This is a genomic window from Pseudomonas sp. RL_105y_Pfl2_101 (genome assembly GCF_963970585.1).
Classification (GTDB): domain Bacteria; phylum Pseudomonadota; class Gammaproteobacteria; order Pseudomonadales; family Pseudomonadaceae; genus Aquipseudomonas.
On sequence record NZ_CAXAPG010000037.1, the window covers coordinates 1 to 53605 of the forward strand.

The 53605-nt window shown below is 61.0% G+C and carries 51 protein-coding genes; 29 read left to right on the forward strand and 22 right to left on the reverse strand.

Annotated elements, in window-relative coordinates; translation table 11 throughout:
- Positions 1-457: 457 nt before the first annotated feature.
- Positions 458-790: a DUF6124 family protein gene (locus AACY31_RS25265; protein ID WP_339492327.1), complete on the forward strand. Its 333-nt coding sequence runs from the start codon at positions 458-460 to the stop codon at positions 788-790.
- A 185-nt stretch (positions 791-975) separates the two neighbouring features.
- On the opposite strand, the gene AACY31_RS25270 is transcribed toward AACY31_RS25265, so the two are convergent.
- Positions 976-2214 carry a M20/M25/M40 family metallo-hydrolase gene (locus AACY31_RS25270; protein WP_339477045.1) on the reverse strand — a complete coding sequence of 413 codons (1239 nt, stop codon included), beginning with the start codon at positions 2212-2214 and terminating at the stop codon, positions 976-978.
- Between the two features lie 85 nt (positions 2215-2299).
- Entirely contained in the window at positions 2300-3385 is a 1086-nt protein-coding gene (locus tag AACY31_RS25275; protein WP_339477043.1) for a diguanylate cyclase, read from the reverse strand.
- 273 nt (positions 3386-3658) lie between these two features.
- Here AACY31_RS25275 and AACY31_RS25280 point away from each other — a divergent pair, with 273 nt between their 5' ends.
- The 6 genes from AACY31_RS25280 (at position 3659) to AACY31_RS25305 (ending at position 10989) form a co-directional block, all read left to right on the forward strand.
- Complete coding sequence (locus AACY31_RS25280) at positions 3659-4588, forward strand: alpha/beta fold hydrolase (protein ID WP_339477042.1); 930 nt, start codon at positions 3659-3661, stop codon at positions 4586-4588.
- A gap of 193 nt (positions 4589-4781) precedes the next feature.
- Complete coding sequence (gene glcD / locus AACY31_RS25285; RefSeq protein ID WP_339477040.1) at positions 4782-6281, forward strand: glycolate oxidase subunit GlcD; 1500 nt, start codon at positions 4782-4784, stop codon at positions 6279-6281.
- Positions 6281-7339, forward strand: a complete 1059-nt coding sequence (gene glcE, locus AACY31_RS25290; RefSeq protein WP_339477038.1) for a glycolate oxidase subunit GlcE — start codon at positions 6281-6283, stop codon at positions 7337-7339. Before glcD ends, glcE begins: the two co-directional genes overlap by 1 nt.
- A gap of 161 nt (positions 7340-7500) precedes the next feature.
- Entirely contained in the window at positions 7501-8721 is a 1221-nt protein-coding gene (gene glcF, locus AACY31_RS25295) for a glycolate oxidase subunit GlcF (RefSeq protein WP_339477035.1), read from the forward strand.
- Between the two features lie 88 nt (positions 8722-8809).
- Positions 8810-10186, forward strand: coding sequence for a 2-oxoadipate dioxygenase/decarboxylase HglS (hglS, locus tag AACY31_RS25300; RefSeq protein WP_339477033.1), 1377 nt, complete (start codon positions 8810-8812; stop codon positions 10184-10186).
- A 284-nt stretch (positions 10187-10470) separates the two neighbouring features.
- Entirely contained in the window at positions 10471-10989 is a 519-nt protein-coding gene (locus tag AACY31_RS25305) for an Hcp family type VI secretion system effector (RefSeq protein WP_339477031.1), read from the forward strand.
- A 535-nt stretch (positions 10990-11524) separates the two neighbouring features.
- On the opposite strand, the gene AACY31_RS25310 is transcribed toward AACY31_RS25305, so the two are convergent.
- From AACY31_RS25310 to AACY31_RS25335, 6 genes are all read right to left on the reverse strand, one after another.
- Complete coding sequence (locus AACY31_RS25310; protein WP_339477029.1) at positions 11525-11698, reverse strand: hypothetical protein; 174 nt, start codon at positions 11696-11698, stop codon at positions 11525-11527.
- A gap of 31 nt (positions 11699-11729) precedes the next feature.
- Positions 11730-11972, reverse strand: a complete 243-nt coding sequence (locus tag AACY31_RS25315; protein ID WP_339477027.1) for a hypothetical protein — start codon at positions 11970-11972, stop codon at positions 11730-11732.
- Between the two features lie 65 nt (positions 11973-12037).
- Positions 12038-13108: a lipocalin-like domain-containing protein gene (locus tag AACY31_RS25320; RefSeq protein WP_339477025.1), complete on the reverse strand. Its 1071-nt coding sequence runs from the start codon at positions 13106-13108 to the stop codon at positions 12038-12040.
- Positions 13098-15569: an ABC transporter permease gene (locus AACY31_RS25325; protein ID WP_339477022.1), complete on the reverse strand. Its 2472-nt coding sequence runs from the start codon at positions 15567-15569 to the stop codon at positions 13098-13100. The genes AACY31_RS25320 and AACY31_RS25325 overlap by 11 nt, the downstream gene beginning before the upstream one ends.
- The gene (locus AACY31_RS25330; protein WP_339477020.1) at positions 15566-16234 is read right to left on the reverse strand and encodes an ABC transporter ATP-binding protein; all 669 of its coding nucleotides are present in this window, start codon (positions 16232-16234) and stop codon (positions 15566-15568) included. The genes AACY31_RS25325 and AACY31_RS25330 overlap by 4 nt, the downstream gene beginning before the upstream one ends.
- Positions 16235-16402: 168 nt before the next feature.
- Positions 16403-18100, reverse strand: coding sequence for a sulfatase-like hydrolase/transferase (locus AACY31_RS25335; RefSeq protein ID WP_339492326.1), 1698 nt, complete (start codon positions 18098-18100; stop codon positions 16403-16405).
- Positions 18101-18475: 375 nt separating this feature from the next.
- On the opposite strand from AACY31_RS25335, the gene AACY31_RS25340 reads away from it, so the two are divergent.
- The 17 genes from AACY31_RS25340 (at position 18476) to AACY31_RS25420 (ending at position 37675) form a co-directional block, all read left to right on the forward strand.
- Positions 18476-19840 carry a UDP-glucose dehydrogenase family protein gene (locus tag AACY31_RS25340; RefSeq protein ID WP_339477016.1) on the forward strand — a complete coding sequence of 455 codons (1365 nt, stop codon included), beginning with the start codon at positions 18476-18478 and terminating at the stop codon, positions 19838-19840.
- Positions 19837-20895: an NAD-dependent epimerase gene (locus AACY31_RS25345; protein ID WP_339477015.1), complete on the forward strand. Its 1059-nt coding sequence runs from the start codon at positions 19837-19839 to the stop codon at positions 20893-20895. Before AACY31_RS25340 ends, AACY31_RS25345 begins: the two co-directional genes overlap by 4 nt.
- Positions 20892-21638 carry a sugar transferase gene (locus AACY31_RS25350; protein WP_339477013.1) on the forward strand — a complete coding sequence of 249 codons (747 nt, stop codon included), beginning with the start codon at positions 20892-20894 and terminating at the stop codon, positions 21636-21638. Before AACY31_RS25345 ends, AACY31_RS25350 begins: the two co-directional genes overlap by 4 nt.
- The gene (locus AACY31_RS25355; protein ID WP_339477010.1) at positions 21639-22283 is read left to right on the forward strand and encodes a CpsD/CapB family tyrosine-protein kinase; all 645 of its coding nucleotides are present in this window, start codon (positions 21639-21641) and stop codon (positions 22281-22283) included.
- A gap of 20 nt (positions 22284-22303) precedes the next feature.
- Complete coding sequence (locus AACY31_RS25360; protein WP_339477008.1) at positions 22304-23326, forward strand: polysaccharide biosynthesis/export family protein; 1023 nt, start codon at positions 22304-22306, stop codon at positions 23324-23326.
- A 17-nt stretch (positions 23327-23343) separates the two neighbouring features.
- The gene (locus AACY31_RS25365) at positions 23344-24936 is read left to right on the forward strand and encodes a GumC family protein (RefSeq protein WP_339477005.1); all 1593 of its coding nucleotides are present in this window, start codon (positions 23344-23346) and stop codon (positions 24934-24936) included.
- Positions 24933-26036, forward strand: a complete 1104-nt coding sequence (locus AACY31_RS25370) for a glycosyltransferase family 4 protein (RefSeq protein ID WP_339477003.1) — start codon at positions 24933-24935, stop codon at positions 26034-26036. The genes AACY31_RS25365 and AACY31_RS25370 overlap by 4 nt, the downstream gene beginning before the upstream one ends.
- Positions 26033-27403, forward strand: coding sequence for an O-antigen ligase family protein (locus AACY31_RS25375; RefSeq protein WP_339505269.1), 1371 nt, complete (start codon positions 26033-26035; stop codon positions 27401-27403). The genes AACY31_RS25370 and AACY31_RS25375 overlap by 4 nt, the downstream gene beginning before the upstream one ends.
- Entirely contained in the window at positions 27400-28359 is a 960-nt protein-coding gene (locus AACY31_RS25380) for a glycosyltransferase (protein ID WP_339505270.1), read from the forward strand. Before AACY31_RS25375 ends, AACY31_RS25380 begins: the two co-directional genes overlap by 4 nt.
- Complete coding sequence (locus tag AACY31_RS25385; protein WP_339492323.1) at positions 28352-29488, forward strand: glycosyltransferase; 1137 nt, start codon at positions 28352-28354, stop codon at positions 29486-29488. Before AACY31_RS25380 ends, AACY31_RS25385 begins: the two co-directional genes overlap by 8 nt.
- A gap of 12 nt (positions 29489-29500) precedes the next feature.
- The gene (locus tag AACY31_RS25390) at positions 29501-30505 is read left to right on the forward strand and encodes a polysaccharide deacetylase family protein (RefSeq protein ID WP_339476993.1); all 1005 of its coding nucleotides are present in this window, start codon (positions 29501-29503) and stop codon (positions 30503-30505) included.
- Positions 30502-31806, forward strand: coding sequence for a lipopolysaccharide biosynthesis protein (locus AACY31_RS25395; RefSeq protein ID WP_339476990.1), 1305 nt, complete (start codon positions 30502-30504; stop codon positions 31804-31806). Before AACY31_RS25390 ends, AACY31_RS25395 begins: the two co-directional genes overlap by 4 nt.
- Positions 31807-31955: 149 nt before the next feature.
- Complete coding sequence (locus tag AACY31_RS25400) at positions 31956-33851, forward strand: hypothetical protein (protein WP_339476987.1); 1896 nt, start codon at positions 31956-31958, stop codon at positions 33849-33851.
- A complete protein-coding gene (locus AACY31_RS25405; protein WP_339476984.1) occupies positions 33848-34537 on the forward strand; it encodes an N-acetyltransferase in 690 nt (229 codons plus the stop codon). The genes AACY31_RS25400 and AACY31_RS25405 overlap by 4 nt, the downstream gene beginning before the upstream one ends.
- 5 nt (positions 34538-34542) lie before the next feature.
- Complete coding sequence (locus tag AACY31_RS25410) at positions 34543-35718, forward strand: GNAT family N-acetyltransferase (RefSeq protein WP_339505271.1); 1176 nt, start codon at positions 34543-34545, stop codon at positions 35716-35718.
- On the forward strand, positions 35690-36484 hold the full coding sequence (locus AACY31_RS25415; protein WP_339476979.1) for a ChbG/HpnK family deacetylase: 795 nt from the start codon (positions 35690-35692) through the stop codon (positions 36482-36484). Before AACY31_RS25410 ends, AACY31_RS25415 begins: the two co-directional genes overlap by 29 nt.
- A 252-nt stretch (positions 36485-36736) precedes the next feature.
- Positions 36737-37675, forward strand: a complete 939-nt coding sequence (locus tag AACY31_RS25420; protein ID WP_339476977.1) for an alpha/beta hydrolase — start codon at positions 36737-36739, stop codon at positions 37673-37675.
- A gap of 173 nt (positions 37676-37848) precedes the next feature.
- Here AACY31_RS25420 and AACY31_RS25425 read toward each other — a convergent pair whose 3' ends face one another.
- The 6 genes from AACY31_RS25425 to AACY31_RS25450 form a co-directional block, all read right to left on the reverse strand.
- The gene (locus AACY31_RS25425) at positions 37849-39591 is read right to left on the reverse strand and encodes an ABC transporter substrate-binding protein (protein ID WP_339476975.1); all 1743 of its coding nucleotides are present in this window, start codon (positions 39589-39591) and stop codon (positions 37849-37851) included.
- Between the two features lie 99 nt (positions 39592-39690).
- The gene (locus AACY31_RS25430) at positions 39691-39963 is read right to left on the reverse strand and encodes a DUF2160 domain-containing protein (RefSeq protein WP_339476973.1); all 273 of its coding nucleotides are present in this window, start codon (positions 39961-39963) and stop codon (positions 39691-39693) included.
- Positions 39964-39973: 10 nt separating this feature from the next.
- Positions 39974-40774 carry a carbohydrate ABC transporter permease gene (locus AACY31_RS25435; RefSeq protein ID WP_339476970.1) on the reverse strand — a complete coding sequence of 267 codons (801 nt, stop codon included), beginning with the start codon at positions 40772-40774 and terminating at the stop codon, positions 39974-39976.
- 10 nt (positions 40775-40784) lie between these two features.
- Positions 40785-41651 (reverse strand): carbohydrate ABC transporter permease, encoded by an 867-nt coding sequence (locus AACY31_RS25440; protein WP_339476968.1) that lies wholly within the window; start codon positions 41649-41651, stop codon positions 40785-40787.
- Positions 41648-42757, reverse strand: a complete 1110-nt coding sequence (locus tag AACY31_RS25445) for an ABC transporter ATP-binding protein (protein WP_339476967.1) — start codon at positions 42755-42757, stop codon at positions 41648-41650. Before AACY31_RS25445 ends, AACY31_RS25440 begins: the two co-directional genes overlap by 4 nt.
- Positions 42757-43851 (reverse strand): ABC transporter ATP-binding protein, encoded by a 1095-nt coding sequence (locus AACY31_RS25450; RefSeq protein WP_339476965.1) that lies wholly within the window; start codon positions 43849-43851, stop codon positions 42757-42759. The genes AACY31_RS25445 and AACY31_RS25450 overlap by 1 nt, the downstream gene beginning before the upstream one ends.
- A 340-nt stretch (positions 43852-44191) precedes the next feature.
- Here AACY31_RS25450 and AACY31_RS25455 point away from each other — a divergent pair, with 340 nt between their 5' ends.
- Entirely contained in the window at positions 44192-46036 is a 1845-nt protein-coding gene (locus AACY31_RS25455; protein ID WP_339476962.1) for a sigma-54-dependent Fis family transcriptional regulator, read from the forward strand.
- 132 nt (positions 46037-46168) lie between these two features.
- Here AACY31_RS25455 and AACY31_RS25460 read toward each other — a convergent pair whose 3' ends face one another.
- Complete coding sequence (locus AACY31_RS25460) at positions 46169-46681, reverse strand: anti-virulence regulator CigR family protein (RefSeq protein WP_339505273.1); 513 nt, start codon at positions 46679-46681, stop codon at positions 46169-46171.
- A gap of 129 nt (positions 46682-46810) precedes the next feature.
- Between AACY31_RS25460 and AACY31_RS25465 the strand changes: the two genes are divergently transcribed.
- Together AACY31_RS25465 and AACY31_RS25470 are read left to right on the forward strand one after the other, a co-directional pair.
- Positions 46811-47950, forward strand: a complete 1140-nt coding sequence (locus AACY31_RS25465; protein WP_339505274.1) for an MFS transporter — start codon at positions 46811-46813, stop codon at positions 47948-47950.
- Between the two features lie 230 nt (positions 47951-48180).
- Complete coding sequence (locus tag AACY31_RS25470) at positions 48181-48399, forward strand: hypothetical protein (RefSeq protein ID WP_339476955.1); 219 nt, start codon at positions 48181-48183, stop codon at positions 48397-48399.
- Between the two features lie 42 nt (positions 48400-48441).
- Here AACY31_RS25470 and AACY31_RS25475 read toward each other — a convergent pair whose 3' ends face one another.
- The 3 genes from AACY31_RS25475 to AACY31_RS25485 form a co-directional block, all read right to left on the reverse strand.
- Entirely contained in the window at positions 48442-48750 is a 309-nt protein-coding gene (locus AACY31_RS25475) for an AzlD family protein (protein WP_024619494.1), read from the reverse strand.
- A complete protein-coding gene (locus AACY31_RS25480) occupies positions 48747-49457 on the reverse strand; it encodes an AzlC family ABC transporter permease (protein ID WP_339477071.1) in 711 nt (236 codons plus the stop codon). The genes AACY31_RS25475 and AACY31_RS25480 overlap by 4 nt, the downstream gene beginning before the upstream one ends.
- 106 nt (positions 49458-49563) lie before the next feature.
- The gene (locus AACY31_RS25485) at positions 49564-50274 is read right to left on the reverse strand and encodes an FRG domain-containing protein (RefSeq protein ID WP_339505275.1); all 711 of its coding nucleotides are present in this window, start codon (positions 50272-50274) and stop codon (positions 49564-49566) included.
- Between the two features lie 292 nt (positions 50275-50566).
- Here AACY31_RS25485 and AACY31_RS25490 point away from each other — a divergent pair, with 292 nt between their 5' ends.
- Positions 50567-50995: an HD domain-containing protein gene (locus tag AACY31_RS25490; RefSeq protein ID WP_339505276.1), complete on the forward strand. Its 429-nt coding sequence runs from the start codon at positions 50567-50569 to the stop codon at positions 50993-50995.
- A 225-nt stretch (positions 50996-51220) separates the two neighbouring features.
- Positions 51221-51649 (forward strand): DUF2628 domain-containing protein, encoded by a 429-nt coding sequence (locus AACY31_RS25495; RefSeq protein ID WP_339476945.1) that lies wholly within the window; start codon positions 51221-51223, stop codon positions 51647-51649.
- A 118-nt stretch (positions 51650-51767) separates the two neighbouring features.
- Here the strand turns inward: AACY31_RS25495 and AACY31_RS25500 are convergent, their stop codons facing one another.
- The 4 genes from AACY31_RS25500 to AACY31_RS25515 all read right to left on the reverse strand — a co-directional run bounded on the left by AACY31_RS25500 (position 51768) and on the right by AACY31_RS25515 (position 53073).
- The gene (locus AACY31_RS25500; protein ID WP_339476943.1) at positions 51768-52076 is read right to left on the reverse strand and encodes a hypothetical protein; all 309 of its coding nucleotides are present in this window, start codon (positions 52074-52076) and stop codon (positions 51768-51770) included.
- Between the two features lie 44 nt (positions 52077-52120).
- The gene (locus tag AACY31_RS25505) at positions 52121-52639 is read right to left on the reverse strand and encodes a helix-turn-helix transcriptional regulator (protein ID WP_339505278.1); all 519 of its coding nucleotides are present in this window, start codon (positions 52637-52639) and stop codon (positions 52121-52123) included.
- 70 nt (positions 52640-52709) lie between these two features.
- Positions 52710-52826, reverse strand: a complete 117-nt coding sequence (locus AACY31_RS25510; protein WP_339505277.1) for an HTH domain-containing protein — start codon at positions 52824-52826, stop codon at positions 52710-52712.
- Entirely contained in the window at positions 52819-53073 is a 255-nt protein-coding gene (locus AACY31_RS25515; RefSeq protein WP_339476939.1) for a helix-hairpin-helix domain-containing protein, read from the reverse strand. The genes AACY31_RS25510 and AACY31_RS25515 overlap by 8 nt, the downstream gene beginning before the upstream one ends.
- Positions 53074-53605 lie beyond the last annotated feature (532 nt).

Below are 53605 nucleotides of genomic sequence, written 5' to 3' on the forward strand. Positions count from 1 at the left end.
CGGGTGCTGACACACCAGTGATAGCTACGGCCTCTTTCCCCGCGCGCACCCAATCTTAAGCCGAGCACTTGTTTGCTGCGCGACAGCGCAGCGTCGAAGACGCGGCGGGGACTCCCTCGCCACAAAAAGCTTGAATGTTTATCGCATTCCTCTCGACGTAGGAGCGAACTGCCTCACCTTGCGCCATTGCCTACAACTACGCCAGAATTCGCCGGCTTGTGCGCCTTGGGGCCAGGTTTTATCGTTTCCGGGTCGCTGACGAATCAGCGATCGGGTTTGGTAGCCCGGGTAAAACTAAGGCGCACGGCTCCGGCATATTTATTATGGCGGCTGTGCGCGGGGCGCCCTTGGGCGCGCTGGGTTTGCCTTGGTACCCGGTCTACCAACCTGCGTATAGCCGCCACCTAATGTTTGGTAGCAAAAGGTTGCGGCTCCAATTACCAAGGAGTTTCAATCCATGTTCAAGCCAACACCGAACCCACCGGATACTGATCCATCATCAAAAGCGTTCGACAAAGCCGCCGACCGCGCCCTCGACTACTACCTCAAGCCAAAAGCCACCAAAACCGAGGCTGAGCCAGGCCAACTCTTCACTGTCATCAACGGTGTCGACACCGAAACCCTGCTCGCCAACCTCAGCGAAAACCTGGCCTCGGCCAATGCCATGCTCGGCGACCTGGCCTTCGATCTGGAAGGCTCAAGGCGCCATATTGCCCTGGGCATCCAGCAATTGATCGAATTGAGTGGACAGCTGGCAAACCGAGCGTTGGACAACGTCGAAGCGCGCTAGCCGACTCACCCAAAAAACCTGTGGCGAGGGAGCTTGCTCCCGCTGGGCTGCGCAGCAGCCCCAAATGGGTTGACGCGGCCTTTCAGGCAGACCGCATCAACCGGTTTTACGACTGCTGCGCAGCCGAGCGGGAGCAAGCTCCCTCGCCACAAGAGCCTGCGTATCCTTAAAGGACGGGCAGCGCTTTACCGCCCAGCCAACTCCATGATCATCCGCGACAACAGGTAAATCCGCGGCACCACACTCTCGACTTCGGCGTATTCCTCAGGGGTGTGAATGTTGCCACCGACAATGCCAAAACCATCCAGCGTCGGCGTGCCAACCCCGGCCGACAGGCTGGCATCCGCCGCTCCACCGCTGCCTTCTTCCGTCAGTTTGCGCCCCAGTTCGCCATAGATGCCTTGGGCCATGGCCATCAACCGGTCCGACTCCGCCGTCTGCGGCATCGGTGGCAGGCCGCGCTTGAGGCTGGTGGTGACTTCGGTGTCGGCGATCAGCTTGTCCTGCGACACCCGGGCCAGGTCTTTTTCGATGCGGTCGAACTCTTCCGGCACCGCCGCACGCACATCCGCCTTGGCGCTCGCCTGGTCGGGGATCACGTTGGTCCGGTCGCCGGCCTTGATCACCGTGAAGTTGATGGTGGTTTTCTTTTCCGCGTCGCCGAGCTTGCCCAGTTGCAGAATCTGGTGCGCGGCTTCCATCGCCGCATTGCGCCCCAGTTCCGGCGCGACACCGGCGTGGGACGCCTTGCCCTTGACCTCCACCAGCGCCGTGGCACTGCCCTTGCGCCACACCACCAAACCATCGGCCGGGCGACCCGGCTCGAGGTTGAGGGTCACGTCATGGGCCTTGGCGGTTCTCTTGATCAGGTCGGTGGCGGCGTCCGAGCCGGTTTCTTCGCTGGCGTCGAGCAGGAAAGTAATCTGCGCGTAGTTCTTGAAGTCCAGGTTCTTGAGCACCTTCAGCGCATAGATCCCGGCAACGATGCCGCCCTTGTCATCCATCACCCCCGGCCCATAGGCCCGGCCATCCTTGATGTGGAAGGGACGCTCGGCGGCCGAGCCTTCCTTGAACACCGTGTCCATGTGGGCCATCAGCAGGATTTTTGCCTTGCCGGTGCCCTTGAGGGTCGCCAGGATGTGCTGGGTGCCGTCCGAGTTAGGCACCTTTTCGATGGTGGCGCCCAACTTCGTCAATTCATCGATCGCAATATCACCGACCTGGGTCAGCCCCGGCACATAGCCTGAGCCAGAGTCGATGTTCACCAACCGTTCGAGCAGTTTCAGGGCCTCGCCCTTGTACTGTCCGGCGTCGTTCAGGACTTGTTGATGGGGCTGCGCGAATGCAACGGGGGCGAAGGCGCCGAGGGCCAGGCTCAGGCCAAGACTGACGGCCAGACGGGAGCGAAGAGCGGTCATCATCATGATTTCATCCTTGTTCCGTATCGAAAGAGTGCCATAGGCACCCTACCCGACAATGGGCCAAGGCTCTAGACCGCAGGTGGCCACCTCAAGGGGAAATGACCGATGCCTCCAACGCCTGCCGATGCCGGTAACACGTGACCCGGTTGCGCCCGCCGGTCTTGGCCTCGTAAAGCGCCTGGTCGGCATCATTGAGCCAATGGGTCGCATCGCCATAGGCCGGGTTGAAGGCCGCCAGGCCAATGCTCAGGCTCACCTTCAGCGCCGGGTTCTGTTCATAGCTGAGCGTCGCAAAGCGCTCGCGCAACCCGTCCATGGCCTGCACGGCGTTGTGAAGCGTCAGGTCCGGCAGAATCACACAGAACTCGTCCCCGCCATAACGCCCGACCACATCGGCGGCGCGCAAGTTTTGCTTGAGCATCTTGCCCAGCTGGCGCAGCACGATGTCGCCGGCGACATGGCCATAGGTGTCATTGATGGCCTTGAAGTGATCGATATCGATCAGCACAAGCGCGCCGCGCCCTGCCCCGTCATCTGGGTGACGCAAACAGCGCTGGAACTCCTCGTTGAGGCGATCTTTCCAGGCGCCATGGTTAAGCAAGCCGGTCAGGCTGTCGGTGCGACTCAGGGCCAGCAACTCGCGCTTTTGCCGGCCCAGTGCGTAGGCTTGGCGATAGCAGAACCAACCCAGCGCCATCGGGTACAGGCACAGCAACGGCAAACAGGCATAGATCTGTGCCGGGCTGGTCATGGGCACGCTGGTCAGCGGGAAGATCAGCACGCCCACGACAATGCCGGCCACTTGGGCCAAGGCCCCAATGAGCAGGAAACGCAGGCCACCAATGGAGACATTGTTCATCGCCATCATCGCCAGCGTGACGGCTGCGGGCAGCGGGTTGAACTGCATTGCCGCGACCCAGAAGCCGCCAAGCACCGCATCGATCAATAAATTGATGTGTTCGACGTGGTACGGCATCGCGCAACGCCGGGCCCACCAGTAGGACAAGTGTGGCCAGAGCAGGCCATGGAATAACATGAAACCCCAGACCCACAGCGCCGGTTCGAGGGGAAAGACGGCAGCACTCACCAACAGCAACCCCAACGTCAGGCCCAGAATGCGCGATATATAGAGCCTCCTGGCCAGCGTCCGTCCCTTTTTTCCCGTTTTTTGCATAGGAACCTCTGCACCGCGGGTTTCCCAAGTCATTGGGAAGGGGGGTAGCTTGGAGTCTATCAGGGCGACATCAAATAGCCACCAATGAATGCAGGGCGATTTATTCTTCTTCAAATACGCAACTCTGCTCGGATTTTGGCTATATATGACATGGAAATCCTGTAAGCCTTCAGAAAGGAGGCCTCTGGGCAGCGATGTTCCCGGGTTTCAGCTTCACTTATCACCACCTGATCCGTTCGATCACATTCTGTCATCGCCCATGGAGGGCAAAACATGCTGGTGTTGTGTGTAGTTCTTGCTGTACTTATCGCCTGGAGTTGGTTGACGTATCCCGGCATTGGCCATGTGATCTACGACATGAACATGGCCTTGGAGGCACGCCTTTACCGGTTACGCAAAATCACCGTGCCCATCAGCGAGATGACCGTGTCGACCTGGCAGGGTGGGCCTTATGAAGCGTCCGCCAGCATACTGATGCTGCACGGCTACAGCGGCGACAAGAACCTCTGGCTACGCGTTGCCCGGCATTTTGTCGGTGACTACCGGGTAGTGATCCCCGACCTCCCCGGCCATGGCGAAACCGGCTTCAAGGCCGGTGGCGGCTACGACATCCCGACCCAGGCCCGGCGGATCATCGAGTTGCTCGATGCCTGCGGCCTGGACAAGGTCCATGTGATCGGTAATTCCATGGGTGGGCATCTCGCCGCGTGGCTGGCGGCCACTTCACCCGAACGTGTACTGACCCTGGCGCTGCTCAATCCGGCCGGCGTCACCGCGCCCCAGCCCAGCGACATGGACCGCCAACTGGCCGCCGGTCGTAACCCGTCCCTGGTGCACTCGCAAGAAGAATTCATGCCGTTCTACGCAATGACCATGGCCTCGCCGCCCTGGGTGCCGGGCATGGTGATGGCGGCCGTGGCCGAACGTTATGTACAGCACCGTGAAGAACTGGCGGAGATCTACTCCGACTTTCGCGCCAGCCCATCGATGGAGCCTCTCCTGGCCGACATTCGCGCCCCTTCGCTGCTGCTCTGGGGCCGTCAGGACCGGGTGATCGATGTAAGCAGCGTGCCGGTGTGGAGCAAGGGCATCGCGGACTTACGGGTGGAAATCTGGGACGGTATCGGCCACCTGCCCATGATCGAACAACCGGGAAAAACCGCGGCGCTGTACCGTGGTTTTCTCAAGGAGTTGGGGCAGTGACGGCGATGCAAGGGATGAGTCCGTGGCGAGGGAGCTTGCTCCCGCTGGGTTGCGCTCCGTAGGGGTGCCGCAGGCTCGGGCCGCGTTCGGACGATCTTTTGATCTTGATCTATGGGATCTTTCGCTCAAGGTTCAATCGCCAGGGGAAAGATCGCAGCCTCGTTACACTCGTCAGCTACAGGGTATCGGCTTCATGAACATCCTCTACGACGAACACCTCGACGGCCCCTTGCCCAAGGTGGACAAACAGGCCCTGCTTCAAGCCTTGCAGGCACAGATTCCAGACCTGGACATCCTGCATCAGGAGGAAGACCTCAAGCCCTACGAATGCGATGGCTTGTCGGCCTACCGCACCACGCCCCTGCTGGTGGTCTTGCCCAGGCGGGTCGAGCAGGTCCAGGCGCTGCTCAAGCTCTGCCATGGGCAGAATGTGCCGGTGGTCGCCAGGGGCGCCGGGACCGGTCTGTCCGGCGGCGCCCTGCCCCTGGCAAGCGGCGTGTTGCTGGTGATGGCACGGTTCAACCAGATCCTGCACATCGACCCCGATGCCCGCACCGCACGGCTTCAGCCGGGTGTGCGCAACCTGGCGATCTCCCAGGCGGCGGCGCCGTTCGGGCTGTATTACGCACCGGATCCTTCGTCGCAGATCGCCTGTTCCATCGGCGGCAATGTCGCGGAAAACGCCGGCGGCGTGCACTGCCTCAAGTACGGCCTGACGGTGCACAATCTGTTGAAGCTGGAAATCCTCACCGTCGAAGGCGAACGCCTGACCCTGGGCAGTGAAGCCCTGGATTCGCCGGGCCTGGACCTGCTGGCACTGTTCACCGGTTCCGAAGGTTTGCTGGGGGTGATCACCGAAGTGACCGTCAAACTGTTGCCCCGGCCCCAAGTCGCCAAGGTACTGCTGGCCAGTTTCGATTCGGTGGACAAGGCCGGGCGGGCAGTGGCCGACATTATCGCCGCCGGGATCATCCCCGGTGGCCTGGAAATGATGGACAACCTGGCGATCCGCGCCGCAGAGGACTTCATCCACGCCGGCTATCCGGTGGAGGCCGAAGCGATCCTGCTGTGCGAACTGGACGGGGTCGAGGCCGATGTCCATGACGATTGCGAACGGGTCCGCCAGGTGCTGCAACAGGCCGGTGCCACCGAGGTGCGTCAGGCGCGGGACGAGGCCGAGCGGCTGCGCTTCTGGGCCGGGCGCAAGAACGCCTTTGCGGCGGTGGGCCGCCTGGCGCCGGATTATTACTGCATGGACGGCACCATCCCGCGACGCGCCTTGCCCGAAGTACTGCAGCGCATCGCCAGCCTCGGTGCCGAGCATGGCCTGCGGGTCGCCAACGTCTTTCACGCCGGTGACGGCAATATGCACCCCCTGATCCTGTTCGATTCCAACCAGCCCGGCGAACTGGAGCGCGCCGAAACCCTGGGCGGAAAAATCCTCGAACTGTGTGTCCAGGTGGGCGGCAGCATCACTGGCGAACACGGTGTCGGCCGGGAAAAAATCAATCAGATGTGCACGCAATTCAACAGCGACGAACTGAACCTGTTTCACGCGGTAAAAGCAGCGTTCGATCCCCTAGGCCTGCTCAACCCTGGCAAGAACATCCCCACCCTGCAGCGCTGCGCCGAATTCGGCGCCATGCACATCCATGGCGGGCAACTGCCGTTTCCTGAACTGGAGCGTTTCTGATGAGCCGCGAAGCCGACCAGGACGCCAGCGACCTGCTGCTCGAACAGGTCAATCACGCCCGGGCCAACGCCACGCCGCTACGTATCCAGGGTTCGAATAGCAAGGCTTTCCTGGGGCGCGAAGTGGCCGGCGAAGTGCTGGACACCCGCGTGCACCGTGGCATCGTCCACTACGACCCCACCGAACTGGTCATCACCGCCCGTGCCGGCACCCCGCTGCGGGACCTGCTGGCCGCCCTGGACGCCGCCGGGCAACGGCTGCCCTGCGAACCGCCGGCGTTCGGCGACGACGCCACGGTCGGCGGCATGGTCGCTGCCGGGCTGTCGGGACCGCGTCGCCCATGGGCCGGTTCGGTGCGCGACTTCGTCCTGGGCACACGCCTGATCAGTGGCCATGGCAGGTTGTTGCGTTTCGGCGGCGAGGTGATGAAAAACGTCGCTGGCTACGACCTGTCGCGCCTGTTGACCGGCAGTTTCGGGTGCCTGGGGGTGATCACCGAAGTCTCCTTGAAGGTCCTGCCCAAGCCCCGTCACAGCCTGAGTATCCGCCTGGAACTGGACAGCACCGAGGCCCTGGAAAAACTCGCCGAATGGGGCCGTCAGCCCCTGCCCATCAACGCCGCCAGCCATGACGGCGACTGCCTGCACCTGCGCCTGGAGGGTGGCGAAGGCTCGGTCAGTGCCGCTCATCAGCGTTTCGGTGGCGAGGTGATCGACGATCGATACTGGATGGCACTCAATGAACATCAGTTGGCCTTCTTCGATGAAGGCTTGCCCCTGTGGCGCCTGTCGTTGCCCAACCATACCGGGCCGCTCACCCTGCCCGGCACGCAGTTGATCGACTGGGCCGGCGCCCAACGCTGGTTGAAAACCGAGGCCGACACGGTGCAAGCCCTGGCCCATGAAGTCGGCGGCCATGCCACCTGCTATCGTCAGGGTGTCAGCGACACACCGTTCCAGCCACTGGCCCCGGCACTGCTGCGCTATCACCGGCAACTCAAGGCCCAGCTTGATCCCCAGGGGCTGTTCAACCCTGGCCGGATGTACCCGGAGCTATAGTGTCCTGTGTCGCAAATGCGTTCCTTCTTGACGAGTGGCGGTTGTCGTCAGGCAGGGCGCCGCGACGGGTCATGGCCCGCTATGGCGAGGAGCGGCAGCGCTGCATGACGGCAACAGACGCCGTCAAAAAGAAACAGCATCTGTGATACAGGACACTCCCTATGCAGACTCGGTTTAGTGAGGAAAGCAAAAATCTGCCCCGCGCCGAAGAAGCCGAACGGATCCTGCGCAGTTGCGTGCATTGCGGTTTCTGCAATGCCACGTGCCCCACCTACCAATTGCTCGGCGATGAACTGGACGGCCCGCGCGGACGCATCTACCTGATCAAGCAAGTGCTCGAAGGCCAGCCGGCGACGGCCAGCACTCAACTGCACCTGGATCGCTGCCTGTCGTGTCGCAACTGCGAGACCACCTGTCCGTCCGGCGTGGATTACCACAACCTGCTGGACATCGGCCGGGCGGTGGTCGATCACGCCGTGCCACGCCCCGCCGGCCAACGCGCGCTGCGCCTGGGGCTGCGAAGCCTGGCCGCCAGCCCCGAGCGGTTCAGGGCCCTGCTGCGTCTTGGGACGATCTTCCGTCCGCTGCTGCCAACGAACCTGACCGCCAAGTTGCCTCGCGCTTCCTCAGCCCACAACGAGCGCCCACCTCTCCGGCATCGGCGTACGGTGTTGATGCTCGAAGGTTGCGTGCAACCGGGCCTGTCGCCCAACACCAACACTTCGGCAGCGCGGGTGCTGGATCGACTCGGCATCAGCGCGATCCCCTGTGCGCAGGCCGGCTGTTGCGGTGCGCTGGATTATCACCTCGACGCCCAGGCCACCGGGCTGGATCGCGCCCGGCAGAACATCGACGCCTGGTGGCCACACCTGGAAAACGGCGCTGAAGCCATCGTCCAGACGGCCAGCGGCTGCGGCGCATTCATCAAGGACTACGGGCACCTGCTGCAACACGACCGCGCCTATGCCGCCAAGGCCAGGCAGGTGAGTGAACGGGCACTGGACCTGGTGCAAGTACTCGGCCAGGAACCGCTGGAACAGATCTGCGCGGCCAGGAACCAGCGCATCGCCGTGCATTGCCCCTGCACCTTGCAGCACGCGCAGACACTCGGCGGCAGCATCGAAGCGCTGCTGACACGGCTGGGGTTCAACCTCACCGAGGTGCCCGACGGCCATTTGTGTTGCGGCTCGGCCGGCACCTATTCGCTGACCCAGCCTACCCTGGCGCGGCAATTGCGGGACAACCGCCTCAATGCGCTGGAAAGCGGCCAGCCGGCGCTGATCGTCACCGCCAACGTCGGCTGCCAGAACCACCTCGACGGCGCCGGTCGCACGCCCGTGCGGCACTGGATCGAACTGGTGGATCAGTCCCTGACAGAATGAAGTCCTGAAGATTCTTCGTTTGCCGGGGCCTGCGAAGGCTGCGATCTTTCGTCCACTTTCCCACCGCCCTCGCCCAGGAATTCTTACGATGAGCTTCGTCAGCCCCGACCTGATCCGCCAACGCTTCTCCAGAGCGATGTCCGACATGTATCGCGACGAGGTGCCGCTGTATGGCGCCCTGATGAAGCTGGTGGAGCACACCAACGCCCAGGTGCTGGCCGAAGACCCGGCCTTGGCGGCACACCTGCGCAGCACCGGTGAACTCGAACGCCTGGACCTGGAACGCCACGGTGCGATCCGCGTCGGCACCGCCGCCGAACTGGCGACCCTGGGGCGTCTGTTCGCGGTCATGGGCATGCAGCCGGTGGGTTATTACGACCTCACGCCTGCCGGGGTGCCGGTGCATTCCACCGCCTTCCGCGCCGTGCACGAAAGCGCGTTGCAGGTCAGCCCGTTCCGGGTGTTTACCTCGCTGCTGCGCCTGGAACTGATCGAGAACGCCGAGCTTCGGGCCTTTGCCGAGTCGGTGCTGGACAAGCGGCAGATCTTTACCCCCGGCGCCCTTGAGCTCATTGAGCTGACCGAACGCCAGGGTGGCCTGACGGAAGCCCAGGCTGAGGACTTCGTCCTACAAGCTCTGGAAACCTTTCGCTGGCACCACAGCGCCACCGTCACCGCCGAACAGTACCGGCAACTGAGCGCCCAACATCGCCTGATCGCCGACGTGGTGGCGTTCAAAGGCCCACACATCAATCACCTGACACCGCGCACCCTGGACATCGACATCGTCCAGGCCCGGATGCCCGTGCACGGCATTACCCCCAAGGCCGTGATCGAAGGCCCTCCCCGCCGCCAATGCCCGATCCTGCTGCGTCAGACCAGTTTCAAGGCACTCGACGAACCCGTCGCCTTCACTGACCAGTCACAGTCCCAAGGCAGCCACAGCGCCCGCTTCGGCGAAATCGAACAACGCGGCGCAGCTCTCACGCCCAAGGGCCGCGCGCTCTACGATCAATTGCTCAACGCCGCGCGCGACGCACTGGGGGAGTTTCCCAACGAAGCCAACGCCGAACGCTACAACCGACTGATGGCCGAACACTTCGTCGCATTCCCCGACAGCCACGATGAGCTGCGCCGACAGGCATTGGCGTACTTCCGCTATTTCGTCACCCCCAAGGGCCTCGCCGCCAAGGGCGCCCTTGAGCACGCGGCCTCGCTGGAGCACTTGCTTGAGCAGCAATACCTGCGCGCCGAACCCTTGGTGTACGAGGACTTCCTGCCCGTCAGCGCCGCCGGCATTTTCCAGTCGAACCTTGGCGATGCCGCCCAGAGTCATTATGCCGGTCAGTCCAATCGTCAAGCCTTCGAAGAGGCGCTGGGCCTAGCGACCATTGATGAGCTGGAGCTGTACGCCCAGACGCAACAACGCTCCATCGATGAGAGCAGGACTGCATTGGGCGTGTAGGAACAAGCCGAAGGACAAACGGCAAAAAACTGCCTGACAGGCGTGCGTGCGGCGCGCCTTTCTCGGTCACCCGGCCCGGGTATCGCGATGTCTGATCAGGCCGCGAGGAGCTGCAATGAGCCGGGCAAGCCTTTGAGCGATTTCTCGCTTGCCTGCAGGGAGCCCCCCCAAAATAAAACATCAACCTATTGATATATATAGATTTTTAAAAAATGGCATAGCTCTTGATAACCGTGAGGCCACCTCGGGGCGACTCCCGTCCCAGGCCCTATCGTTAGCATCCATTGGCTACCCCCGCGTCTATGTCCGTTACAGGCACCAAACAAGTGCTGATCACTGCCGGTGCGTTTACCGCCGGTTCGGTGGGCAACACCTACCAAGAGGGTCATGAAGACCAAGTCATGGTGCAGGCTTTCGAGCACCAAGTGACCATCCCTCGCGACCTTCAGTCCGGCCAGCCAACCGGTCAGCGCATACACAAACCCCTGATCATCACCAAGGTATTCGACAAAGCTTCGCCCCTGCAGCTAGTCGCCCTGACCAGCGGCGAACGCCTGACCGAAGTCAAGATCCAGTGGTACCGCACTTCGGCTGCCGGCACCCAGAAGCACGACTACACCACCACGTTGGAGGACGCGATCATCGTCGATATCAAGGACTACATGCTCAACTGCCAGGACCCAGAGAACGCTCATTTCACCCATCTGGAAGACGTGCACTTCACGTATCGCAAGATTACCTGGACCCACGAAGTCAGCGGTACCTCGGGCTCCGATGACGGGCGTGCACCGGCCGCCGGTTGAATCGCAGGCAGCCGCTCACGCATCGGCCAGCTCTGCGGGTCGATGTGCCGTTGAAAATAATCGATAGCGGTTGATTCAGGATGGTGTTCGCCCAGTGCGATGGCCTCGGCAATCCATGCACTGGTAAAGAGCCTGACACTGGGCGAACGGGAACAATAATAATCGAACTTTTAGAATATGTCCGTGAGCCTGTTTAAATAATTATTCATTATTGCAACTGCCCCCACTCAAGCGCTGGAGCGTAGGGGCGTAGGGGCGTAGGAGCTGTCGAGTGCAACGAGGCTGCGATCTTTCCCCACACACTTGAATCTCAAGCGAAAGATCAAAAGATCAAAAGATCAAAAGATCGCAGCCTCGTTGCACTCGACAGCTCCTACACAGAGTGCACACAACGCCTGTCTAGCCCGAGTTTGGGGGCTGCGTATCGCTGTACAAACAGTTATACAAAACATGGACAAGTAGACAAAGTTATCGGCAAAACAAAATTAAACAGTTCTGAAAAACTCTTTTTAATACCCGTCCGACGTGACGTCATTCAACCACGTCGACCGGTTTTCTGCGCATCGGTATCCCCTGCCTCAGGGTCGCCATGCCGTTGTTTGCGCTTGACCGGGTCATTGGGCCGCAAGGCGTCGTTATCGCGTTCCACTTCACCGGGCAATACCGGGGCGTCGGGGTTTTGCCAGGTTTGATCGGGGCGGTGCTGCATGGTGAACTCCTTGAACCTTTCAGGCCTGGAATCAGGCGTCGGGGTCGGCGACGGCTTCAGCGACATTGGTATTCGGGGAGCGCTGGTGCAGTTGCTCGGCCCGGGTCTTCAAGGCCTGCCACTGCGCCAGGTCTATAGCACCCTGACCGAACAGGTCATTGGCCACCCGCATCAGCTCGCTGAAGTGAGCATCGGGGGACTGCTGCCAGTAGGCCTTGTCGTCGAACAATCGCTGCCAATCGGCCAGCGACGCAAGTTTGAGGTCATCGCTCATGACGGGCTCCTGCGAGACATTCATAAACTATGAGGGTCGACGTTCGCGGGGAGTTCCGGCGATTCTCAGTAGCCGGTCATTTCCAGGTAACCGGTGCCGCCCTGGCTGCCACCCAGTCGCACCGGCCCTTCCCAATAGGGAATGCGCAGGTCCATCCAGGCATTGGGATTCAGTGCGTGAAGGGTGATGTCGAGTTGCTTGCTGGGGACCTTGATGGCCCAGCCTATCGGCATCGAGCGCCCAGCGACCTTGGCGGTGTCCTGGGGCACGAGGCTGATTTGCCCGGCGTGCAGGGTTTGCGCTTGGCCCTGGGCGTCGATCCAGGTGCCCGTGAGGTACGGCGCGCCGTCCTTGTGGCGCATGCGGTAGAGCATCAGGTGCTCGCCGGTGTCCAGATGCAGGGAAAACCAGTCCCAGCCGGTCTGGTTTGCGGTCAGGGGCTGGCTGCTCCATTCGCGGTCGAGCCAGGCCGGGCCACTGACCGCGTAACGCTGGCCATCGATTTCCAATTCACCGCTGGCCTGGAAGAACGGCTGGCTGTAGTAGTACGACGCCTGCCCCTGTTCGGATTTCTGGCTGAAACCTTGATCGCCCTGCAACACCAACGGCCGGCTCGACGTCAGCCGCAATGCATAGCTGAAGCGTGGGTCGCGCGCCTTCAATTGCATGTCCGCCAACGGCTCGGCCGCTAAAGCCTGGGTACTGAATTGCCAGTCGTCGATCCAGGCACTGAAGGGCGCCGTCTGCACCCCGGCCTGGCCCGTCCCGCCTCGCGCGTAACGCTCGGCGGCATGGTGCACGGTGGCGGACGTAACCGCAGCGTGACCGAGCCAGATGGTCTGGTTGCGCCAGCCGCTGACCTGGGGGGCGGCATTCAAGGCGCTGCGAAACAGCGTCCATTGCACGCCAAACTCATGCCCCAGGGCATCCTTGAGATTGGCGGTGACGTACCACCACTCGATGCGAAAACCTTCATGAGGGCCATGGTCGGCGGGGAAACTGAATACCCGCCCAGGCACGACCGGCGTGAACGCAACAGCCCGGTCGCCGAGGCCGGCAAAGCCCCCTTGCGTTGGCACTGAGTCATCGCAACCACTGAGCAACGCCAGTAGCAACACGCCAACTTTAATCTTCATGGGCAAAGGTCCTCAGCAAATCCGCCGGTTGCGTGCGGTACAACGCATACAGCGGCCAGGCCGATGCCAGGAGCGTGGCGAGCATCGCCAGGGCCAGCAACTGCACCAATTGCAACGGGAACACCCGCAACGGCAGGCGCCAACCGAAGGCCTGCACGTTGATCACCGTGTCCAGGCACCAGGCCAGGGCGATGCCCAGCGGCAACGCCAGGACCAAGGTCAGCAGTGCCAGCAGCCAGGTCTGGCCGAGGTTGAGCAGCATCAACTGCCGACGCGTCACCCCCAGCGCCCACAGCGGCGCCAACTGGCCGAGGCGACTCTGGCTCTGGGTCAGCAGGCTGATGAACAACGCCACTCCGGCCACCGCCAGGGTCAGGCTGTTGAGGGCGGCGGTAGCGGCGAAGGTGCGTTCGAACACCTGGGTCGACCAGCCCTTGAGCCGGGCCTGGTCGACGATGCGGCTGTCGTCCAGGCTGAACCGGCCTTGCAAGGCTGTCAGTAGCGCCGGTATCGCGGGCGGTTCGATGCGCAGGTTGAAACGGTTCGGCGTCAGGTTCGGCCAGTACGCCAACAAGTGCTCGGCGTTGACCAGCACATGGCCCTTGGGATTGCCGTAGTCGGCATAGATTCCGACGATGCGCAGTGCCCATGGCCCCTGCGGCGTCGGCAGGGTCAACTGATCGCCGATACTCACCTTGAGGCGTCGGGCCAGTTGTTCGCTGAGCATGAGGGTGTCGGCGGCGGCCAGTTGCTCCCACGGCTTGTCGCCGGCCGACTCCAGCAGCGGCCAATGCTGTCGATAGTGGGCGTGATCGATGATGCCGTGGATCTCTGTCGGCCAGCCCTGCAACGGGATCGACACTTGCCAAAGGGGGACTACGGCAGTGATCGCCGGTTGCTGCTTGAGCCAGGCGTGCAGTTCGTCCGCCTGGGCCGGCGTTTGCGGGTTGATGTACAACTCGGCGGTCAGCCGTTGTTCGAGCCAGTTGCTGAAAGTCTGGCGGAAACCGGCGGTCATGCTGCCGGCGCCGATGTTCGCCGCCAACGCCAGCAACAAGGCCATCAACGCCAGGCTTAGCGTCGGCAATTGCTGGCGGCAATCAGCAAGAAACCATTGCCCGAGCACCGAGCGGCTGCGGCGCAACAGTCGCTTCAGCGCGCTGTTGAGCAATACCGGCAAGGCCAGCGCCGCCCCCAGCAACAAGGCGCTCATCAGGACAAAACCGCTGGCCAGGCTATCGCCCCACATCAACGCCCATGCGGCAATCAGCGCCGCCAGCGTCGCCACCCAACCCTGGCGGCGCAGCCATCGCCCATGGGCCTGATGCCAGGCCTGGGGGTTGGCCAGCGTCAACAAGGGCAGGCGCGCCGCCCGTAACAGACTGTTGGCGCCGGCCAGCAGCGCACCGAGCCAGCTCAGGCCGACACCGCTGAACCACCACCACGGGCTGAGGTTCAAGTGCCCGGCCACTTCGGCACCGTACAAACCCCGAAGGCTCGCCGCGACATCGGGCAACAACAGACTCGCCAGCCAATAGCCGCTGAGCACCCCGGCGATCCCGCCCAGCAAGGCCAACGCGCCCAATTCGATGGCCAGACTGGTGACCAGCACCCGCGCGCTGACGCCACAGGCGCGCAGGGTTCGCAACAGACTGCGGCGTTGCTCCAGGGCCAGGCCGATGGCCGCGTGAACGATGAACAGCCCTACCACGAAGGATAAAACCCCCAAGGCGTCGAGGTTCAGGTGAAAACTTTCGGTCAGGCGCGACAGGTTGTTTTCTTCATCGGCGTGCTTGAGTTGCAGGCGACCGTTGAACGCCTCCGGCAACGCGGCGCTGAACGTGGCGGACAACAGCAGCCGCGACAGTTGCTCCGGCAACCCGAGTACCTGTTGGGCAAAACCGATGTCCATCAACAGCACGCCCGGCGCCATGTCCTCCTGGGCATGCAGCGGTGGTAGGGATTGCCCATCGACGCTCTGGGGTTGGTCACCCTCGATCAACCCCAAGGCTTGCAAGGTTTGCGGGGCGATCCAGGTGCGACCGGGATCGGTAAAGAACGCCACTACCTCGCTCATCTCCCGCGCCTGCCCCGCCAGTGCGGCACCGGGCGGCAGCGACACCGGGTCGATGCCCATCAGTTGCAGGCGCTGATCCTCGTGGTCCTTGAGCGCCACCCGGGCCTGCAACACTGGCGACACCGGCCAGCCCTGGCGCCGCAGTTCGACAAACCATTGCTGAGGGAAAGTGCCGCCACCGGGTGCACTAAGGCTGGCCTGGGGTTCGCCGCCGATCAGTTGGCTGGCCCGGGCGTAGCTGTCCCGGGCCTGACTGTTCAATGCTTGCACGCCAGTGAGCAGACTGGTGGCCAGCCACAGGCCAGTCAGCACACTGAAAAATTGCACCGGGTGCTGGCGCCAATGGCTGAGCAGGGCCTTGAGGGTCTGGCGAAAAATCATCACCCTTGGGCCACTTGCGCCAACTGCCCGCCGTGCAACACCACGCGCTGGGCCAGGCGAGCCGCCACCCGTGGACTGTGGGTCACCATCAGCAGGCTGGTGGGGCTGCCCTCCAGCAGTTCCAGCAGCAGTTGCAGCACTTCGTCGCTGGTGGCTTCGTCGAGGCTGCCGGTGGGTTCATCGGCCAGCAACAAGGGCGGTCGCGAGGCCAGCGCCCGACCCAGCGCCACCCGCTGTTGCTGGCCGCCGGACAGTTGCTCGGGATAACGCCGCAACAGCGCTGAAAGCCCGAGCCGCTGCACCAGATGGGCTTGCCAAGCCGCGTCATAACGGCCGCACAGACGCGCCTGGAACGCCAGGTTGTCCTCCACCGACAAGCTGCTGATGAGGTTGAACTGCTGGAACACCAAGCCGATTTCCGTACGTCGCCAATTCGCCAGCTGGCCTTCGCTCATGCCGTCGAGTCGGTATTTGCCACTGCGAATGCTGCCGCCATCGACCTTGTCCAGCCCGGCGACCAGGTGCAGCAAGGTGCTCTTGCCACTGCCCGACTCTCCCATCAGCGCCAGGCTGCTGCCGGGCATCAGCGTCAGGTCGATGCCTTGCAGCACCGGCAATGGGCCTTGGGGCGTGGGGTAGCTTTTATGCACTTGGCGGACTTCAAGCATGGAAAGGCTCGATGAAAGAACGTGGGGGTCAGGATAGCGGAGTTGAGGGGCGGTCCCCACCCACGGGTTTCTCATCGCTCGTCGGGTTGGGGGTGTATATCCATTTCTGCGGTAACGGCCGCTTAGCAGCAAGGGATATGTACTCAACCAACAAGAGCTCAGCGCCAGTCAATGCCCCACCGCCATCTCAACCTGGCCGGACTGCGGTGTCACGATGTCGCCCAAGTCGATGTGTTTCCAAGCCGGCTTCGCCCCCAACCGCGCATTAAAGCGATAGTTGAAAGTGAAATCATCATCGGTTGGTTGGCTCAGGGATTTCCCATAGGCCGATTCAACCCCGGCCGGGTCGTAACCCATCAACTGCAACAGCGTCGGGAAGATGTTGTAGTGGCTCGAACGATCCTTGTTCTGGGCCCAGGCATCGCGCCAATCAAGGGTGTGCAATTGGCTGCCCTGGATCACCACCAACGGCACCAACCCCTCCTCCGCCACCGGGTCACCGCCACAATGGGTGTTGAGCCCGGGGTTGCCGCGCTCGTGAAGGTCCTGGCCGTGGTCGGAGGTGTAGATCAACACGGCATGGCTCAAATCGGCCTGCTGGAAGATTCGCTTGAAGAACTCGCCGACATTCCACAGCAAGGTGTTCTGGTAAGCGTTGCGGTACAGCAACCAGTCATCTTTCTGGCCGTTGAAGCCGTCGCGGCTGCCGGTGTCGGCCACGTCCTGGAACTGCCCTCGCGGCAAGGCCGGGCGGTAGGTCATGAAATCGTCGGGGTATTTGTCGTGTACGGGGAAATGCGCTCCCATCTTGTTGATCACCACCAGTTCGGCCTGGTTGTCACCCAGCAGCTCGATCAACTTCGCCGCAGCCGCCATGTCGCGGTCGCGCACGCTGGCCTGGTCGAATTGGACGAATTCGTCGATGTCCTGTTTTTCCAGCTCAGTCATCAGGTTCTGCAGGTAGCCACCGGTGCGCTGGGCGTCGATGTAGACGGTACGCAACCCCGCTTTTTTAGCATATTGCCAGATCGACGGCCGGGTGCTGTTGATCCGTATGTAGTCGGCGCGCGTACCGCCATAGCGCAGGGTCACGTTGGTGTCGGCGCTGCAATTGGCGATGGAGGCGGCATAGCCGAAGTTGAAAATATCCACGCCCTCAGGCGGCGTCTTCAGGCTGGTGTGCACGCCGAATGGCGCGTTGATATCCAGATAATTTCCGCCAATACTTTCGTCGATGATCAGCACGATATCCTGCTCGATCACAGACGATCGTCGCACCAGGGTGACCGGCTCCCGAGGGCCGACGGTGTTGTCCAAGGACTCGTAGGCAAACAGATTCAAATAGGCCAACGGCGTGTACATCACCGGCAGGCCCCGCGCGCCCTCGCCCGCCCGCATGAACAACACGCCACTGAGCAACAACACACCCAGCACGGGCGCCGCCATTGGCAGGTAGCCAGGCAACCGCACCGACCTTTGAGGCTTGAGCGCGATGCCGAACAACAGCAGCAAGCCACTGATCACCGCGCTGATAATCACCTCGCGGTACTGGTAGGCCGCCTCCTGGATAAATCCCCCTGAGTACACCAGCGAAACAAACTGGCTATAGGTCAGGTAACTGTCCGTGACCCGGGTGTATACCTCGAAAAACACCGCTGAAACAAACATCACCAAGGCAAATACATGCCTCACCAGGGTCTGGCGAATGTAGGCGCTCATCCACAGCGCCAGCACCAGCACCGCGAACATGGCGCCAAACAGCAACGTTGCGAACCCCAGGCCTAACGCGTTCAGACGGTCGAGGTAATAGTCGTACCCCTTGAGCAGGTACAGAACCAGCAGCAATTCCTTGAGGTAGCGGAGCATGTTTTCCTCGACCCGATCGCCGTGTCAAAAGCACTTCATTCCTGCACGTTAGCAGCCGCTTTTCAAAGCGCAAGAAATGCTTCCCCCCTCAACGCGTCAAAAAAAAGTTACCCCAAAAATGACACGTAACCACGTCGAGAAATGTAAAAATCTATGGGTTACTACCGTTCATCGATTTGTAAAAAACCCATTAATCCCAACAAAACAGCCACTTTGCTAAGGCAGTCAAGGACTTGATATCAAAATGCCCGACATCACTTGAATTACCAACACTGACAACTGTCATTTTGCTGACACGCTTTTCTGAGGCTGCGCTATACCCCTCTAAACAGTTTCATCCGAGTTACATCATTCGGTCTGCGAGGCACGCCAAAGATGGACGTAAGTGTATTTGGTACGGGGTATGTCGGATTGATCCAGGCGGCCGCAATGGCCGACGTTGGACACCGCGTTTTGTGCATCGATATCGACCCGAACAAAATCCGACAACTGCAGCAAGCCGTACCGACCATCAGCGAGCCCGGGCTGTCCACTTTGCTCGAAGACAACATCAAGGCCGGACGCTTGTCGTTCAGTTCCCAGGGCAGCGATGCAGTCAACCATGGCGAGCTGATTTTCATCGCCGTCGGTACCCCTGCCGATGAAGACGGCTCGGCAGACCTGAGCCATGTGCTGGCCGTCACCCGGCAAATCGCCGACTTCATGGACAGCGACCGCACGCTGGTCATCAAGTCCACGGTGCCGGTGGGCACGGCCGACAAGGTGGCTGAATGCGCCCGCCAGGCATTGGCGCGGCGGGGCCTGAAACAACTGAACATGCGCGTGGTGTCCAACCCCGAGTTTCTCAAGGAAGGCAGCGCCCTGGCCGATTGCATGCGCCCGGACCGGATCATCGTCGGCACCGCCGACCCGCTGGCTCGCGACCAGATGACGGAGCTCTACGCGCCTTTTTGCCGCAACCACGAAAAACTGATGTTCATGGACAACCGCAGCGCCGAACTGACCAAGTACGCCGCCAATGCCATGCTCGCCACCCGCATCAGCTTCATGAACGAACTGGCCAACCTCACCGAACGGCTGGGCGCCGACATCGAAGCGGTGCGCAAAGGCATCGGCTCGGACCCGCGCATCGGTTATCACTTCATCTACCCCGGTTGCGGTTTTGGCGGTTCGTGCTTTCCCAAGGACCTGCGGGCCTTGTTGCACACCGCCGAACAAAGCGGCATGCCGCTGCGCCTGCTGCGCAGCGTCACCGACGTCAACGACAGCCAGCGGCACATCCTCTTCGAGAAACTGGCGAAGCAATTCCAGGATGGCCTGGCCGGTAAGTCGATTGCCATCTGGGGGCTGGCGTTCAAGCCCAACACCGATGACATGCGCGAAGCCCCCAGCCGTTATCTGATGGAGGCGCTGTGGCGCGAAGGCGCACGTGTCCAGGCCTATGACCCGGAAGCCATGTCCGAGTGCCGTCGCCTCTATGGCTATCGCAAGGACCTGAACCTCTGTGCGACCCGCGACGACACCCTGGAAGACGCCGACGCCCTGGTGATCTGCACCGAATGGAAGAATTTTCGCGTGGTGGACTTCGACCTGCTGGCCAGCAAGTTGCGCGCCCGGGTGATCATTGATGGCCGCAATCTGTACAACCCCGAACACCTGGCCGCCGCCGGGCTGTTGTATCGCGGTATCGGGCTGCGGCACACCGTGCCAGGCACCCCGGCACCAGGGCCACAAGCGTGAACATCCTGGTCACCGGCGCGGCCGGTTTCATCGGCGCCCACGTCGTGCTGCGACTGCTGCGCGACGGCCATCGGGTGTGCGGGCTGGACAATTTCAACGACTACTACGACCCGCAGCTCAAGCACGACCGTGTGACCTGGGTAAACGACCAGGCCGGCGAATTTCCCCTGGCGCGGATCGACCTGGCCGACACACCCGCCATCGATGAACTGTTCCAGGCCCGGCGCCCGGACGTCGTGATTCACCTTGCCGCCCAGGCCGGCGTGCGCTACTCCCTGGAAAACCCGCAGGCCTATGTCGACAGCAACATCACCGGGTTCCTGAGCATTTTGGAAAGCTGCCGTCGCTATCCGGTCAAGCACCTGATCTACGCCTCCTCAAGCTCGGTATACGGTGCCAACCCGCGCACGCCTTATTCGGTTCAGGACAACGTCGACCATCCGCTGTCACTGTACGCGGCCAGCAAAAAAGCCAACGAACTGATGGCCCACAGCTACAGCCACCTGTTCGGCATCCCCTGCACCGGCCTGCGCTTCTTCACGGTGTACGGCCCTTGGGGCCGGCCAGACATGTCGCCGATCCAGTTTGCCCGCGCCATCGCCGAAGACCGCGTGCTGCAGCTGTTCAATTACGGCGAGCACCAACGCGATTTCACCTACATCGACGACATCGTCGAAAGCATCGCGCGCCTGATCGAGCATGCGCCCCCGGTCACGCCACTGTTGGATCACGCACAACCGGACCCAGCCAGCAGCCGCGCGCCCTGGCGGATCTACAACATCGGCGGGCAGCACCCGGTGGCGCTGCGCACCTATGTCGCGCTGCTGGAAAAACACCTGGGACGAACCGCCCGCATCGAACTGCTGCCCCTGCAAGCGGGGGATGTGCTCAACACCTGCGCCGATGCCAGCGACCTGGCACGGGCCACCGGCTTCAAGCCGTGTATCGAACTGGACGACGGCCTGGGTCGTTTCATCCAGTGGTTCCTCGATTACTACGCAGTACCCATCGCCCATACGCCGTTCGCGGCTGAAGTTCAGCGGAGGAGTCTATGACCCGACATGAGCAAGTCATCGAGATCAACGCCCCGGGACGCGACAAGCGTGTCGACCCTGATCACCGCAGGCGCCTGGACGCGGCCATCCACCGCCAGGGCCGTGGCTGGTTGACCGGTCGCGACGGCGGCCGGCCCTGGACCGTCTCACGCACCAACCGCGTAGTGGCCTGCCTCGGCGCACTGGCGATCCTGCTGCTGCTATTCCCGCTGCTGCTGAGCGTGGCGCTGCTGGTCAAGTTTTCCAGCCCCGGCCCCGTGCTGTTCGTGCAAAAGCGCACCGGTTATCGCGGCCGGGTCTTCGGCATGTACAAGTTCCGCACCATGGTCGCCGACGCCGAGGCTCTCAAGGAGTCGCTGCGCCACCTCAACAAACACGGCGCCGATGCCATCGACTTCAAGATCGACAACGATCCGCGCATCACGCCCATCGGCCGGTTCCTGCGACGCAGCAGCCTCGACGAACTGCCGAACCTGATCAATGTAGTGACCGGCGACATGCGCCTGGTGGGCCCGCGGCCGACCTCGTTCAACGCCTATCGCTACAAGGACAACCATCTTGTGCGCCTGAGCATCTACCCCGGCATGACCGGCCTTTGGCAGATATCCGGGCGCAGCAATATCGACTTCGACCAGCGTGTGGAATTGGACCTCAGCTATATCGCTGAACAAAGCCTGTGGCTGGACTTGAAGATCCTGATGATTACCCCCTTCAAAGTTTTCAGCGGCCACGGAGCGAGTTAAATGGACGGTTCAACCAATATCCTGACCATAGCAAGCCCGAGCGAGACCAACCTGACCTCGACCGTGCTCGACCCTTCCCTGCGGATCCTGCTCTTGACGGCCGCCAACACCGGCACCGGCACCAGCACCAGCGCGATGGCGCTGGCCGCTCAACTGGCGCAGATGAGCAGCGGTCGCGTACTGCTGGTGGATGCCAGCCAGTCACCGCGCAACCTCAGCCAGCAACTGTCGTTGCACAAGGAGCGCGGTTTCACCGATCTGTTGTTCAACAGCCTCGCCCCGCCCTTGTTGCAGGACTGCGTGGTGCAGACGTCCAGCCTGCCCTTCGACCTGCTGCCCCAGGGGCGCTTGGGCCGTAATGCCGAACGCTTGAGCCCCGAGCGACTGCGCCCACTGTTCAGGCAACTGGCGGCGCAATACCGCTTTGTGGTGATCGACGCCGACGCGGTGTATTCGGCCAGCGACACCCTGGTGCTCAGCACCCAGGTAGACGGCGTGGTGCTGGTGGTGCGTGGTGAAGAGACCCGCTGGGAAGTGGCCCAGGCCGCCCACCAACGCCTGTCCCAAGCCGGCGCGAAAGTGGTGGGCAGCGTGTTCAATCGCCGCAAGTACTACATGCCCAAGTGGCTCTACAACAACCTGTAAGCCTGCAAAAGGATGACGAGATGAACGCCAGAATGCTTGTCCTGCTGTTGCTGCCGCTTGCCGGTTGCTCCAGCAATACCGATACCCGATCGATGCCGGTGCAGATCCTCACGGCCGCGCCGGCCAACGCCCAGGCCACCGACATGCCCAAGGTCGAGCAAACCTTGAGGCCCCAGGATGTGTTGGACGTGATTTTTCACATCGACACGACCTCGTCCCAGGCTTATCGAGTACAGCCGGGCGACCAGGTTGCCCTGAACTTCACCGCCGCCAGCCAGCTCAACGGCACGCAACAGGTGATGCCCGACGGCAGTATCGAACTGCCAGGGGCCAACACCTCGGTAAAAATCGCCGGTCTGACCACCGACGAAGCCCGCCTGGCGGTGCAACGTGCCTATGACCAGAAAATGCTGTTCCAGCCCAATCGCAACCAATTGACGGTGCTGGTGACCAGCCCACTGTCCAGCGAGACGCATCTGCGCAACACCTTGACCCACCCGGGCACCGGCATGAGCCGGGAGATCATCGTGGGCCGGGATGGTTATGCCAGCTTCCCGGAAATCGGCGCGGTGCCGTTGCAGGGCATGACCGTGACCCAACTGGAGACCTTCCTCAACGAGCGCTATGCCCAATTGCCAGGCCACATGACCGTCGATGTGCTGCTCAAGTCCACCGCCGGCAACGAGATCTACGTCCTCGGCGAAGTGGCCCAGCCCGGTTCCTACCCGATCCGCCGGCCGATCTCGGTCCTCGAGGCCTTGACCCTGGCCCGGGGCACAAACGTCAAGGCAAGGCTCGACTCGGTGGTGATCATGCGGCGCACCGGCAACCAGGTCGAAGCCCGCCACTATGACGTGGAGAAAGCCCTGAGCGGTGACGCCTCGCAGATCGCCTACCTGCAACCGGAAGACATGCTTTACGTGCCCAAGACCAAACTTGCCAGCGCCGGTGAACTGGCCAGGCAACTGGCTGACGTGGTGCTGTTCCAGGGCGTGGGGTTCAGCTTCGGCTACCGCGTCGACAACAAAGGCAGCGACAACTGAAACTCAGGTGACCGATCATGAACCCCAAGGAAAACTATCTGCATGAGTTCTTCAGGATCTTCTTCGCCAACAAGCAGTGGGTGAAGCGCGTCTTCCTGATTTTCGCCGTGATCGCCCTGGTGCTGCCGTTGATGCTCAAGCAGAGCTTCGATATCACCGCCCAGGTGATCGTCCAGTCGAAAAAACTCTCCCAGGGCGACGCCACCACGTCGCTGAACCAGGAGAACGCAACCTTCATCCCGCCGTCCCTGGCGGACATGGAAACCGAGAGCAATATCCTGCGCTCGCCCGCGTTGATCCGGCAGACCATCAGCACCCTGCATGACCAGGGCGAATACACCCCAAGCCCCGGCATTTTCAACAAATGGGTGAGCGAACCACTCAAGCGCTACATCACCCAGCCCCTGCGCGAGTACGTCATCAACCCGCTGCGCGATGGCCTGGGGCTAGAGGTCGATCCGGTGCGCGACACAACGCTCGATACACTGACCGACAAGGCCATCGAAAACCTGAAGATCGAGACCCTGCCTGGCTCCAACGTCATCTCCATCGTCTACAGTTTCGGCGACCCGGCCCAGGGCACCCGGTTCGTGGCGCAACTGCTGCAGAACTACCTCAGCAGCCGCCAGGAGCTGCAATCGATCGAACTGCCGCAGACGTTCTATGAACAGAAGAAAACCCAATACCAGACCCGTCTCGACGGTCTGGAAGGCACCCGGTTGGGGCTGCTTGAAAACATCGGTTCATCCGACCCCAAGGAAGAAATCACCTTCCGCCTGAACGCCATCAATACCGAAGAACAGGCCCTGAACCTGTACCAGGATCGCCTGCTGCAAAGCCAACGCTGGCTCGACTACCTCAAGACCAATCTTGCGGCGGCGAACAAATCGCGGTTCAACGACTACACCTTCCCGTTCACCTTCACCACCACCGTGGACAACATTGCCTTCGAAGACCGGGAAATCAGGCAACTGGGCGAGCAACTGACCAGCCAGGTCAGCCGCTACATGAATGACCTGGCGATCTTCCAGCCCGGCAGCGAACCGATGCTGTTGGCCCGGGAGCAGATCATCCGCACACGCCAGCAGTTCCTGAAGATAGTGAACAACCGGATCCAGGAGCGCACCACCGACCTGGCGGTGGTCAGTTCGGTGATCGATCAGAAGGTCGAGCGTATCGCCGCCTTCAAGGAGCGCATCCACCAACTCCAGGAAACCCAGAGCAAGCTGCGGCAGATGGACACCGAGATCAACGCCCTGCATGCGGCGTTCTCCACCTATGCCCAGCGCTTCGCCGAAGCCAGCACCGCGCGCTCGCTGGACACCGACCTGTCCAACGCCCGAGTCCTGAGCCCACCGTTCGAACCCACCGCTGCGGCCTTTCCCAAGCCGATGTTGATCATTGCCTTCGGCATGTTCAGCGGCCTGCTGCTAGCGATTGCCCTGGTCTATGTACGTGAGTTCTTCGACCATCGCTTCAAGCATCCAGCGCAAATCACCCAGCAACTGGATGTGCCGGTGCTGTTGGTGATCAACGAGCAGTCCCCCGACCAGATCAACCCCCACCGTAACTGGAGCCTGCCCAGCCTTGTCCATTGGGTGCGAAATTGAACGCGCCGTTCGGCCCGACCCGCCACAGCAGCCCCCTGTCGATCATTCATCTGCTCGACAGCGGCGGCTTCTACGGGGCCGAGCGGATGCTGCTCGATCATTGCCTGGCAACGCCCGGACAGCACCAGGTGCTGTTCCTGGCGGCACCGCCGACCTTGATCACGCGTTTTCGCCAGGCCGGGGTCGATTGCCGTCATTGCGCCAGTTGGGCCGAGCTGTTGCAGCACCTGCGCCAGCGCCGGGACGAGCAACCGCTGCTCAACACCCACAACTTCAAGGGGTTGTTGTTCGGCTGGTCCGCCGCCACGCTGCTGCGCCTGCCGCTGGTGATCACTCAACATGGCTTCACACCGCGCAGTCCCAAACAGCGCTTCTATACCTGGCTGAGCCTGCAACTGTGCCGCACCGCCTCGGTCAAGCGGGTCGTCTGCGTGGCCGAGAGCATTGCCACGTTGCATCGCCGGGCCAGCGTGCGGGCGGAAAAACTCGATGTCATCCCCAATGGCCTGCCAGCACCCAGCACGCCATTGGCCCATCGCGCCGACAAACAACGCTGGCGGGTCGGCTACGTCGGCCGCTTGAGCAGCGAGAAAGGCCCGGACCTGTTCCTCGACGCCATGATCCCGCTGTGCCAGAAGCATTCATCGCTGCACGCGGTGATGCTCGGCGACGGCCCGGAACGCCAGGCGCTGCTCAAGCGCATCACCGATGCCGGACTGCCCACGCGTATCGAATTACCGGGTTACCAGACCGACATGAACGCCTGGTGGAGTCGCCTCGACGCCCTGGTGATCAGCTCGCGCACCGAAGGCACCCCGATGATTCTGCTCGAAGCCATGCAGGCCGGCGTGCCGGTGGTGGCGTTCGGCGTTGGCGGCATTCCCGACGTGCTACAGGACCGTCACAACGGCCTGCTCGCAGCACCGACCGACAGCGCGGAACTGGCGGCGCAGATCGAAACGTTGTTCAGCGAACCGCCTCTGGCGCAGATCCTGGCCGACAACGCACGCCGCACCCAACGGGACTGCTACGACCTGCGCACGTTGGCCGAACGCTGGTCGCAGCTTTACATCCGCACGGCACGGGAGGCTCGCTCATGATTGTCCCGCTCTCGATCGTCAGCCTGCTGGGCCTTGTGTGCCTGGCGTTGCTGGCCAGCCCTTATCCGTTCCTGGCACCGGGCGCTGTGCTCGGCCTGGTCGGTGTCGCCGTACTGTACCGCAAGCCCGGCTGGGGTTTGCTGGGCATTGCCGCCCTGGTGCCGTTCGAAGGCCTGTTCAAGGACAACGCCTTTTCCGGCAGCAAGTTCCTTGGCTTGGCGCTGATCATGATCCTGATGTTGCAGTTGGCCTTGCGCCAGATTCCCAGGACGCGCCTGCGCAGCAATATCTGGCGGCCGCTGATCGGTTTCATGGTGCTCTATGGCCTGAGCCTGCTGTTGTCGGAAAACATGGGCCTGTCCACGCCCCATTTTCGCGAGCTGACGGTGGGGCTGATCCTGTTCGTCATCACCCTGCTGATCGGTCGTGGATTGAACCTGGAGCTGTTCTGTCGCCTGGTGACCTTGAGCGTCACCACCACTTGCGTGCTGGCGATGTTTTCGACCCGGTACCAGGATCAGGGCCGTGCGTCCGGCCTGCTGGAAGACCCGAACTCCTTTGCTCTGTTGATTGCCTTTACCGTACCGCTGGCGCTGCTGTTGGTGCTGCGCAGCTCGAACCTGCTTTACCGGTTGTTCTGGGGCGGCTGTTTCATCCTGCTGCTGGGCGGCATGACCAAGACCGAATCGCGCTCAGGGCTGGTGGTGTTGATGCTCAGCCTGATGATCGGGCTCTATCACTACCGCGCGCAGTTACCACGCATCCGCCCACGGCACTTGGGCTTCGCCATGCTTGGGCTGGCATTGCTGATTCCCTTGGCAATCGCCGTGATGCCGGCCGGCTATGTCGCGCGCATCCAGTCGCTGAGCATCCTCAGTGCCGGCGCCAGCGCCCACCAGGATGAATCCCTGGGCCGCCGCGCCTCGTACATCATCGTCGGCAGCCAGATGATCCGCGAAAATCCGATACTCGGCTCAGGCCCCGGGACCTTTCCCCTGCACTACGCCCCCACCGGCTATGCCAAGGCATTCTCGGCCAATCGCAAGCTGGGAGACCTTTATCGCCGGGCCCATAACACTTACTTGGAAATCTTCAGCGAAATCGGCGTCCCCGGCGGGCTGATGTTCGTCGGCATGATCGGCCTTGGCCTGTACAACCTGCTGCGCGCCCGCCAACGCTGGTTGCATCGGCGGGACTGGGCGCAGGCGGACCTGCTGACGCACCTGGGTATGAGTTTCCTCTCGCTGGCGTTGTTTCTGATGTTCCTCAGTGCGCCGAACCACAAATTGCTGTGGATCATGCTCGCCCTCACCAGTGTGTTGCGCTACGACGCCGAGCAGGCCGCGCCACAGGAGGCTCGCCCATGAGCTGCGTCAGCATTGTCATCCCGATGTACAACGAAGCCCGACACATCGGTCGTACGCTGCAAGCCGCGCAGGAAGCCGCCCGCCAGGCAGGCCTCGGATGTGAATTGATCGTGGTGGACAACGGCTCCGACGACCACGGCCCGCGCATCGCCAACGAGTTGGGGGCACGGGTGTTGATCGTGCCAGGCGTGCACATCGGCGCCCTGCGCAACCGCGGTGCTGCGCTCGCCAGCGGTGACTGGCTGGCGTTCATCGACGCCGACATCGAGATGCCGGCCGACTGGCTCAAGCTGTTGCTGGAGCTCGAAGGCCACCAGGGCGACGTACTCGGCCTGGACCTCGACACGCCCCGGCAGGCGCCGTGGTTCGCCGAAGCCTGGCAGCGCCGCAGCCAACGTCCCGGGTCACGTCTCCTGCATCGGGTGCACTGGCTGCCCAGTGCCAATCTGTTGATGCGCCGCCGTTGGTTCGACCGGGTCGGTGGCTTCGACGAAACCCTGCGCACCGGCGAAGACAAGGATTTCTCCTTGCGCCTGCGCCAGACCGACGCGCAATTGCTGCTGGTCAAGGAAAGCGTCGCCCTGCACTGGGGCTACGAAGGCAGCTGGCGCGAGTGGATGCGCAAGGAGCTGTGGCGTCAGGGCAGTCATCTGCAATTGCTTCGCAGCCATGGCCCGAGCCTGCGCCTGCTGCGCTTCCCGGCGCTGTCCGTTGGCGCCTGGGGCTTGGACCTGCTGGCAGTGCTCGCGGTGCTCCAGGGGCAGTTGCACCTGGCGCTGACGCTGTTGCTGGTCACCGCCCTGCCGCCCTTGTTCCTGAGCCTGCGCCAGAGCCGGCGTGATCCGCGCCTGAGCTTGCAATTGTGGGCCTTGCACTGGGTGCGCCTGCACCTGACCGGCGCCGCACTGCTGCTTAACCTGTGTCATTGGAATACCAGGAGACCTGCCCGTGGCTGAATTCATTTACTGGTCGTGCCTGTTGCTGCCGGTGTACGCCTACCTCGGTTATCCCTTGCTGCTGAGCCTGCTGGCGCCACTGTTTCCGCGGCGTCGCTATGGCAAGGCGTTGCCGATGGACGTGAGCATTGTCATTGCCGCCCACAACGAGGCGCGGCACATCGAGGAGAAGTTGCGCTGCTTGCTGACCCAGGATTATCGGGCCCATTCGCTGCAAATCATCCTCGCCAGCGACGGCTCCACCGACGACACAGTGGCCTGCGCACGCAAGGTGATCGATCCGCGCATCAGCGTGCTCGACCTCCCGCGCCAGGGCAAGGCCGCCGCCCTCAATACCGGTGTCGCCCACAGCAGCGGCGACATCCTGGTATTTACCGACGCCGATAACCAATGGGCCAGCGACACCCTCAGCCATCTGTTGGCGCCCTTGGGCGATCCGGAAGTCGGCGCCTGTGCCGGGCACATGGAAATCCCGGTGCCGGGCAAGGGCCTGAGCCTGGGCGACAGCCTGTATCGCCATTACGAAGGCTGGCTGCGGCGGGTGGAGAGCCGCACCGGTTGCATGGTCTCGGCCGACGGCGCCCTGTTGGCCCTGCGCCGGGTGTTGTTTCAACCGATACCGGCCCAGGTCAACGACGATTTTTTCCTCAGCACCTGCGCGCCGGCCGCCGGCAAGTCCATCGTCTACGCCCCCCTGGCCCGGGTGACCGACCAGGGCGTGGACGAAGCCGACAAGCAGTTTCGTCGGCGCCAGCGGGTCACCGTTGGCGGGTTGCAGAGCCTGGCCCAGCGCCGGGAACTGCTCAACCCGCTGCGTCACGGCCTCTATGCCATCGGGCTGATCAGCCACAAGTTGATCCGCCGCCTCGCGCCGGTGCTGCTGTTACCCCTGTTGCTGAGCAACGTCTGGCTGTGGAACGAGCATCCGTTCTATCGCCTGAGCCTGGTGGCGCAATTGCTCGGTTACGCCATGGCGCTGATCGGCTTGATGGACGCGCGCCACCGCTTGCCCCGGCCCTTTCGCCTGGCCGCATTCGTACTGGTGACGCTGGCGGGCATGAGCATCGGGCTCTGGCAGTTCCTGCGGGGCCAGCGCTACAGCCAGTGGAACCCCGAACAGAACCGCTGAGGAGAAGGGCCGATGTCGATCAAACAAGTCTTCAAGCGCACCGGCGGCTGGCTGTACCTGAACACGTCCCTGGGCCGCCACCCGCTGCGTGGCGCCGGCGTGATCCTGATGCTCCATCGCGTGTTGAACAACGACCGCGCCGCCGAATTGCCCCATCGCAACGAGCTGTGCGTGGGGCCCGAAGCGTTTGAACATTTGCTGATCTGGCTGCAACGGCATTTCGAGTGCGTGCCGCTGATGACCTTGTTGCTGGCCGATCCTGAAAACGTTCCGAACCGTCCGCGGGTGGCCCTGACCTTCGACGACGGTTGGCGCGACAACGCCATGAATGCCTTTCCGTTGCTGCGTCAATACCAGGTGCCAGCGAGTATTTTCCTCTCCACCGATTTCATCGGCAGTCGCCAGCACTTCTGGTGGGAAAGCATCGGCGAAACCCTCTGGGGCAGCCATGGCCAGGTGGCGCGGCATTCGTTGATCGAGCATTTGCAGCACGTTGGTCGACCGCTGCCGGTGATGCTCGATGACATCGATGACGAGCGCCGCAGCCTGGCGCTGATGCACTACCTGCAAAGCCTCAAGAGCCTCGATGCTGGGACCTTGAGCGACCTCAGCGAAGCCTGCCCCCAGGGCTCCCAACCCCAGGCTCTGGACTGGCCTCAGGTGCGCATGCTCGAAGATTCCGGGCTGATCCGCTTCGGCCCCCATGGCGCCAGTCACGCGATCCTGACCGGGCTGGATGACCAGCGCCTGCACGAAGAGCTGACGCGCAGTTGGATCGCCCTGGAAAACGGCTGCGCCCAACCCTTGCCGGTATATTGCTACCCCAACGGCGACCACGATGCCCGGGTGCGCCAACAGGTGGCGGCCCATGGTTTTGCCTTCGCCCTCGGCACCGAGGCGGGGCTGTATCGCAACGACGGCGACCCGTTGAACGTGCCGCGTTTCGGCGTCAGCCAACTCAATGCCCATCACCCTGAATTACTGGCCTGGCGCATTCGCCGAGGGGCACGCCCATGAGCCGCGCACATTACCTCAAGCACTTGGCGCTGAGCATGGGCACACGCCTGGCGATGATCGGCCTGCGCCTGCTGCGCAATGTGCTGCTGGCACGGATTCTCGGGCCCAGCGAACGTGGGTTGTTTGCGTTGCTCAGCACCCTGCCGGACCTGATCAGCGCCGCCACCAGCGGTGGCCTGAATTCTGCCGTGGGTTATCAGGCAGCGCAGCAACGCTCGATGGGGCTGTTGCTCAGCCAGGTGCTGGTCTTCGGCTGCCTGCTAGCCGGGCTACTGACCTTGCTGGTGGTGGCGCTGGTGCGCGAGTTCGGCGGCGAGCTGGACATCGCCACGCAATTGGGATTGCTCGCCTGGCTGTTGTTGCTGGCCGTGCCGTTGACCGTGCTCAAGAGCGGCCTGCTGACACTGCACAACGCCTCGGGTGGCGTGGGTGCCTTCAATGCCTTGCGCCTGATGGAATCCCTGGCGCCGCTGCTGCTGTTTGTCACGCTGTTCTGGATGTGGAAAGACGCCGCCCTGGAAGCGGCGCTAATCAGTTGGCTGGCGGGCCTGAGTCTGGTGGCGCTGGCCGGTTGGGTGTGGTTGCGCCGCGATCATGTGGTCACCCTGCGCTGGGATCGCACCCATCAGAACGAACTGTTGCGCTACGGCGCCCGCAGCCATCCGGACCTGCTGTTCCAGCAAGTGCTGCTGCGCTCGGACTTCCTGTTCATCGGTGCCCTGCTGGGCAGCACGGCGCTGGGACACTACGCCATGGCCAGCGCTGCCGCCGAACTGCTGCTGATCGTGCCGGAAGCCGTCACCACGCCGCTGATGAAACGCCTGTTGCAACAGGACAGCGACATGCAGCGCCTGACCCCCCTGGCCCTGCGCCTGACCGCCACGGTGATGCTCGGCGCCTGCCTGAGCATGGCACTGATCGGCCAATGGCTGATCGTCACCTTGTTTGGCGCGGCCTACCAGCCGGCTTATCCGGCCTTGCTGGCGCTCCTGCCGGGGCTGTTCGGGCTGTGCTATGCGAGCATCCTGCGCCTGGATCTGCTAGGCAAGAACCGACCCGGCACGGTTTCGCTGCTGATGGGCGTGGGCGCTCTGCTGAACCTGGCGCTGAACCTGATCCTGATCCCCCTCTACGGCATCGTCGGGGCCGCCGCCGCGTCTTCAATCGCCTACCTGAGCGTGACCGTGGCGCTACTGGCCATGTACTGCCGCCTCAGCGGCGTGGCGGTGTGGCAGACACTGATCATCCTGCCCAGCGACTTGCTGCCGATGCGCAAAATGCTGCTCGGGAAATCGGCATGAGTGCGGTTGCCAGCCAAACCACCCTCGCGAGCAAGCTCGCTCCCTCAGGGGGTGGTAATGCCCTTGCTGGAGCGGTGGGTCGGCTTGCAGTGAGAGTGGCTGCTGGCCTGTGCCTCTGGGGCCTGGCCTTTTGGGCTCATGGCGCGGCGATGCAATGGACCGGTATCCGCGACGGCAGCCTGTACCTGCAGACCGACCGCCCCGCTTACGTGACCGTGCGTTGGGTGCCGGCCTGGCAGGCCGATGCCAATACAGAACACCTGTACCTGCTCAACGGCCAGGGGCGCCTAGTGGGCGAACGTTTGATCAAGGCGACCCAGGCGCGTGGCGAGCAGCAGTGGCCTTTGTTGCCGGGGGCGGCCAGCTATCGGCTGGAAATTCCCGGCTACAGTTTTCGCCGCTACACCGTCGAGCACGATGCCCGTACCCGGGCGTTGTTCGCCCCGGCCAAGGTGCATTTCAACGCCGAAAGCCACGACGGCGATGAGTTGTATTTCAAGGTCGCACCCGGCGAACAGGCCGTGCTGGCGGGCAAGTTCCACGGCGGCGTGCGCAGCCTGCAAGCCCGGCGCATCGCCGATGGCAAACAGGTACGGTTGCACCTCAAGCCATACCCGGCCTATTGGCAGTTCGATCAAGTCGCCCTGCCCGTCGCCAATGTCGAGCAAACCTGGCGCCTGCAATTGCAGGGCAACGGCAAGGCGGCGTTCTGGCTGGACGGCACCGCGAACCTGTTCGCCCAGGACGCCGAGCATCTGCAGCCGCTGCGCCAGGACCCGGGGCAAACGCGCCTGAAACTCTATGGCGATGTCCTGGGAACAACCCCGAAACTGGGGGTATACCTGCCCTACGTCATGCCCCCACCATCGGCCTACCCGGTGATCGAAGCCCTCAAGCCCCAGGCCGCCAGCTATTACAGCCTGGTCGACATCACCGCTAGCAAGCCGGACTATGAAAATCAGTTCCGGCGCCTGTACCAGGACCGCTTCGGCATCACCCGGGACATCACCCTGCTGGCCGGCAGCGCACGCAAAGCTGACTTGCGAGCCGACCGCGTCAGCAACAGCGGCTTGCAGGCCTGGCTCAAATCGACCCGCGCCTTGGGCGGCAACGGTATCCATTACCTCAGTTTCGCCGATGAACCGAACCTCAACTACCCGGATTTCGCCAGCTACCAGCAGGTGTTCGAGAGCATGGCCAATCAGGTTCGCGCCATCCCCGCCAACGCCCGCGCGGGGGTGCGCATTGCCATACCGGCCAGCTCGCGATTGACCAATGGTCCTATGGCGGAAAACGCCGCGGACCGGCGCGGCATTGATTGGGCGCGGCGCTTGCTCGCCAAATACAGTGACCAGATCGACGCCCTGGCCTGGCATGAATGGATGGTCCGCGACCTGCTGGCGACCCGGGTCTATCGCAACAGCGTGCGCCAGGCCGCCGACCTGGTGGGCCTGGATACCACTGGCCGGCCGCGCAAGGCCTTGTTGCTGGACCAGACCAACATGTCCAGCGGCTCGAGCCTGAGCCCCTACGATCAGGAAACTCACTACGCCGCCCTCTGGTGGACATCCGTGGTGATCAACGCCTCTGCCGACGGCCTGCTGGACATGCTCAATTGGTTCATGCTCGCCGACGAACCGGAGTACCCAAAAGGCATGGTTCGAGTGCTGGACAGCCAGCGCTTCGAACTCAAGCCAGTGGGCCTGGCCCAGCAGTTCATCCAAAAGCATTGGCTCACCCAAGTGCTGCGCCTGGATAACGACGCCTTCGAAGTCGACGTGCTGGCCATGGCCACCGACGCCAGACGCAGCCTGCTGGGCGTGAACAAAAGCACGCGCCCGCAACAGGTCAGCCTGGACGGCGCGCCCTGCCCCCAGGCCAAAGCCGAGCTGGTGTATTTCGGCCCCGACAACCATAGCCGCAGCGCCCCGTTCAACTGCGAGGCCGGGCAGATCCGCTTTCTCCTGCCAGGGGAAACCCTGTTTGCCCTGAGCTGGACCGCACCCTCTTCCCCCCAACCCGCCACCCGTCAGGAGGCACCATGAACGCTCTGCAGAAATTGCGTGATCGCATCCAGAAAAAAGGCCTGCGCGCCGTCCTCAAACAGCTATTCAGGCGCTATGTGTATTTCCACTCACAACTGGTGTGGATGGAACGCGACCTGGTCTCCCCGATACGGCCGCACAACCTCAAACCGTATCGACCGGTGCGCCAGGAATTCATTACCGCAGAAAACGTCGACGCCTTTGCCACCCATTTTGGTGACCGCGTCGAGACCATGCGCGAGCTGGCCACCGAAGGTCACACCGGATTGATGTATCTGGACGACCAGGGCGACACCGTCAGCTTCATATGGGGCAGTACACGGGATTACTTTGACCGCCATTTCTATGGCTGCTGGTTCCCGGTCAAGCCTGGCGAGTTCTTCGAATTCGGGGGGGAAATGATCCGGGCCTACTGGGGCAGCCAAATGTCGGTGGATGTGCAATTGAATCTATGGAAAGTCATGGCGGACAAGGGCTGCGACAAAGTCGTCGATGTGTGTGACCTGCGCAACATCCCAGCGGTCAAGCTGCACCTGCGCATGGACTACCAGGAGCGCGGCCAGATCACCCATGTGCACTGCTTGTTCGGTCGCTGGCGGTTTTTCCGCGATACGTTTTACACAGGCTCGGTACTGGACGCCTTTCGTAAACCGGCCCGGTCGGCTCCATCGACTGCGACGGCCTGATGGCCATGGCGATCCGGCTCCAATGGTGTCGCTCCCTGGGCGCTGAGGACTTTCCCATAGCCGCTTATGAACAGCTGCGAGCCCAAGTGCCCGACGCTACGCCTTTCAACACCCTGGCCTGGCTGCAAGCGGCGGAATTCGCCCTGCTGCCAGACCAGCAGTTGCACGTGTTGCTGGGCTGGCAAGACCAGACGCTATGCCTGTGCCTGCCTCTGGTATCGGCGCGTGAGCGCATCGGCGGTCTGCGGTTCCGGGTGTTGCGTCACCTGGGTTATCCATTGGCCGATCGCATCGCCTTGCTGGTACGCCTGGACGCCGAAGGCATGGGGCAGGCGCTGATACAGATCCGCCAGCACCTGCCCCACGCGTTACTACAATTGAATGAGGTGGTCGAACCGGTCGGTGAAGAAAGCGTCCTCAGTGCCTGGATGGCGCTGAGTTCCACCGGAGAACGACGCCTGAGTTGCCGGGTTCCGGTGCACCTGATCAGCGACAGCGACCACCAGGAAATCTCTGGCAACCCACGCTACAAGCTACGACGGGCACGCAAGCGGATCACCGCCTGCGGTGCCGAGATCCGCCGGGTGAAACCGGATGCCATCAGCATGGGGCAACTGTTGCGCAACATCGCCGATGTCGAGGCGGCCAGCTGGAAAGGCGAGGAAGGTGTCGGCATCTTCGCCGACCCCAGGCGCCGACAATGGATGAACCTCGCCTTCACCGCCCTCGCCGCCCAGGGCCTGGTGCGCGTGGTGATGCTGGAGCTGAACGGCGAATGCATCAGCTATCGCCTCGGTTTGCTGGATCAGGGGCGGCTGTATGACTACAACCTGGCGTTCCTGCCGCAGCACGCTGATCTGGGCAGCGGCCGGGTCTTGCTCGAAGAGTGGATCCGCTGGGGGCTGGACGAAAACTGGCGCTGGATCGATGCATCACGAGTCAGCCTGGAGAACTCCAGCCATCAGTTACATGAACGCATGACCGGCCAACTGGAACACTGGCGCTGGAGTTTTTATTCATGGCAACCCGGGGGCTTGCTCCTGGGATTTGCCTTGCGGCTATGGAAAAGCTTGAAACCATGGTTTGGCAAGCGCCAAAGCAAACCAACCGCGACGACGGCATCGTCCTCCCCCAAGCACCAGGAGAACACCAATGCCTCGTCAAGTGATCGTCAACGCTGACGACTTCGGGCTCAGCCTCAGTGAAAACGCGCTGATCCTGCGCGCCTTCGAGACCGGCGTCATCAGCTCGGCCACGGCCATGGCCAACATGCCAGGTTTCGAGCAGGCGTGTGAACTGGCTCGGCAACCGTTGCTCAAAGGCCACGTTGGCCTGCACTTCAACCTCAGCTACGGCCCGCCGTTGGGCCGGGCGATCACCTCGCGAGCGCTTTTTTGCGACGCCAATGGCCAGTTCGACCTGAACCTGTCGCGTTATTGCCTGCGCCTGGGTTCAAAGGATTTGGCGGCGGTGGAAGATGAACTGCAGACGCAATGGCAATGTTGCCTGGACCACGGCCTGCGTCCCAGTCATCTCGATTCCCATCAACATGTGCACAACATCTGGCCCATCGGCGAATTGGTGGCCCGCTTCGCCGCCCGGCAGCGCGTGCCCATGCGCCTGGCGCGCAACCTGGGGGCCAACTTGAACCTGCCCAAGCGCCTCTTCAAGACCCTGCTCAACCGGCGCATGCGCAGCCTGTGCGGTGCGACAGCCGACTATGTCTGCACCCCAGCCGACCTGGACCACGCCGCGCCACCGGCACATGGCTCGCTTGAGGTCATCGTGCATCCGCTGCAACTGGACGGAGACTTTGGCGATGCTAGCCTGATGCCAGGAGAGTCGTTGACCCAGGTCCTGCACAAACGCCTGGCGGGCGTTCCCAAGGTCGCGTATGACCGGACCACGCGGGTGTTGACGCTGCTTGAGTATGAGGATGCGCACTGATGTATCGCCCGTAAACGCTGCATAGGCGCTGCGTAGGAGCTGCGTAGGAGCTGTCGAGTGAAACGAGGCTGCGATCCTTCCACAGCCCATTGAGTCAAAAGCGAAAGATCAAGATCAAAAGATCGCAGGCTTCGCCAGCTCCTACGGGTTCCGGCGCGAGCGTCCCCCTCGCCACGGTCATTCGAAATCCCTGCACCGCTTTCGGAGAATCTGCTACAAGGCATCTTCTGTTTCGAGTAGTGAATTGCGTCGATGCCTTTACCTTTATTCTCTCGCCTTCGGCGGCGCTGGCTGGCCTTCCTTGTCATGAGCGCAATGGTGGTCGGGCTGCCGGTGGGCTGTGCAGTGCTGCAACATAAGGAGCGCGAGCTGGTCTTTCGCATTGAGCCGGGGACGGCCAGCTGGTTCAGTGGGCTGCCCAGCGGTGTGCAGGAATTCGATCTCAAGTCCAAGCACTTCAAGGCCGGGGAAAATATCCACGGCTGGTGGTGGCCGGCCAAACGCAAGAACGCGCCGGCCATCCTGTACTTGCACGGTGTGCGCTGGAATTTGACCGGCCAATTGTTTCGTATCCAGCAGTTGAGGGCGCTGGGCTATTCGGTACTGGCCATCGACTACCGGGGCTTTGGCAAAAGCCATGGGGATCTGCCGTCGGAAGCCAGCGTCTATGAAGATGCACGCATCGCCTGGGAGCGCCTCAAGGTACTGCAACCAGACCCGGCCCTGCGGCTGATCTACGGTCATTCATTGGGCGGGGCCATCGCGGTGGACCTCGCCGCGCAGTTGGGCCAGGAGGCCGCGAAGAATGGCGCCGCCCAGGTCCGAGGTCTGGTCATCGAATCCACGTTCACGTCCCTGGGCGATGTCGCCACCGCGATGGCGAATACGTCCCTGCCGGTGCGCTGGTTGCTGTCGCAGAAATTCGACTCCATCGACAAAATCGGCGAAATCAACATGCCACTGCTGGTGGTGCACGGCTCTGCCGATCGCTACGTACCGCCGCGCTTCAGCGAGCAACTGTTCAACGCCGCCCGGGAGCCCAAGCGCCTGTTGCTGGTGCCGGGGGCGACGCATAACAACAGCATGAGTCTGGCGGGCAAAAACTACCGGCAAGCGCTGGACACGCTGATGAACAACAAGCCATCGCCCATGGCCGCAAACACCTTGCCCACCCCGGCCAAAGCGGGCTGATCACCCTCCCTCCAGATCACCACAATCCCCCTGCGGGAGCGGGCTTGCTCGCGAAAGCGTCAGCCCAGTCAACATCGCCGCAAGCTGACCCGCCGCCTGCTCGCGATGGCGGTGCAAGCGCACGCAAAAAAAAACGGCACCTTTCGGTGCCGTTCGTTTTCACGCTTGGGGCTTTACTTGCGGGCTGCCTCCCACGATTTCAACAGCTCGGTGTAGCTCACTGTTTCGCCTTTAGGCTTCTCGTTCGCCAGTTTCGGCTTCGGTGCACCCGGTTGGTCGAACCAGTATTGCGCGTCGCGCTCGGGGTTCATTTTCGGGGCGCAGGTGGCTTGGGCCTTGGAGCGTTCCAGGCGAGTCATGATCGCATCCTGGTCCTTGGCCAACCCATCGAGGGCCTGCTGCGGCGTTTTCTCGCCACTGGCGGCTTCGGCGATGTGGCTCCACCACAACTGGGCCAGACGCGGGTAGTCCGGCACGTTGGTCCCGGTCGGGGTCCATTGCACGCGGGCCGGACTGCGGTAGAACTCAACCAGGCCACCGAGCTTCGGCGCCAGGTCGGTCATCGCCTGGGAGTTGATGTCCGACTCACGAATCGGCGTCAGGCCAACGATGGTCTTCTTCAGCGACACGGTCTTGGACGTCACGAACTGTGCATAGAGCCAGGCCGCGAGTTTCTGTTTCTCAGGCGTGGATTTCATAAATGTCCAGGAGCCCACGTCCTGATACCCCAGTTTCATGCCCTCTTCCCAATACGGACCGCGTGGCGAAGGCGCCATGCGCCATTTCGGCGTGCCATCGGCATTTACCACCGGTAGGCCCGGCTTGGTCATGTCGGCGGTAAACGCGGTGTACCAGAAAATCTGCTGGGCGATGTTGCCTTGGGACGGTACCGGACCTGATTCGGAGAACGTCATGCCCGCCGCTTCCGGTGGCGCGTACTTCTTCATCCAGTCCACGTATTTGGTGGTGGCAAACACTGCCGCAGGTCCGTTGGTGTCGCCGCCACGGGTGACGCTGGAACCAACCGGATGGCAGTCTTCGACGCGAATCCCCCACTCATCCACCGGCAGACCATTGGGCAGGCCCTTGTCGCCGCCGCCAGCCATGGAGAACCAGGCATCGGTGAAACGCCAGCCCAGGGACGGGTCTTTCTTGCCGTAGTCCATGTGGCCGTAGATGCGCTTGCCGTCGATTTCCTTGACGTCTTCGGAGAAGAACTTGGCGATGTCTTCATAGGCCGACCAGTTCACCGGTACGCCCAGCTCGTAGCCGTATTTCTCCTTGAACTTGGCCTTCAGGTCCGCGCGCTCGAACCAGTCGGCGCGGAACCAGTACAAGTTGGCGAATTGCTGGTCGGGCAGTTGATAGATCTTGCCGTCCGGCGCGGTGGTGAAGGAGATGCCGATGAAGTCCTTGATGTCCAGGGTCGGCGAGGTGAAATCCTTGCCTTCGTTGGCCATCAGATCGGTGATCGACTCGGTCTTGCCGTAGCGAAAGTGCGTACCAATCAAGTCCGAGTCGTTGACCCAGCCGTCATAGATGTTCTTGTCCGACTGCATCACCGTCTGCATTTTCTCCACCACGTCGCCTTCTTGCAGAAGGTCATGGGTCAACTGGATCCCGGTGATTTCGGTGAAGGCCTTGGCCAGTACCTTGGACTCGTATTCGTGAGTGGTGAGGGTTTCCGACACCACGTTGATCTTCATACCGCGAAACGGCTCGGATGCCTTGATGAACCATTTGAGTTCTTCGAGCTGCTGCTCGGCTGTCAGGGTCGACGGTTTGAATTCACTGCCGATCCATTTTTTAGCGGCGTCTTCATAGGCATCGGCCCAGGCCGCAGCACTCAGCCCGCTGAGTGCCAGCATGGCTGCCAATGAAACGCTATGTCGCAGCTTATTGTTTTTATTGAACATAGAGACCTCCTGTTTGGGTTTAAGAGCCTGAGCGTCGAACCTTCGACTAGGGGCCTGTACGGTTAATTCGAGTACTCGAATTAGCCACACAGACCCCTTTTAGCCCCACCGCATCACTGCCAACAGCCACACCAAGGACAACGCGAACGCTATCCAGATGCTCCAGTCGGTAGCACCGATCACCAGCATATGCAGGTAAGCGCTACCGAGAAGACCGATAAACAACCGATCGCCACGGGTGGTGGCAATCGGCAGGAAACCCCGCCGAGGGATGCTCGGCGAACGCAGTTCCCACGTGGTCATGCCTGCCAGCAGCAAGGCGATGACCCCAAAGAATGTCGCCGTGGGGGCGGTCCAGTTCATCCATTCCATCATCGACTCCTCAGACTCGGCCCAGGGCAAAGCCCTTGGCCACGTGGTTGCGAACGAACCAGATCACCAGCATGCCCGGCAGGATGGTCAACACCCCCGCCGCCGCCAGCACGCCCCAATCGATACCCGAGGCCGACACGGTGCGGGTCATGACCGCCGCGATCGGCTTGGCATTCACCGAGGTGAGCGTACGTGCCAGCAGCAGTTCGACCCAGGAAAACATAAAGCAGAAAAACGCCGTGACACCGATGCCGGAACCGATCAACGGGACGAATATCTTCACGAAAAACTTGGGGAAACTGTAGCCGTCAATGTAGGCGGTCTCGTCAATTTCTTTCGGCACCCCAGACATGAACCCTTCGAGGATCCACACCGCCAGCGGCACGTTGAACAGGCAGTGAGCCAGGGCCACGGCGATATGGGTGTCGAACAGCCCAATGGACGAATACAGCTGGAAGAACGGCAACAGGAACACCGCCGGTGGAGCCATGCGGTTGGTCAGCAGCCAGAAGAACAGGTGCTTGTCCCCCAGGAACCGGTAACGGGAAAACGCATAGGCCGCCGGCAATGCGACCCCCAGGGAAATCACCGTGTTCAGGCTCACGTAGTACAGCGAGTTGAGGTAACCGGTGTACCAGCTCGGGTCGGTGAAGATCACCTTGTAGTTGTGGAAGGTAAAATCCTGGGGCCACAGGGTCAGGCTGCCGAGGATCTCGGTGTTGCTCTTGAACGACATGTTCAGCAACCAGTAGATGGGCACCAGCAGGAACAGGATGTAGATCAGCAGCGGAATCAGCTTTCTCTTGCTCATTGTGCGGGCCTCAACGGTTGGCGTCGGAGTGCGTCATGGCGGTATAGAACAGCCACGACACCAACAGAATGATCAGGAAGTACACCAGGGAAAACGCCGCCGCCGGGCCCAGGTCGAATTGGCCGATGGCCATCTGCGTCAAGGTCTGGCTGAGGAAGGTGGTGGCGTTGCCCGGCCCGCCGCCGGTCAGCACGAACGGCTCGGTGTAGATCATGAAGCTGTCCATGAAGCGCAGCATCACGGCGATCAGCAGCACGCTCTTCATCTTCGGCAACTGGATGTGCCGGAACACCGCCCAGCTGGAGGCCCGGTCGATCCGCGCGGCCTGGTAGTACACGTCGGGAATAGCCCGCAACCCCGAATAGCACAGCAGCGCCACCAACGACGTCCAGTGCCAGACGTCCATCACCAGCACGGTGAGCCAGGCGTCCATGGTGTTGGCCGCATAGTTATAGTTGATGCCCAGGCCATTGAGGGTGGAGCCCAGCAAGCCGATGTCGGTGCGGCCGAAAATCTGCCAGATGGTGCCCACTACGTTCCAGGGGATCAGTAGCGGGATCGCCAGGATGATCAACACCAGGGACGACCATTTGCCCTTGGTCGGCATGGTCAGGGCGATGGCGATGCCCAGGGGGATTTCAATCAGTAGTACGCACGCCGAATAGATGAACTGGCGCAACAGCGAATCGTGCAGCCGTGGATCGAGCAGCACCTGCTTGTACCACTCGGCGCCGACGAAGTAGCGGCTGGACTGGTCGAAGATGTCCTGCACCGAATAGTTGACCACGGTCATCATCGGGATCACGGCGCTGAAGGCCACCAGCAGGAACACCGGCAACACCAGCCACCAGGCCTTGTTGTTTTGCACCTTGTTCATGGCTGCACCTCACTCAACGGTTCCAGCAGGTATTCATCGGCATAAACCATCAGCCATTGGCCCGGAAAGCTGATGTACGCGGTGCCTTCCGGCACGGGCTTGTCTTCAGCCAAGCGGACTTTCAGCGGTACGCCATCGAGGTTGAGGGTCAGGATCTTGTAGGTGCCCAGGTCTTCGACGTGCACCACATCAGCCCGCATTGCGTCGTCATAGGGGCCGTCCCAGACATGCACGAACTCGGGACGGATACCGACCTTCAGGCTTTTTCCTCCAGCTTCGGCGACCCGTCGTTGCAAGGTTTCCGACAGCGGCAAGTGCGTCGAGGCGAAGCCGACGCCACCGGGCTGTGCCGTGACCTCGATCAGGTTCATCCCCGGGCTGCCGATGAAGTAGCCGACAAAGGTGTGGCTGGGGCGCTCGAACAAGTCCCGGGGTGTGCCGAACTGCACGATCTGGCCGCCGTACATCACCGCGATCTTGTCGGCGAACGTCGAAGCCTCCAACTGGTCGTGGGTGACGTAGACCATGGTGATGTTGAACTGCTCGTGGATCTGTTTGAGCTTGCGCCGCAGCTTCCATTTCAGGTGCGGGTCGATCACCGTCAGCGGCTCGTCAAACAGAATCGCCGACACATCGTCGCGCACCAGGCCGCGGCCCATGGAGACTTTCTGTTTTTCGTCGGCGGTGAGGTTGCTGGCCTTTTTGCCCAGCAGGTTTTGCAGGTCCAGGACCTCGGCGATTTCCTGCACCTTGGTGTGGATCCTCGCCTCGGCCATGCCCTGGTTACGCAGCGGGAACGCCAGGTTGTCAAACACGGTCATGGTGTCGTACACCACCGGAAACTGAAACACCTGGGCGATGTTGCGCCGTTCCGGGGTCAGCTCGTTAACGACCTTGCTGTCGAACATCACCTGCCCTTCGGAAGGGCTGAGCAGTCCGGAAATGATGTTGAGCAACGTGGACTTGCCACAGCCCGAAGGCCCGAGCAGCGCATAGGCGCCGCCCTGCTCCCAGATGTGGTTCATCTCGCGAATCGCGTAGTCCTCGGGGCCCGCCGGGGTGCTGGTATAGCTGTGGGCGAGGTTCTGCAAACGAATTTCAGCCATCAGGCAACCCTCGCGATACGCTGCCCTGGGGCTTGGACCAGCTTGCCCTGGGCGTCGAAGACAAACAGTTTATGGGTCGGAATGTAGATGCGGATCGGCGCATCCACGTCGTACTCATGCACCCCTGGCAAATGCAGCACCAGCAGGAAATGTTCATTGCGCACGTGCAGGAACGTCTCCGAGCCACTGATCTCGGCCACCTCGACGGATACCGCCAGTTCGAGGTCGTCGTCGTTGCTCGGCACCAGGGAAATATGACTGGGGCGCACGCCGAAACGAAATTCACCCTCGCCCACCGGGCGCAGGTCGACGTTCAGCGGGAAGTGCACGAAATTGGCGAAACTCACCTCGTTGCCGGCGATGCGTCCCGGCATGAGGTTGATGGGTGGTTCGGAGAACAATTCGGCGGCCAGCACGGTTTGCGGCTGGTGATACACCGAAGACGATTTGCCGCTCTGGATCACCCGGCCCTCATGCAGGATCGTGGTGGTGCCGCCCAAGGCCAACGCCTCGTTGGGCTCGGTGGTGGCGTAGACGGCGATGGTGTGGCGGGCCTGGAACAATTCGCGCATTTCCTGACGCAGCTCTTCACGCAGCTTGTAGTCCAGGTTCACCAGCGGCTCGTCGAACAGAATCAGTTCAGCGTCCTTGACCAATGCGCGGGCCATGGCGGTGCGCTGCTGCTGACCGCCGGACAACTCCAGCGGATGACGCTTGAGGAATTTCTCGATCCGCAACATTTTTGCGGTTTCCAGGACTTTGCCCTGGATGACCTCTTCGGACACGCCGGCCTGGCGCAGCGGCGAGGCGATGTTTTCGAAAACGGTCATGGTCGGGTAGTTGATGAACTGTTGATAGACCATCGACACGTTGCGCAGCCGCACGGGGCGATTGGTAACGTCGACGCCGTTCATCAGGATGCGGCCGCTGTCGGGCTTGTCCAGACCGGCCATCAGACGCATGAGGCTGGTCTTGCCGGACAGCGTGCGGCCCAACAGGACGTTGAAGGATCCGGGTTCGAAACTCAGATTGGCATCGTCGATCCAGGTTTGGCCTTCGACGGTGCGACAGATGTGCTCAAGCGTTAATGACATGGCTCGGCCTTTTTATTATTGGAGTCAAGCGACCCGAGTCAGAAAGCGAAAGCCGTGCCAGAAATCACAAGCCATTGATAAAGTTGAAATTTCTATTTATTTGCAGGAAAAAGACGTTCGCGGATGAACGCAAGTGAACAATCAAGAATGAACAACTGAACAATCTGTGGGTTGACAATGAACAATTTTGAACAACACTGAAAGAACGTTCTCGGCTAGCCTGGCTGCAAGCCCGCTCCCACAGGTTCTGTGCATGAAGTGGTATTCAGGCCTGCCCCAGCACAAGGAGTCTGTGCGAGACTTGCCACAACAATAAAAACAGCTCCTGCGAGAGTGTCCCATGGCCGCACCTGCTCCAGCCTTGTCCCACGAGGCCATCATCCAGGCCTCCTGGTCCCGTTGCCGCGCCTTTGGCCTGAACCATCAAAGCGTGCCGGCCTTCGACCAGTTGCCCGCCCAAGGCATCGCCCAGTTGCTGGAGAACCAGCATTCGCTGGTGCAGACCACCCACCAGGAAGTCTTGCCGTACTACGAAAACATCCTGAGCAACTCCAACTGCCTGATCATGCTGGCCGACAACCAGGGCCAAGTGCTGACCTCCTGGGGCACCCAGCGCTTCATCGAACCGAAACTGGCCCATGGCTTCAGCGCCGGGGCGAGCTGGATGGAGCGCTGCACCGGCACCAACGCCATCGGCACCGCGCTGGCCTGCGAACAGGCGGTGCACATCGAGCACGATGAACACTTCCTCAAGGCCAATCGCTTCATGACCGGCTCCGCCGCGCCGATCTTCGATGCCGAGCGCAAGGTCATCGCCGTGCTGGACGTCTCCAGCGACAGCTACCTGCCACCGTCCCACACCCTGGGCATGGTCAAGATGATGAGCCAGACCGTGGAGAACCGGCTGATCCTCAACCTGTTTCGCGGTGAACACTTCCAACTGACCTTTAACACCGGTCTGAACAACCTCGACAGCCAATGGGCCGGGCTGCTGATCTTCGATGAGAGCGGCCAGATCCTGTCCGCCAACCGCCGGGCCGACAACCTGCTGGGCCTGAGCCTGTCGCGGGTCAGCATCGAAAGCCTGTTCAAGGTCTCGCTGCTGGAGCTGCTGAACCAGCCCGATGACCTGCCGTTCGCCCTGCAAGCATCCGGTAGCAATCGTTTCCAGTGCCTGCTCAGGCGTCCGAGCCAGGTGTCGATCAAGGCTCGCGTATTCACCGAAACAGCACCTGTGCCGGCCCCCGCCAGCAACGCTATCAGCCTCAACACCCTGCACTTCGGTGACAGCCGCGTGGAGAAAGCCGTGCGCCAGGCCGAGCGGTTGCTGGAGAAGGACATTCCGCTGCTGATCCATGGCGAGACCGGCGTCGGCAAGGAAGTCTTCGTCAAAGCCCTGCACCAGGCCAGTTCGCGCTGCAAGCAACCGTTCATTGCCGTCAACTGCGCAGCGATCCCCGCCGAGCTGGTGGAATCGGAACTGTTCGGTTATGAAAAAGGCGCCTTCACCGGTGCCAACCAGAAAGGCAGCATTGGCCTGATCCGCAAGGCCGACCGCGGCACGCTGTTTCTTGACGAGATCGGCGACATGCCCCTGCCGACCCAGGCCCGGCTGCTGCGGGTCTTGCAGGAACGTTGCGTACAACCGGTGGGCAGCGCCGAGTTGTTCCCAGTGGACATCCGCATCATCTCCGCCACCAACCGCTCACTGCGTGAACAGGTGCAACTGGGGCGGTTTCGCGAAGACTTGTACTACCGCATCGGTGGCCTGACCCTGGAACTGCCGCCCCTGCGCGAACGCAGCGACAAGCAGGCCCTGTTCAAGCGCCTCTGGGAACACCACCGCGAACCGACCCAATGGGCCGGCCTGAGCCGTGAGGTACTGGATCTGCTCGAACGCCACCCATGGCCGGGCAACCTGCGACAGGTCAGCAGCGTGCTGCAAGTGGCCCTGGCGATGGCCGAGGAACAGCCGATCCGCCCGGAACATCTGCCCGACGACTTCTTTGTCGACCTTGAAATGGAACCGGTGGAAACACCTGAGCCGCTGACGGTGGACCTCAACGATGCCGAGGACCTGAACCGTCAGTTGCAGGCCGTGGGCGGGAATATTTCACACTTGGCGCGACGGCTGGGGGTCAGCCGCAATACCTTGTACAAACGCTTGCGGCAACTTGAAAGCTGATACGAAACCAGTGGGAGCGAACCTGCTCGCGAAGGTGGCGGCACAGCCAACAGCACGCAAGCTGACCCACCGCTTTCGCGAGCAAACCCGCTCCCACAGGTGTTTTGCTTAACTGATAGGCATTACTGCGACTTAGTCGAACACGCCATTGAGCACTTCATAGATGATGCCAGTGGCGATCGCCACCAGGATCAGGTCCGTGCCGACCTGTTGCCACTCATAACCGTCATAGTGCGGCAACCGTCCCAGCAACCGACCGTCGAGCTTCTTGGCGATACCGGGTGGCAACGGCTTGCCCCGTGCAAGATTTTTCTGGATGCCAGGCGGCAACGCCGGGCCGGGGCTCCAGTAATCGCGATAGCTGCCAATCACACCGAGGATGCCGCCGCGGTCGAGGATCGGGCCGTTATGCCAATCGCCGCCACCACCGCCTTGGTTTCCCTTGCCGCCCTGGTTGCCCTTGTTACCGGGATTTCCTTGACCACCCTTGTTGCCCTGCCCGCCTTTGCCTCCCTGTCCGTGGCCAGGACCTTGATCGAATTGAGCGTTTCCCTTACCGTTGCCGGGGTCCGCGACAACAATGCCAGGGCCCGCCACCAGGGCGACGCAGGTAACGGCTGCAATCAACGAGCGCGATTTGAACATGGCAGTTCTCTCAAAAAAGGAATGTCCCCTGTAAAGATATAGAGACTCACGGTGATATTAGTTCCATATCACGCTGCACGTCGCTTGCCTGAACCGGATAACACCTGAACACAGCAATCAGGGCGTTTCATGCGCAAGGACTACCTGGCTTTTTTCGTCGCGATGTTCCTCTCCCGGTTGGCCGACCAGATCTTGCTGTTCATCGTCCCGCTGATTGTTTTCCAGACCACCAACAGCGTCTCCTGGGCAGGCCTGGCCTTCTTCGTCGAAGCCTTGCCACGCTACCTGTCGTTCCCGATCTGCGGCGTGGCAGTCGTGCTCTATGGTGTCTTCGGCGGCATCTATTGGATCGTCGCGCTCTCGGCCCTCTGCGGCGTGCTGACCACGCAGGGCATCATGGTCCGCGAAGTGGTGATGCCTTACATCTTCAAGCACTACACCTACACCAAGACCCTCTCCTACTCGCAAATCGCCGACCAGAGCGGCATGGTGCTGGGCCCGCTGATCGCTGCGCTGTTGCTTGAGGTATGGGCGTGGCACTGGGTGGTGCTGGCGATTGCCGGGCTGTTCCTCCTGGCGGACCTGGCGATGTTGTACTGGCAGCGCACCAGCTCGGTCACCCTGGAAACCTTCGAGCAACATCACGATCTCTGGCTGAACCCGCTGCGCATTGCCTTCGGCCACATTCGCAAGCTGGCGGAACTGCAAAAGATCATCAGCCTGGCGGTGGGCGTCAACCTGGTCATCGGCGTCACCCTCGCCACCTCAGCGGCCATGGTCATCGGCCATTACGGCGCCGACAAGGATGACTACGCAGGCTTACAGGCAGCCGGTGCCGTGACCACCATCCTCATCCTGTTCCTCCTGGCCCGAGTGACCTTGCCCTTGAAACTGCTGGGCACCCTCTCCTACACGCTGATTGCCGTCGGCGCCTTCATCACCGCGCTCAGCCCGAACACAGAGGGCTACGTCGTCGGTTTCTTGCTGATTGTCGGTTTCGACAAAATGTTCAACGTGTACTTCCGTACCCTCCGCCAGCAAGTCATTGCGCCTCAGGACTTCGGCAAGACCGTCGGCGTCATCACGCTGCTCAACAACCTGTCGCAACCGCTCGCGGGCTTACTGGTCGCGGTGCTGACCGCGCCGCTTGGAACGCAGCAGGTGATTCTGCTGCTGGCGGTTGCCACCAGCCTGATCGGAGCCGCAGTGGTTGTGGTGCACAGGCATTCGACACTGCGGTCAAGTGTCTACAACGCCGAGACCGACTGACCCTATCGGGGCGGTTTGTATTATCAGTGACTTATTGTTGAGGCATGGTTGAAACGTTGCCGACGTCAATGCACGTCTGCCCCGCCATTCGTCACCTGTTAAATATCGGGGCCAACAGGCGGCCACGTCTGGCTCAGGGTTTGCACTGGCCTGTCTCAGCAGCCAAGAACGACGTAATTCTGACGCGGCGGCAAATTAATCAATGCTTGGTCAGCAAACGGAGATGTACCGTGTCAACTCTCAACGAAATCGCAGCGAATCACGCGAGAATGGCAAAGTTAAAGGAAGAAGAGTCGATGCGGCTGAGTGCGCTTCAGGGTCAGGTGGTGGGGAGTTTTGAAATTCCACCCCTCGAAGCGCCACAGGAGATGTCACTACACTTTATGACAGGGGTGCAGGATCACTCGTTTGGGGAAGCGGCGACGCTGAGTTTTCGATCTGGGTGTTGATTGGGATCCGTCGCCTGCTTATGCAGCGGGCGACTCGACCGTTCAGAACTGCCTGGCTAAAGCCGCTGCAAGTATGCCGGCGGCAATTGCCGGCAGCGGTTTTTTCAGTGTCAGCATGACGATTGCCGTAGCCAGCAAAGCCAGCCGTGCGCCGTTATCACCTTTAACCGCCAGCGGAGCCAACACCGCCACCAACACCGAACCAGACATGGCCGTGATGAACTGCTGCACCCGATAGTTGATCGGCACGAACGACATCACGAAAACACCGCCCCACCGAGTCGCCAATGTCACTGCGGCCATTATCAATATGACGACCAAAGTGCCATAACCCGCCGTTTCAATGCTCATGGTTTTTTCTCCATCCACAACGCACCCAGAATGCCCCCCGCCAAAGCGCCGACCACGACATGACTGTTCGCCGGCAAGTACCAGTAAGCCAACAACGATGAGCAGGCCGCCACGGTCCAGATGATGAACATGCGCAGGTTCTTCTTCCCGCCGACGACCATCGCCAACAAGAAACAGCCCATCACCATATCCAGCCCGAAACTGACCGGGTTCTCAATGGCGCTGCCAAAATGAAGCCCCAGCCAACTGCCCAGGATCCAGGCGACCCAGAGTGCAATGCCGCCGCCGAATAAAAGCCCAAGCCCCGGTTTGTCCCTACTGAACGCCTGCATCGCCATGGCCCAGTTGGCGTCCGAAACAACCAGCATGACACCATAGCGCTTGGCAACGGGCAGCTCCCGCAGCCAGGGGTAAAGCGTCGCGCCCATCAACAAGTGCCGGGCGTTGATGGCGAAGACGGTGATCATCAGCGGAACGACCGGCACTTGCTGTCCCCACAGATCCAGCGCGGCAAATTGAGAGGCGCCAGCAAAAACCAGCGTGCTCATGAGCACGGCAGACGTATCACTCAAGCCCGTTTGCGCAGCCGCCAGGCCGAAAGCCACGCCGAACACGACGACGAAAAGAGAGATTGGGATCAGCTGTTTGAAACCGTCATAAATGTGATTCAACGTCAGCGCGTGCAGGTGGGGTTCAACATTCGACAAAACATGACCTCTTCTGGATATCTGCGGTGCAAAACCGAGAGTATGAGGCTGAATCTCCCTGTCGAAAACTGTTTGGCGGGTCAATGGACAACTCCACCCACCGAGCCTAGAGATTGCGCGTGGCAAATCCGCCAAAACTGGAAAACGTCAGATCCTTGCACAACCCTTCCAGGTCGCCATAAACGAGCTTTGAACCCACATTCATCAGCAACAGCTCGGAAAATAGCGTTGCCACACTTTGTTTCTTTATGATGATTTGGTGCGCCTCTGACGCTGGAAAGCTGTCCTCTACCTCGTAGCCAATACTGAACAACCCGCTTTGAGACCTCAGTCGGTCATTCATATAGTTCGGTGTGTAGAAACAGAACCCGTCTTCGCGAGCATCGGGGACGTTCGAAAAAACGTCTTCAGGCAAGGCGTTGGTTTCCACCCAAGTATGGTCACCTCCTTGTCCGCAAGGTGTCACCACATACACCGCCGCGTCATTTTCAACGACCCCAACCCTGTTATCCGTATCGACAGGAATCGTATCGTTTTCATTGTAGTCAGCCATCAAGCCAACACTTTCGATCAGAGGAATCCGTTTGTACCTCACGCCGTCCAATGCGAAAAAAAGCGCGACCAAAGGCGACAACGACCAATCCAGTAAGCGAGTGGGCATGCCGTAGTGCTGCGCAAGCGCGAGCACATCCCAATCATTGTGGGAGGACAGGTGATGATAGGCGTGACGTTCGGCGTTGAATTTTCTGAAGGCCTTTGTGGCCCTGGAGATCAAATCCCCTGACTTGGTTTTGGGGCTGCGGGCCAGAGAAGTCATTAATCCCCAGTTCGCGTTGCCTTGGCCTCGATAAACCGAGCCGGGGGTGGACCGTACCGGATTCTTTATTGAGTTTCTTAACTGCGTCGATGTACTCAGTCAGACTCGACACAACAACCGTGGTTTTATACACAACACTTCGCTCCCTGAATAAAAGTCAACCACTCACCTGCCAGAGGTAAATAGTCGTAAAGCCCGCGCCAAACGGGTACCTTGGCCCATTTCTCGGTTCAAAACGGTGTCATTCAACCCGAAACAACATCAAATTGCCACCATGCTACAGGTGAATGCCATGAGTACCCTTGAAAGAGCGATATCGATTTGCGCGCGAGCCCATGAAGGACAAGTGGATAAGGGCGACTCCCCTTACGTTTTGCACCCACTAAAAGTCATGCTGCGCCTGGCCCATGACGAGGAGCGCATCGTGGCGGTGTTGCATGACGTGGTCGAAGATACCGCGATCACCTTCGCCGACCTGCGCAATGAAGGCTTCAGCGAGACGGTCCTTGGCGCAATCGACGCTCTCACCAAGCGCAAGGGTGAGACTTACCAGGCCTTTATCGAGCGGGCTGCACGTGACCCGATAGCGCGCCGAGTGAAGCTGGCGGATCTTGCGGAAAACAGCGATTTATCTCGCCTAAACGAGCCAAGCCAAAAAGACCTGGACCGCATTGAAAAGTACCGCAAGGCGACTGACTACCTGACGGCCTTGGAGCAATAGGAACCCCATTGAAACAAATAGAGTGAAACACCTCACAGATCGGGCGACCGCTCAAACGGCCAGTGCGCAATGTCCCACACCAACGGCCATAACACGGGAAAATGAACACCTCAGGCGACTCACTCGCGCCCGTCGTCAAAGATCAAAGCAATCAATGCGCTAGAAACAGAGCACAGGATTTCTTGGAAGAAAAAAAATTACTTACGGAAAGCAGGAGCCTTGAAAATGAGCACAACTGAACAAGTACAAAGTACGGGTAAATACAGCGCCAAGTGGCAAGAACGCTTTGACTTCTTTGACACTTTCGGCGCGCCAAACGACCCGCGCTACAAGGAAGCCGTCAAGACGCTGCCTGGCGTCAAGAAGAAAATCCTCATCAACGCCAACGTGATTGCGTTTTTCTTCGGCCCTATCTACCTGTTCGTCCTCGGCCTCTGGAAGAAAAACCTCGCCCTGCTGGGTATTTTCCTAGCGATCAATATCGCATTGAGCGTGATTTTCGCAATCCTCGGCATGGAATTTCCCCGGCCGTTGAGTACAGGCCTGAGCATCGCCCTGTCGATGATGTACGCACTCATGGCCAACTACTCGTACTACCTCAAAGAAGTGAAAGGCGAGCAAGGCTGGAACCCATTCAAAGGCATGCGTCTCTGATTGCAGGCGTGGGTCATCAAGAACCCGCACCTCTCTGAGAACCCTTCACTGCAAGTGGCAACACCGAGCCTGGTGCCAAGGCATCGGTGTCTCTTGCCTGTCTTGGCAGTCTGTCCGGTCAACTCATTTCTGAAACGAGATGACTCATGAACGTCAGGTTTTCAATAGCGTACATATACTCAGAGAATCTCGGATCTCCATCGTTGAACGCCTTTGCCACCTTTTGTGCGCTCTCAAGACTGTCCCACATTGCTAAGTCCACGAAGACTCGATCGTCGCTCATCGGGCAGTAGGCGCGGTACTCGATCAAACCAGGAAAGGCCTTTAACGTTTCACGAAGCCCTGCGCGAAGCACAGGCATTTGCGCAACGCATTCCTGTTTGACCTTGAAAATGGCAAGTTCGAGTACATGAGACGAGTGCTGCATAGGAATGACCTTCCGTGTGTTAAGAAGTCCCCATTATCAGTGGCTCATACTGACAGCGTAGTGTCAGTCGTGGTGATCGCTTTCCACTGGCTTGCCTGGTGCTTCATATACGCTTGGAGATCAAGGGCAGGATTGTCGGGTGATGGTTGCTGGGCGCTAGCGATGGAGGTGATGCGATCGACCCGAAAATCGCGGTAAGCCGCCCTGGCGCAACACCAGCTTCCAACTGTCCACTTTCCCCCCCAGTAGAAAAGGCCGAGGGGGAAAATGAGGCGTTGCGAAACCGCACCGTCCAAACGGGTATACGTTATTTCCAGCATCTGAGTGTTTTCGATGGCATTTCGAAGCGCTGCCAGATGACCACGCGTGGAGGAAGGTGTTGTTCCAAGTGCCCTTATTTTTGCCGTGCTGGGGTCAACCTGGTGATGGACCAGAGACGCTGAAATTTTGCTCAGCAACATCCTTGCAGCAGCACTCAGATCGTTATCGGCAGAAGCTGAAAGCATTTCCATCCCGAGCATCAACGCATCCAGTTCGAGCCTGTTCAACGTTAAAGGCGGCATCTCAAAGTCGGCATCCAAGGCATATCCCACGCCGGCGGTCCCATAGATTGGGATTCCACTGAAGGAAAGGTCATCGATAGATCGAGCGAACAGAAACGCCAATTCGGCTCGCCAGTCGTTCAGCAGAGATTGGCTGATGGACACGAATCAGATTCACCAACTGAAATAAGCGATCAGCTTTACGCACCGGGTGCGCTCAACTGAGAGTTCTTTGCAAACTCAATGGCCGCGTTAATGGCGGCCCGAGCTTGGGGGCTGTTCTTCCAACACGTCGAACCCACTGCTGCCGATGCCTGAGCCAGGATGTCACAAGCATTCGCTTTACCAAGCACAGCGAGCGAGTCAATGCCCATCTGCTCCAGGCGAGCGATAACGGCTGGCCCTACGCCTTTTAGGGCCAACAAGGCATTCCGTTCCGTCAGTGGAAATGGCATCCGTAAACTCCTGTTATCAGCCAATGAAGCAACAGGAGTTTGCCCCACGGGAGAGTCCATCTCAATAGATAGACTCCATCGCTCTGAGCGGGGTCATCAGGAAAGTAAGTTCGGCAGACGTCTACGAAGAAACATCAGCCGAAGCTCAACTGCTTTAACGAGCTTAATGTTGTTTTTTTACACCGCTTTTAGCCTTGCGCTCGAAATAGGCGTGAACGAACCACAGTGCCAGGGCAAACCCAGCGAAGCCAAAAATGAAGAGCAACACCTCTATTGCAGCACCCTCATGAGAAAACATCGTATTCACCTCATCCTTAAGTCGTTTGATCAAAAAACGCCACGCTTGAAATTTCTCGTAACAATCCAACCATTTTCAGGGTAGTCACCCACAACCTGCGTGGCAACCTGCGGATTCCACGCGCACTTGGACACCCATTCCACGAACACTTGGACAGTGATTCCACGCTGACTTGGACACTCATTCCACGGTCACTTGGACACTGATTCCACGAGCATTTGGACAGTGATTTTC

Bases quoted from the DNA above. Each gene is read 5' to 3' on its own strand.
- AACY31_RS25425 (WP_339476975.1), bottom strand. From the start codon at position 39,591: ATGTTCAATAAAAACAATAAGCTGCGACATAGCGTTTCATTGGCAGCC.
- AACY31_RS25380 (WP_339505270.1), top strand. From the start codon at position 27,400: ATGAGCTGCGTCAGCATTGTCATCCCGATGTACAACGAAGCCCGACAC.
- AACY31_RS25475 (WP_024619494.1), bottom strand. From the start codon at position 48,750: ATGAGCATTGAAACGGCGGGTTATGGCACTTTGGTCGTCATATTGATA.
- AACY31_RS25265 (WP_339492327.1), top strand. From the start codon at position 458: ATGTTCAAGCCAACACCGAACCCACCGGATACTGATCCATCATCAAAA.
- AACY31_RS25435 (WP_339476970.1), bottom strand. From the start codon at position 40,774: ATGAGCAAGAGAAAGCTGATTCCGCTGCTGATCTACATCCTGTTCCTG.
- AACY31_RS25490 (WP_339505276.1), top strand. From the start codon at position 50,567: ATGAGTACCCTTGAAAGAGCGATATCGATTTGCGCGCGAGCCCATGAA.
- AACY31_RS25460 (WP_339505273.1), bottom strand. From the start codon at position 46,681: ATGTTCAAATCGCGCTCGTTGATTGCAGCCGTTACCTGCGTCGCCCTG.
- AACY31_RS25315 (WP_339477027.1), bottom strand. From the start codon at position 11,972: ATGAGCGATGACCTCAAACTTGCGTCGCTGGCCGATTGGCAGCGATTG.
- AACY31_RS25505 (WP_339505278.1), bottom strand. From the start codon at position 52,639: ATGCCGCCTTTAACGTTGAACAGGCTCGAACTGGATGCGTTGATGCTC.
- AACY31_RS25310 (WP_339477029.1), bottom strand. From the start codon at position 11,698: ATGCAGCACCGCCCCGATCAAACCTGGCAAAACCCCGACGCCCCGGTA.
- AACY31_RS25500 (WP_339476943.1), bottom strand. From the start codon at position 52,076: ATGCAGCACTCGTCTCATGTACTCGAACTTGCCATTTTCAAGGTCAAA.
- AACY31_RS25450 (WP_339476965.1), bottom strand. From the start codon at position 43,851: ATGTCATTAACGCTTGAGCACATCTGTCGCACCGTCGAAGGCCAAACC.
- AACY31_RS25410 (WP_339505271.1), top strand. From the start codon at position 34,543: ATGGCGATCCGGCTCCAATGGTGTCGCTCCCTGGGCGCTGAGGACTTT.
- AACY31_RS25465 (WP_339505274.1), top strand. From the start codon at position 46,811: ATGCGCAAGGACTACCTGGCTTTTTTCGTCGCGATGTTCCTCTCCCGG.
- AACY31_RS25355 (WP_339477010.1), top strand. From the start codon at position 21,639: ATGGACGGTTCAACCAATATCCTGACCATAGCAAGCCCGAGCGAGACC.
- AACY31_RS25400 (WP_339476987.1), top strand. From the start codon at position 31,956: ATGCAATGGACCGGTATCCGCGACGGCAGCCTGTACCTGCAGACCGAC.
- AACY31_RS25350 (WP_339477013.1), top strand. From the start codon at position 20,892: ATGACCCGACATGAGCAAGTCATCGAGATCAACGCCCCGGGACGCGAC.
- AACY31_RS25445 (WP_339476967.1), bottom strand. From the start codon at position 42,757: ATGGCTGAAATTCGTTTGCAGAACCTCGCCCACAGCTATACCAGCACC.
- AACY31_RS25275 (WP_339477043.1), bottom strand. From the start codon at position 3,385: ATGCAAAAAACGGGAAAAAAGGGACGGACGCTGGCCAGGAGGCTCTAT.
- AACY31_RS25430 (WP_339476973.1), bottom strand. From the start codon at position 39,963: ATGGAATGGATGAACTGGACCGCCCCCACGGCGACATTCTTTGGGGTC.
- AACY31_RS25330 (WP_339477020.1), bottom strand. From the start codon at position 16,234: ATGCTTGAAGTCCGCCAAGTGCATAAAAGCTACCCCACGCCCCAAGGC.
- AACY31_RS25455 (WP_339476962.1), top strand. From the start codon at position 44,192: ATGGCCGCACCTGCTCCAGCCTTGTCCCACGAGGCCATCATCCAGGCC.
- hglS (WP_339477033.1), top strand. From the start codon at position 8,810: ATGAGCTTCGTCAGCCCCGACCTGATCCGCCAACGCTTCTCCAGAGCG.
- AACY31_RS25495 (WP_339476945.1), top strand. From the start codon at position 51,221: ATGAGCACAACTGAACAAGTACAAAGTACGGGTAAATACAGCGCCAAG.
- glcD (WP_339477040.1), top strand. From the start codon at position 4,782: ATGAACATCCTCTACGACGAACACCTCGACGGCCCCTTGCCCAAGGTG.
- AACY31_RS25515 (WP_339476939.1), bottom strand. From the start codon at position 53,073: ATGCCATTTCCACTGACGGAACGGAATGCCTTGTTGGCCCTAAAAGGC.
- glcF (WP_339477035.1), top strand. From the start codon at position 7,501: ATGCAGACTCGGTTTAGTGAGGAAAGCAAAAATCTGCCCCGCGCCGAA.
- AACY31_RS25320 (WP_339477025.1), bottom strand. From the start codon at position 13,108: ATGAAGATTAAAGTTGGCGTGTTGCTACTGGCGTTGCTCAGTGGTTGC.
- AACY31_RS25415 (WP_339476979.1), top strand. From the start codon at position 35,690: ATGCCTCGTCAAGTGATCGTCAACGCTGACGACTTCGGGCTCAGCCTC.
- AACY31_RS25360 (WP_339477008.1), top strand. From the start codon at position 22,304: ATGAACGCCAGAATGCTTGTCCTGCTGTTGCTGCCGCTTGCCGGTTGC.
- AACY31_RS25280 (WP_339477042.1), top strand. From the start codon at position 3,659: ATGCTGGTGTTGTGTGTAGTTCTTGCTGTACTTATCGCCTGGAGTTGG.
- AACY31_RS25440 (WP_339476968.1), bottom strand. From the start codon at position 41,651: ATGAACAAGGTGCAAAACAACAAGGCCTGGTGGCTGGTGTTGCCGGTG.
- AACY31_RS25270 (WP_339477045.1), bottom strand. From the start codon at position 2,214: ATGATGATGACCGCTCTTCGCTCCCGTCTGGCCGTCAGTCTTGGCCTG.
- AACY31_RS25395 (WP_339476990.1), top strand. From the start codon at position 30,502: ATGAGCCGCGCACATTACCTCAAGCACTTGGCGCTGAGCATGGGCACA.
- AACY31_RS25335 (WP_339492326.1), bottom strand. From the start codon at position 18,100: ATGCTCCGCTACCTCAAGGAATTGCTGCTGGTTCTGTACCTGCTCAAG.
- AACY31_RS25375 (WP_339505269.1), top strand. From the start codon at position 26,033: ATGATTGTCCCGCTCTCGATCGTCAGCCTGCTGGGCCTTGTGTGCCTG.
- AACY31_RS25340 (WP_339477016.1), top strand. From the start codon at position 18,476: ATGGACGTAAGTGTATTTGGTACGGGGTATGTCGGATTGATCCAGGCG.
- AACY31_RS25405 (WP_339476984.1), top strand. From the start codon at position 33,848: ATGAACGCTCTGCAGAAATTGCGTGATCGCATCCAGAAAAAAGGCCTG.
- AACY31_RS25485 (WP_339505275.1), bottom strand. From the start codon at position 50,274: ATGACTTCTCTGGCCCGCAGCCCCAAAACCAAGTCAGGGGATTTGATC.
- glcE (WP_339477038.1), top strand. From the start codon at position 6,281: ATGAGCCGCGAAGCCGACCAGGACGCCAGCGACCTGCTGCTCGAACAG.
- AACY31_RS25420 (WP_339476977.1), top strand. From the start codon at position 36,737: ATGCCTTTACCTTTATTCTCTCGCCTTCGGCGGCGCTGGCTGGCCTTC.
- AACY31_RS25365 (WP_339477005.1), top strand. From the start codon at position 23,344: ATGAACCCCAAGGAAAACTATCTGCATGAGTTCTTCAGGATCTTCTTC.
- AACY31_RS25390 (WP_339476993.1), top strand. From the start codon at position 29,501: ATGTCGATCAAACAAGTCTTCAAGCGCACCGGCGGCTGGCTGTACCTG.